The following is a 57,318-nucleotide window of genomic DNA, read 5'->3' on the forward strand; positions in this document are numbered from 1 at the left end:
GAGGAGCTGTGACCATGAAGCGAGGGTGGGTCAAATTTAGATGAAAACGGCGGGTCAGTATTCGATGGACATCAACACACTAACGACCTTGAAGGGGTGTTAGCGTGCTTTGTGATCGACCCTAACGACGACAGCTACTCCACCCGCATTTTCCACAGAGCGAACTTTGGTGGGCTGCTCTGCAAAGGCTTCGTTACGAGCGATGGCCCATATATCACTTGCGGAGACGGCTGGATGGACAGCACTCCGCTCGGCGTCTCGATGCTTCGGAAGTTTCAGCCCCATCCAAAGAATGGCCGCCCCCAGAAAGAGGGATGGTGGCTGGTGAAGTACTCCAGTGAGGCCAGGGTTGATCTGACGCGGTTCTCGGAAACACAGATCCAGCAGCTCAGTAAAGAGTTTGGCATCGTGGTTGCCGGTGAAGCCGAGTACGGGGACGACGAAGAGCGGTTCTTTTCCTCACCTGCCTGGTCAGCTCTGCAGGACTGGGCACGGTCACACCCTGAGTTGGCGAAAGACTTAGCCGAAGGGGCGTCCTACTTACCAGGCTGGTACCAGCGAGCAAAGCGCAAGGCGGCGTTGCACTGATCTCCGGTCAGCATTCTGGATGTACATGCGCGAGAGAGGGGTAAGGGAGGCAAGGCCACGGCCAGAGTTGATTGGTACAATCCGCCGTGAGCCTTAGCCACCTACTTTCGATATGAAACAGTTCACGTTTGAGGATGTTCTGAGTCTGACTTTCGACGAGCTTGGCGCCATAGAAGACCCCATGCAATTGGCCGCCACCGCGCAAGTCTCACCGATGCTTGTACGGTACGTCATCAGAACGGACCAACTCGAAGAGAGGTACCGCGGCGTCCGAATGCGCACCTTGCTCGGTGCAATCGACGTAGCTGCCGCGGCAGTAAAATGGCCAAACGTGGTCGGGCAGAAAGCTCTGTTGGCACAGAAGGATGCCGACGTTGATGCCTATTTGGATGAGCTACAACCGCATGTAGCCAAGGCAATCGAATTGGCGCCCAAGTACCACTGACCCATGAAAAAAGGCCCGCGACTTAGCGGGCCTTGGTTCATCAAACGGTAGGTTGCGTACGATTACTTCATCGAGGGCCAGCCCATCGGCTCGGCCTCGTTCAGCGCAACATCTGCCTCATTGACCATGGTCGTCACGACCGCAAACTGTTCCTCCGTCAACTTCTTTGCGGAAGCCAATCCGATGGCTTCCGAGTACTTGCGAGCAGCTTGCTCGCACTGCGTCTTTTGCTCGCCCAAGGTCTGAAGTTCCTCAGGGTCCGTATCGTCGTCAGAGTTGTCCAGGGCTTTATCGAAGGCGCTGGTGAGGTGACCGTCAAGGCGTGCCAGATGACGCTGGCACTTGCGGATGTGTCGTTTAACGTGGTTGACTTCGGCTCGATCTGCGAGAGCCACCGGCTCGCTAGATGAACCACCCGTGTCAGTTGTCATAATCAACTCCAGGAAAGAGACTATTGCTCTGAGCTGGCGCCAATTCAAGTTGAGAGGGTGATCAATCCTCCTGGTCGACAATCTACCCGAAGGTTACGCCGTTTGGAAGGCGGCAGATGCGTCCGGGAACCCAAGCTCTGAGCGCCGGCCCACACGGCAATCCCCGGGCTCTCCTGCCGTGCTAGATTGCAGAAATCTATAGGCCAGAGGTACAAACCATGGAAGTGGAAGGTCAAGTCCTATACGTCTACCGCTGTCCGACGTGCGGCCACCGTGGCGAAGTTCATTTCGCCGACGACTCGCATGATGCCGCTTCCCATACTTGCGCTTCGTGTGGTGGTCAGGTCTCGCTCGAGTGGGATGGCGGCGTGACGTTCGATGTTGTGCCAAAGTCCTGATCTACCTACCAAGGGCACGCCCCAAAATCCTTCACCTCCACGCCCCAAATCTGTTCCCCTTTGCGCCGGCGGTGGCGTCAAGTTGCACAGATGCGCCTTCGCCGCTAATATCTTGCGGTGGATGGCCTCCCAACCTGCCGACGGGTTAAACGGCCTGCGATACCTACGGACACTCGTCCTCGGCATGTGAATCTCCATTTCATTGTGCCCGCATGTAATCGTCGGTTGTGGGCAAGAAACGGAGTTTTCCCATGTTGCTGCTATTCCCATCCGCTCTCACTCAGAACTCAGCTGGCGAACACAAGAAGGCCGCGCGAGAGCAATTTTCTGGCATCAAATCGTCGCACTTGAGCGAAGCCATCGCGTCTGGTTTTGGCTATCAGTCCCATGCGGCTCTGCTCGCCGCGCTGGGTAGCAACGCCCGCCCGCGCAGTAATTTCTCTTTGATTGGTTTCGGGAAGCGGTTGACTGAACTCGGATACGAACGCCCAGCGGATTTCCTGGCCGACCAGGACGTGCCCTGGGCAGTTCAATGCCTGGTGTCCCTCATGATCGAGGCGGGATTTCGAGACTCTCTTGCTAGCAACAGTTCACGGATCGGCGTCACCAAGACAATTGATGCGCTCAATGTCGCCGGTTGCACCGAGTTCAATTTCAAGGCCCTAGGCCGGCAAGCGCAACAGCAACAGACCCGAGCCTTGCGCGAACTCTTCAGCACGGTTATCGAGTTGCAAGTCTCGGTGCGAGACGGCGATCGCGTATTGAGATCGCCGATTGTCCGAGAGGTAGGAATCGAGACGCCAACCAACTGCATATTGTTCTCGCTAGCGGACGTTATTGTCCGAGCGGCCCGGTTAGCAGCTTAGCGCCCTACGTGTGACGCTTGATGCACATAACGTCTATTATGTTAAATGTTATTTTCATTAAACCAATTAAACAGAGTGGGATCGAGGGTCTGCCGGTTGCCGCAAAAAATCCCCGACATCTCGCCTAACCCAATAATTCTTTAAATGGAATACGTTGTTTCTCCTGCGATGTCAGTCATCGAAATCATAGGCAAACCGGCACGAAGTGATTCCCTCATCGGTGGAAGATCTTGTCACCACCCACTGACAGCCGCCGCCGACTCAGCAGAAATGTCTCGCGAACGAAGATCAGGCGCCATCACGTTTCACGGCCAGACAACTGTGAGCCTGCCACGGACGGTCCTCACCTGCGCACCGCGCCAATGCGGCGCCATTTTCGACAAGATAAGGAGCTGCCCGCTAGACACCAATGTTCACCGCTGATTCGCCGACTTACTCCACGTCGGACACATTGCAGTCGAGGTGACAGTTACGACACTGATACACCTAAAACATGCCCAATACTGAACGTGAACGCCGCTGCCACAAGGCCTATGCAGACTTGGCGAATCGCGGAAAAGCAGGCACTTCGACCGTTGAAAAGCGAAGTAAAAACGCCAATTGCCGCCAGCGCCAAGATGCTCAACACAATACACTGAACGATTGCCATAGGCCCGGACGCCCACAGGAAAGGCATGGCGGGGAATATCGCTCCAGTCGCAAACAGGAAAAAAGATACACCAGCAGCGGACCATGGATTGCCACCGAGTTCTGTGGGATCGAGCCCAAGCTCCTCTCGGGTCAACGCGTCCAGTGCGTTGTCCTTGTTACGCATGATTTGCGATGCCACGCGCTTCGCCTCATCTCCTTCCAGTCCTTTAGCACGATAGATCAAGGCAAGCTCGCGCTCTTCCGCGTCAGGAGTATGTTCAAGCTCGTCGGCTTCCCTTGCGATTTGCGTCTGTGCAAGTTCACGCGCGTTCGTTACTGACAGCCATTCTCCTAGCGCCATCGAACAGGCTCCGGCGATCAGCCCCGCCATGGCGGTTAGCAAAATTGCCTTGTTGCCGGTACCTGCGCCGGCGACACCCATGATCAAACAGAAATTCGACACCAGTCCGTCATTGGCACCGAGCACGGCCGCGCGAAGATCGTTTACGGATGACGCACCTCTATGCCAACACTCGGCTTCAGAAATTTCGGCGCCCTTGGTTGCTTCTGGCTTCCCTGCATTCGCCAAGGCTTGTACCGTACTGGCATGACGGTGTTCGTCCTCGGACATCGCTGCGGTATCCGGGTTGCCGGCATACTTGTTTCTGTCTGCAAACTCAGCGGCTGCAAGCGCGGGCAGCACGAAACTGGCTCCGAAGACGCGCACCAGGCTTCTCATCAATATGGTTTTGATGGCCTGTCTATCTGATACGCGCTGTCCATTTGCTCCCAATTTGTCGGCCCAGACCTTTGCATGGGCCCGTTCAGATGCAGCCAGATCCCCGAATATGTGCTTGCGGCTGATGTCCCTCTCTACGTGGGCGAGCGTCTCATAGATTGCTGCGCTATGACGCTCGTCTGCCAGATGCGCACGAAACCTCTTAATTTCCTGTCTGGATGCCATGATGTCACCTGGTTCCAATAACGACTTTTTAATGCTCGTCTAACGACCCAATTATGTTGCAATTCATGCCCAAATACTTCGGCAAGGTGAACTTGTCGTTTATCAGCCAGTGAGCCTGCGTGCCACCATTAAGGACCGGCCGCGCGCCGCTAATCAATGCCGGGCGCACCTGTAATGGACCCATCAATCGTCGAAATCCCACATGCGGTGCAGATCGAGCTTGAGCCGGCTGTCCGCTTCTAGTACATCCACCGCCGCGAGACGCTCGGCCAACAACGCGTCGGCCAGACCGCGGCGCACGGGGATGAGTCCGGCCAGGCTGATTTCGCCCGCGCGGTACGCGCGCGTGGCGCGCTCCGCCGTGGTTCTCTGCAAGGCCGCAGCGTTCGCCTGCGCTTGCGCGGCGCCACGCTTTCCTTGCAGATTGCCGTACTGCACATCGAATTCCGCACCCAGGCGACGTTCTGCACCCAGCCTGCGGCGGGCGGCCGCCTCGGCATCGGCGGCCGCTGCAACCGCAGCGGAGCGGCGGAGTGCCGAGCCAAGCGGCATGGACACGCTGACGCCCAGGATGCGCTCTGCACCGCCGCGTTCCACCGTTACGAACATGCCGACGGTAGGGTCGGGTCGGCGCTCCAGATCGACTCGCTTTGCCTGTTGCTGGGATTGCATTTCCTCGGCCATCGCCAGCTTGTACTCGTGGCTGTCCTGGACGTACGCGGCGCGCAGCTGTTCTGGCGGCTCCTGAGTTAAAGGGGGCAACGGCGGCAGTGAGGCTTCGGCCGCAGGCACGGGCCGGCCGAGCCCTGGAAACCGGGCCTTCAATTCTGCCAGTGCGGCCTGCTCCGTAGCCGTGGCCATTGCCAGTGCGGCCTGCACACGTGCGTGATCGGACGCCGCCAACTCGCCGTCCAGGCGCGATGCATCGCCCACTTGAACCCGCCGCGCGGTCAGGGCGGCCAGTTCCGCCGCCGCACGAGCGTTGTCCTGCGCGGCCAGGCGGGCTTGACCTGCGCGCACGGCGGCAAACCAGAGCGCCAGAATCTGGCGCGATGCCTCGTGGCGCGCGTCCTTCACCGCTAACTGTGCCGCCTCGACGGCGGCATCGGCCAGGCGCCCGTCTGCATCAGCCTTGCCCCACAGCCGTAGCTGGCGCTCCACGGCGATCTGGCCTTCGGCATAGCGCTCCGATGGCTCTCGGACTTGGCGGCCTTGGCCGATCGCACGCGCCACGGTTTCCGCCGTGCCCGCGCGGATACCGTCGGCGCGCGCCAGCGTAGCGTCGCGCCGGGACTCGGCGGTCATCACATCGGGCGAGCTGTCAACCGCCTCGCGAACTTTGGCCTCGGCGGGCAGGTATCCCGGCGTGCCCTGGGCCTGTGCCATCGCAATCGAGACTCCCATTATGCAAGCCACCGCCAGCGCGTATCGAAATGAGTCAAATTTCATGGAGTTTCTCCTTGCCCTGCGGCTGCACGGGGCCGGGGCTTGCCGAAGCGTTCAAAGAGGAGTGGCAGTAGCAGCAGCGTGAGCGCCGTCGAGGAGACTAGGCCACCGGAGACGACGATCGCCAGCGGACGCTGGATCTCGGACCCCGGGCCGGAGGCCAGCAGCAGAGGAATCATCCCGAACGCCGTGATGCAGGCCGTCATTAGGACAGGCCGTAGCCGGCCGCGCACACCGGTGCGCACGGTCTCGGCCATGCTCAAACCGGACTCCAGCAGCGCGTTGAAGTGCGAGACCAGTACCACGCCGTTGAGGACTGCGATGCCGAGCAGCGCGATGAAACCGACCGAGGCCGGCACCGACAGGTAAGCCCCCGACAGTCGCAATGCGGCGATGCCACCCACCAACGCGAACGGGATGTTGGCAATGACCAGCGTCGCCTGGCGCACCGAGCGGAACGTCAGCATAAGCAGCAGGAATATCGCCCCTAGCGCCAGGGGAATCACCAGTGCCAAGCGTGCTGCCGCGCGCTGCTGGTTCTCGAACTGGCCGCCCCAGACGATGCGCAGCCCTTTAGGCAGCGCGCTGAGGCCAGCAACTGCTGCCTGTGCTTCCTTGACGAAGCCCGCCACGTCGCGGCCCTCGACATTGACCTGGATTACTGCGAAACGAGCGCCATCTTCGTGGTTGATCCGCACCGGCCCGTCCACGCGCTCGATGCGCGCCAGCGATGTGAGCGGCCACGCCTTGCCGTCCGGTGCCGTTATCAGGAGGCCGGCAAAGGACTCCGGCGCCTGCCGCAAGGCCGCGCCACCGCGCAGGACAAGCGGTGTTCGGACAATGCCTTCTGGTACCACGCCGATGCGGTCGCCTTCGACAAGCGCGCGCAACTGCGCCTGCAGCGCATCGCCAGAAAAGCCCGCCTGGCCGGCCGCCGCGCGGTCGAGAGAAACCTTCAGATATTGGACCCCGCTGTTGCTTGGCGCTATCACCTCGACCGCCCCGCGGATCTCCCGAATCCTTGCCGCGATTGCCTGCGCTGCCGTTTCGCTGGCGGCAAGGTCATCGCTGAAGATCTTGAGTGCCACGTCGCCACGCGTGCCGGTTAGCATCTCCGAGACGCGCATCTCGATCGGTTGCGTGAAGCTGTAGATTACCCCCGGGAAGCGCTCCATCACGCGCCGGATCGCGATGGCGATGTCTTCCTTGCCGCCGCGCCACTGTTCCTTTGGCTTGAGCACTAGAAACGTGTCCGTTTCATTCAGGCCCATCGGGTCCAAACCCAGATCGTCCGAGCCGGCCCGCGCCACGATCGAGCGGATCTCCGGCACCTCCTTAAGCAGCGCTTGCTGCACGCGCTGGTCCAGGTCGAGCGACGTCGCCAGCGAAACCGATGGCGCCTTCTGCAACTGCACGATCAGATCGCCCTCGTCCATGGTCGGCATGAAAGTCTTGCCCACCGACGCATACAGCACCACGGCCAGCGCCAGTGCCGCGCCCGCTACGCTAAATACAGTGCGGCGATGCGCTGCGCTCCAGGCCTGAAGCCGGACAAGGCTGTGCGTCACCTTGCGCATCAGCCAGGGCGGCTCCACCGCGTGCGCGAGCAGCAGCAGCGAGGCCAAGGCCGGCACTACGGTGAAGGCGATCACCACAGAAGACGCCAGCGCCAGCACGATAGTCAGTGCCACTGGCGAGAACAGCTTGCCCTCTAGGCCCTGAAGCGACAGCAACGGTAGGAACACGATGGCGATGATGGAGACACCAGCCAGCATCGGCCCCGCTACGATCGTCACTGCGTGTCGGATCACCGCGCCGTGCAACGCCGGATCGGCCTGGTGTGTCTTGGCTCGGCTAAGTGCGGTCTCGATGTTCTCGACCACCACCACGGCTGCATCCACGAGCATGCCCAGCGCTATCGCCAAGCCGCCAAGACTCATCAGGTTGGCAGTCAGGCCGACGTAGCGCATCAGCAGGAAAGTCGCCAGCATCGAAAGTGGCAGCGTGGCCGCGACCACCAGCGCGGCACGCACGCCGCCAAGGAATACATACAGCGTTACCACCACCAGCAGACTGGCCTCGACCAGCGCGCGCACCACCGTGGTAGTGGCGCGCGTCACCAGTTCGCCGCGGTTGTAGAACACATGGGTTGACATGCCCTCTGGCAACTGCGGCCCCAGCGTGTCGAGCCGCGCCTGCACCGCCTCCACCAGCTTGCGCGCGTCAGTGCCGCGCAGGCCGAGCACCAGCCCCTCGACCGCCTCGCCCTGCCCGTCCTTGCTGACAGCGCCGTTGCGGGTAGCCTCGCCCAGCCGCACGGTGGCGACGTCGCCGACCGTAATGGCGGAGGCATTCGTCGCGCCCTGCCCCGGCACGACGACAATCGCGCCAAGGTCGTCGAGCCCGCGTATGCCACCTTCCACGCGCACGACCCAGTGCTCGTCGCCGCGATCAAGCCGCCCGGCGCCGTCGTTGCGATTGTTGGTGTCCAGGGCCTGACGCAACTGATCCAGAGTCACGCCGCGAGCCCGCAGGCGTGACGGGTCTGGAATCACCTCATAGCTGCGCAACTCGCCGCCAAGGACGTTGACGTCGGCGACGCCGGGCACGGTGCGCAGCGTGGGCCGGATCACCCAGTCAAGCACGCGCCGCCGCTCGGCTAGCGAGTAACGGTCGCCCTCGACGGTGAACATAAACATTTCGCCCAGCGGCGTTGTGATCGGCGCCAGGCCTCCCACGGCGGTCGATGGGAGGTCGCGCGCGAGACCGGTCAAGCGCTCGGACACCTGCTGGCGCGCCCAGTAGACATCGACGCCTTCCTCGAAATCCACGGTCACGTCGCTGATGCCGTACTTGGACACCGAACGCACGATGGTCTTGCGAGGGATACCTAGCAGTTCCTGCTCGATGGGTGTCGAGACACGCTGTTCGACTTCCTCCGGAGTCATGCCCGGCACCTTGAGCACCACCTTGACCTGGGTAGGCGCAATATCTGGAAACGCGTCGATGGGTAGGTTCAGGTAAGCCCAAACGCCCGCGATCGCCACAACGCATGCGGCAATCAGCACCAGCGCTCGCTGGCGCAATGAAAACTCGATCAGACTGGAGAGCATTACTGTTCTCCCGCGAGCAGGCCCTTTAGCGCGCCGATGCCGGACACCGCCACCCGTGTGCCGGCCGGCAGGTTGCCGTGCACGACCGCGCTGGCCTCGTCCGTGCTGTCCACGGTAACGGCCTGGAAGCGAAAGCCTTTATCCGTCGCCACAAATACACCGGACGTGCCTTGCACGTACGCCAGCGCGGCAGCTGGAACGCGCACGCGGGATGCCCCCGCCCCGTTCGCTCCCCGCAGGGTCAGCGTCACGCCGACGCTCTCGCCGGCACGCAGGTCGCCGCGCTTGGACAGAGATGCGCGTACGCGAACGCCGGCCGTGCCATCGCCGGAGGGAGCGACGCCAATGATCGTTCCCGACGCACCTCGCTGCGGCACATTTACGCGCTCGCCGGGAGACGGCACCGGCACATCCCGGCCGACCAGCATGTCAAGTTCCAGTGCGGCGGGATCGACGATCCTGAACAGCGGCGATGCGCTGTCGACACGCATGCCCGGGACCGCGTTGACCTCCGACACGATTCCGCCACGGCTGGCGATCATCTGCGCTTCGCCACCGGGGCCTGCGAAGGTGATACCTGCCGAAGCGAGTTCCGCGCGGCGTGCTCGGGCCATGGCTGTAGCCTCTACCGCACGGGCCTGCGTGGCCTGCCAGCGGCTGGCGGCGATAATGCCGTCGTCGTAGAGCGCCCTGTCGCGTGCCAGCGATTGCTGCGCGAGGTGCGCTTGCGAGTTGGCTTCAGTGAGTGCGCGACTGGCTTCATAGAGCTGGGGGCTGGCGAAGATCGCCACGGCCTGGCCAGGGCGCACTGCCTGCCCGACCGAAACCAGCACGCGCTGGACGATGCCCGCATACGGCGCCGCGATGACATATTGCGCGTCAGTTTTGAATACAACGCGCGCGTGGGTGCCCACTTCCAGGTTCGGCGAGGCGGGGACTGGGCTGACGCGCACACCCAGCGCGCGTGCCTGTTCCGCTGACATCGACACGGCTTTTGCGGCCACCTCGGCAGCATGCAGGTCTAAAGCAAGGGCGACTGATGCAATCCAGGCACCGACTATCAGAAATCGATTGAGAGACATGGCTGTTCCACTCCACAAAAAAGACGCCGCGCGCGTCCATATCAGACGCGCGAGCGCAGATACCGGCGGTCTTGGCCGGTTGCGGGGTCATGAGAACAGCGGAGGGGCTTGGGAAGGAGGGGGGCCGTTGATGCGGTCTCGCCATCGGGGCGGCGGGGGCGGCAAACAGTACACGCGGCGCGCTGCCGCGGTGCAACACGCCATGGACGCGAGCAGCATGAAGGTCAGCGCAGATAGGCCAACAGCTGCTGCTGCCAAAATTAGCGAAGACAGATTAAGCGGTTCGATTGCAGGTTCGACGCCCACTGCAAATGGCTCGGCGCTCTTCAACCCTGTGCCGTGATCGTGCGCAATTTGCTGTCCCAGGGACGATGCTTCTTGATTGAAAAATTCTCCGTAACCAAAATGAGAATCAACCATGCCAGAGAAGGCGCTGTGCACGTGCAGGCCAGTTTGTTTCGGTGTACCGAAATGGCCGTGCAGTAGCGGGATAAGCAGCTGCGCCAACACGATGATGAGCAGCACTACCCGTAGCGAGGCGCTCGGGGTTGCACGTAACATGTGGAGATTGTAACGGATGGTGGAGTATTTTTGGGGCGACGCTGCGCGCTAAACGGGAAATTTGACATACCTTCCCCGGGTGTGACTTTTAACGCCATCCCTAATTATCGGAATCGGACAGACGCTCGATCGGCTGGCTGCATTCACGTACGCTGGTGTAGACATGTCGTCCCACTCGAATTGCGCGCTATCCGGGATAGGCGCCATCGCATAACGCTGCAAAGCGTCCGGCCATAGGATACCTGCGTGCAATCGGCTGGGAAGAAATACGCAGGCATCTGGTTGTGCCGTACGCTCTGGTAGCGCGACAAAGACGATAATCGACGAGGGGACGTTCTGAGCAATGGCCGCCGGTTCCACGACGGGCCAGCGCCGACCTGGGCAGTCATCTTTGTACTAATGCATCGAACCTCTAGACAATAGTGCGGAAAGCTGGCTGGAGAGGCGGACTAAACACTGGTGACAAAGGAAGCTGTAATGCACAAATCATCCCGAGCGGCTCTGGCCTCATGCCTGGCTACGCTCACATTCATTGCTCAGGCCGCCGAACGGACACCAGCAGGACCGAGTCCCGAGGCATTCTCTCCGCAAGGAGCGAAAACTGGCCCAAGCTTTGAAGGGAGGAAGCGCGAACTGCGAAGGAAACGGGAGGAAGAAAAGAAGCGGGAGATGCAAGAGGAGAAAGCGAAGACGCGCGGACAAAATTCGACTAAAGACCGTTCTGAGTCTATGGACATCTGCGAGCCGAATGCCTCAACACTGTCCACGGCTAAGAACGGCGGAATCGCGAGTCTTTAGTTGCTACTCCATGGCACGCAGATGGGCCTTGAACACGTCCCGGCGCGCATCGCCTAGCGTGGCCGACAACCTGAACGCGTTGCCGAGCATCGTCTGCATGACGGCGAAGAGGCGATCGTCCTGCGGGACGCGCTCAGTCACGGCGAACTCCCCGTTGGCTACTGTCGCGATGGCTGCAGGTGTTCCAGCCGAATACGCGATAGAGTGGGCAGAAGCCGAACAGCCCCGTCAACAACGGCACGAGGCCTAACCAAGCCCACGGCCCGAGCGCGCCACCCGCGGCGAGCAGGACCAGCACGATGCCGGCCACTATGCGCAGGGCGCGATCCGTATTGCCTTCGTTGCGTTCCATGATTGAAACCGCTCCATAGATTAGTGCGGGATGCTCGCCGTGATCTCGGCGGCGTTAGGCGCAACCTCGGCGCACTGCTTCGGCCACGATACAGGGCGTGGGTCAACGGTAGGAGGCGGCTCTACGGAAGGCTTGATACACATCAAGCCCACAAGCTGCTGGGCAACTAGCCTTCCGATTGACCAATGACCATCTCCAACATTGGCCCCAAGTCAACGGGAATTTGCCATGCACAACATCGCCATTGTTTTCTATTCGGCCACTGGCACCACGCGGCAAGCCGCGCAGCGCTTAGCCAATCGGCTGGACTGTCCCGTCTTCGAGATTGAGGACCCGGTGCCTCGTGTCGGCTTGCGGGGCGATCTGCGCTGCGTGATCGATAACCTGCTGCGCCGCCACGTACCCTATCGCTATACCGGCCCCGAGCTGACCGAGTGCGAAAACTTGGTCGTCATGGCGCCTGTGTGGCTTGGTCATCTAGCCGCGCCGATGCGCAGCTTCCTGACGGACCATCGGTCGTTTGGCGGCGGAATAGCCGCTGTGGCCGTGATGGCATCGCGCGGGGGCTTTCGTGCGGCCGAGGAAGTCGCCACGGCGCTCGGCCGCCCGCCGCATCCGGTGCTAGTGCTGTTGCAAAGGGAGATCGCAAGCGGCGAGGCCGAGCAGGACATCCGCGAATTTGCCGACAGCTTGTGCAGCGCGTTGTTGACGATCAGCCCGGACACCGCACCGCGGCCTGCGTGGCTGTCGCCGAACGAGGCCTGATGCCCCGTCCCGATGCCGCGGCATTGGGCCCGACTTGGCCCGATTTGCGATCGCTCTGCCCGTCCCTCTGCGTTCGGTGTGCGGGCGGAGTCACGAGAGCCGGGCGAAATCGATTCCATTGCCCGACGCCCCCGGCGTGAATGCCGTGGCCGGCGGACGACCGACTGTCACTGGCTCGCTTCTGTATGGTCTTTACGGGTGGTGTCGCCGCCGTCAGTGCTGGACATTGCCGCGCGATGATGGGTCGCCGGTTCGCGGACGAGCAGCACCGGCACAGGACTGCTCCGCGCCAATGTCTCGGCGACGCTGCCGAGCAGCACGCGCTTCAGGCCGTGACGGCCGTGCGTGCCGACCACCACGACGTCAGCGCCGCACGCATCGACATGCTTCAGTACCTGCCCGGCCACATCGCCAAGGCTCAGCACGTTGTCCATCAGGCTTTCCGAATGCCGCAGGGCCGCCTTTTCTGCAGCGGCCGCCGCGTCCGACAGCAAACTGTGGCCGAATTCGAGTAGTTCGGGCACGAGGTCGGTTCGGACGCCGTAACCGGTCTCATATTGAAGAAACGTGTAATCGATCACGTGCAGAATCTCCAGATGCGCATGGCATGCAGACGCCAGCCTGATCGCTTCATCCAGTGCCTGACGTGCGCATGCGCTGCCGTCCACCGCCACCAACACGTGCTGGTACATGATTTTCCCCTTCAAAGCCCGGGGCCGGTGCGCGCCGTGCGGCGTTGCCCGGCGCATCATCCGCCTCGCCTGCGGCGCCACAGCCCGATAGCCTGAAGGCTAGGACATGACACCGAGCCGCCCTTGACCCACCGCAAGCCGCTGCGGGTCAAGCCTGCGTGACGGGAACCGCGCAGGGCCGGATCCCACAATTGATCGTCATCAATACCTATGCCGATTGCGGGCGCGCCGACGCCGCGCCTCGGTATTGTTCTAGGCAAATAACTATTGCCATTCGTCGTGCCGCCTTTCGGAGAACACCACCCATGTTAAGCGCCCACGAAATCGCAGCGCTGATGGTTCTCGACTCCCAGGGATCAGACGCGGGCATTGAATTCACAGATCTTGTCGCGTTGGCGCGCCGCCGGCTGATCGATTTTCGCCAGACCCAGCCGACTGGACGGACCGTCTGGCTCACTCACGAAGGCCAGCAACTGCTTGGGGCAATGCTGGGCGCTACGCGCAGTGCGCCACAAGACACTCAGCTTTAGTAGATCATTCCGCCTGACAAGGGATTTCGTGTATTTTGAAGGGTACGTCCGCGTCATCGCATGACGCACGCGGCGCAGCGCCCCCGTAAATCAAGTCCAGCTTAAGACTGGCCGAACATGAATCCCGACTTGCACGACAGCGCCGAAGTGCAACTCCTGCCTGGGCAAATCGCACAGATCGCAGGAAACGAGGCATGCTTGGCCGCCATCGTGCGCTCGTCGACCGAAGCGATTGTTTCGGTCGACGAGCACCAGCATATTGTTCTGTTCAATCCCACTGCCGAGACGTTGTTCGGCCTGCCGGCGTCCGAGGCGCTGGGCAAACCGCTCGACATTCTGCTGCCGACGCGCTTTCGCGGCGTGCACGGCGATCATGTGCGCCGCTTCGGCGTCACCGGTGTGTCGGATCGTAGGATGGGCATGCAGCGCACCCTGTACGCGCTGCGCCACGACGGTACCGAGTTTCCCATCGAGGCATCGATTTCCCAGGCGGCGGACAGCCAGGGGCACAAGCTGTTTACAGTCCTGTTGCGCGATATCACGGAACGTGTCCGCGCCGAAGCGGCCCTGCGGCACTCTCGCGAGGAACTGCAGGCGCTATCCGACCGGATCCTTGAGAGCCGCGAGGAAGAAAAACGCCGCGTCGCGCGCGAATTGCACGACGACATCGGCCAGCGCCTGAGCGCGCTGAAGATGGACCTGGCGATGTTGCAGGAGGATTTGCGGCGCGAGCGCGCGTCCGCAGCATGCCTGGCGCAGGCGGACGCCATGTACGGGGGCATTGACGCTGCGATCGCGGCCGTGCGGCAGATCTCGGCCGATCTCCGTCCTGCGTTGCTGGACGAACTCGGCCTGGGCGCCGCGATGGACTGGTTGGGCAAGGATTTCAACAGGCGCTACGGCGTCACCGTCACGCTGCGCGTGCCGGACCACGTGGATGTGGCCGAACAGGAGGCCACGGCGGTGTTCCGCATCGTCCAGGAAGCGCTGAGCAATGTTGCCCATCACGCAGACGCCACACGCGTATGGGTGGAGCTTTGCGACGAGTTCGGCGAGCGCGTGCTGCGCGTGCGAGACAATGGAAAAGGCTGGGATGGCACTCCCCCCGACAGCACGCGGCGCTCGTTCGGCCTGCTGGGCATCCGCGAACGCACGCGCCTGCTGGGCGGCGAACTGACCCTGACCCATGCGCCGCAGAACGGATTCGAACTATGCGTGCGGTTTCCGGGCCGAAAGCCCGACATAAAGGGCTGACATGATTCGCGTGGTGATAGCCGATGATCATGCCGTCGTGCGCAACGGCCTGCGACATATCCTGGAACGCGAAGCGGATGTGGAGGTGGTCGGCGAAGCGTCGAAGGCGCCCGAAGTCCCGCAGATCGTGCGGGAAACCACCCCCGACGTAATCCTGCTTGACCTGTCGATGCCCGGCCGCAGCGGGCTGGAACTGGTCAAGCTGATCAAGACCGACCACGCTGGCACGCGCGTGCTGGTGCTGACCATGCACGCCGAAGAACAATACGTGGTGCGCGCGTTCCGCGCTGGCGCGGCCGGCTATCTGACCAAGGACAGCGCCGCCACGGATCTGATCGAGGCGCTTAGGAAAGTTGCGGCGGGCGGCGTCTATGTCAGCCCGGGAATGGCAGAGAAGCTGGCGCTGGGCGTGCAGGAAAAGACCAGTGCCCCGCACGCCAGCCTGTCCGATCGCGAGCTGGAGGTGTTCCGCCGCATCGTCAATGGCGAATCACTGACCGAGATTGCAGAAGCGCTGTGCGTCAGCGCCAAGACGGTAAGCACCTACAAGATGCGCCTGCTCGAAAAGCTGCAGTTGCGCAGCGATGCCGCGCTGGTAAGGTACGCCATCCAAGCCGGACTCTTCCCGGAAGACGACGCGCCGCTCTGACCACCCCCTGGCGTTCTGTTTTCATGACTGCGCCCAGGGCGAGCCGATCAATTGCAAATCCGTTGATTTTTCGCAACATCCGCGCGTCACGCTCTCCTACCTTGAAGTCACGTATGTTTTCGTGGCCGGATTCAAGGAGAGCAATGGACATCTCTACAATCATGGTTCACGTGGATGCGCGGGACGATGCGATTTCACGGTTGTCGCATGCTGTTGCGCTTGCCGCAGCATTCCGGGCGACGCTGATCGGCCTGTTGTCGCAGCATCCGAACCATTCCCCGCGCCTGACCATGCGCGCGACCGATTGCGACAGCAGCAGACAGACATTCGAAGCCGCAACCGAAGGCGCGGCGATTGCCGTGGACTGGCGCGTTGGCGAGGGCACCGCAATCGAAGCCATGCATTGCGAAGGACGGCTTGCCGACCTGATCGTAGTGAGCCAGCCGGCGCCGCCGGCCAGCCAAGCGGATGCCGATTCGCGCCGCTTTGTCGAGGCGACGATCATCGGGACGGGGCCGCCAGTGCTCGTGATTCCGGTCGGCCTGTGCGCGCCCGACGCGACATGGCCATACTCCCGCGTCATGGTGGCGTGGAGCGGCACGCGCGAATCGGCGCGCGCGCTCCGTGGTGCACTACCGATCTGCCAGCGGGCTAAGTACGTGGAAGTCGTCTCCTGCATCGCGCCCGGGCCGGGCTGGCAGCATCACGTGTCCCCGCCCAGCTACGGCGTGGCGTGGCTGGCACGGCGTGGCGTCAAGGCAGTGCTGAGCGACCTGGAGCGCGCGCCAGGTATCGGCTGCGGCCAGGCGTTGATCGACCTTGCTGCGCGGCGCAATGTCGATCTCCTGGTCTGCGGCGTGCGGGCGAGTCGCGCGCGGGACGAACGGCACTGCAGCGCGGCGGGACGGAACGGCAACCCCGATTGCGACGATATCGCCAACGATGGCGGCCTAGATGCGGACAGCAAAGACATCTGCGACAAGCCCGCGCTTACGGGAATCGGCGACACCGTACTGCGCAAATCGCCAATTCCTGCGCTTTTTTTTAGCTAATGCGATGGTTGGTCGAAGTTGAATGGATGGTGCACGGTGCGTGGGGGCATCCTATCCCCCGTACCGATCCGATGAATTACCCCGTGATTTCCCGGGCGACAACCGTGACCGGACGATGTGGCCCCAGTCAAAGGAGGCTCCGTACTCCCCGTCGTGCATTAGTGCGCGAGCAGCACTGGCACGGTCATCGACGAAAGGATGGTCTTGGTGACGCCGCCCAGCACTAGCTCCCTAAAGCGGCCGTGACCGTATGCACCCATCACGATCAGGTCGGCGCCCCAATCGGCCGCGCGGGACAGGATCAATTCACCGATTTCCAGATCGCTGACGGCCGACACGTAGTCTGTGGAGACGTCGGCGCCCACATCGCGCAGCAGGCGAATCGCAGCCGCGGCGGGTGTGGCGTCGGGGCGCAGGCTGTGCAGTGCGGCGTTGGCGTGCAGCAAGTGCACGCGGCTGCCGGCCAGCAAAGGTAAGGCATCGTGCAGCGCCCGCGCGCATTCTCTGCCCCCATCCCATGCCACCAGCACGCGTGTGCCCACGGTCTCGAAGGCGCCGGCATACGGCACCACGAGCACTGGCCGGCCGGATTCCAGGATGATCGACTCCAGAAACTGTGGCGCAACGAAGCTGTCCGCATCGCTCTCGTCGAGTTGGCCTGCCACCAGCAGACCGGCCTCCTTCGCCTCGCGTAGCATGCCCACCAGCGGCTCCCCTTCCAGGTTGCGCCACTCGGCGGATGTCGATCTTTCCCAGACCATAGATTCGAACCGCTCCCGCAGTAATTCCGATACACGCCTGCGACGGTCGCGGTCTTCTTGCAGGCACTGCGCGGCATGGTCGACGCGGTAGAACCATCGCGGGTCCGGCGCGAACGTGGCGCAGACACCCACCAGACGGCACTGCTGCCCGGCAGCGATCCGCGCGGCGAGCCTGACCCTTTCCATTGTGCGGCGGCTGCCGTCGAAATGGACAAAGACGCTTGGGTATTGCGGCATGGTGAAGCCCTCCTGCAACGGCTGATCGGCCGGTCGGTTCAGTGCGAGATAACCAGCGGGACACGCAAGTTGCGTATCAACGTGCGCGTGGTGCCGCCCATCACCAATTCGCCGATGCGCGAATGGCCGTAGCCGCCGGCCACAAGCAGGTCAGCCGATTCATCCTGCACCTTGCGGAGCAGGCATTCGGCTGCAGACGACGCCTCTTCCACGGCGAGCCTGGCCTTGACGTCATGTGCGGCGAGCCATTTGACGAGTTCGCCATCGCCGTGCTCCCGCGGCCCGTGCCGCGTGATCACCACATGGATGATGACTTGCATGGCGCGCTGCAGCAGCGGGATCGCGTCGGCCAGCGCCCGCGCCGCTTCGCGCCGGCCATTCCACGCCACCACGGCAGTTTCAATTGGGGCCAAGCGCGCACGCGGCGGCACGATTAGCAGCGGCTTGCCCGAATTGACCAGCGCATACTCGGCTGGCGACGCCATCACCGGCGGCAATTCGCGGTTTGCGCCGGGCAGCCCGGGAAGGATGATGTCGCTGGCCATGCCGCGCACGGCCAACGCCCATCCAGTCTCCTGCTCGATCACGACGTGCGAGGTGCCCGCGGTCGATGGATGCCGGACAAGCGCGTCGGCAATCGCTGCGTCGCCGGCCGCGTGAAGCCCTCGCAGCATGTCGCCGCGCATGGCCTCGTAGCGTAGAGCCTCGACCCCTTCACTGCGATACGGGTCGAGCAGCGGCCCCGTCGCGCTCAGCCCGACCACGTTGCCGTCTGACCAGTCCGCCAGCGTAAGCGCCGCATCCAGTCGCGCGTCCCGCGCCTCGTCATCCGTCAAGTCGACCAATATCGTTTTAAGTTCCATTTGCCGGACTCCTCGCGTGTCGGGATGACGACGCCTGCAATCCCAATCTAGGCGGCAAACCAGCGCGACGTTTGTGTCAGGTCAAAGGGCGGCGCACAATCGCTGCAACTATTTTTTCATGCCCAATGTTTTGGCATGGGTAGCGTCGTCGCTAGTGCGACGCGGATTCCCGGAGACCAGGATGACCGCCACGATGCAAGCCATGGTGTTCGATGGCAACGTCCCTGTTCTGGCGTTGCGGCGCGTGCCGATTCCCGTTCCCTCCGCCGGCCAAGTGCGGCTGCGCGTCAGCGCATGCGGCGTGTGCCGCACCGATCTGCATGTGATCGACGGCGAATTGCTGCATCCCAAGCCCCAACTGGTGCCTGGCCATGAAATCGTCGGGCGAATCGATGCATTGGGCCCCGGCGTCACGGGGCTTGCCGTCGGCGACCGCGTCGGCGCGCCTTGGCTCGCCCACACATGCGGCCAGTGCCGCTTCTGCACTAGCGGGCGTGAAAATCTTTGCGATGCTCCGTTGTTCCATGGCTATACCCGTGATGGCGGCTATGCCGAGTATGTGGTGGCCGACGCCGACTATTGCTTTGCGATTCCGGATGCCTATGACGATGAGCATGCCGCGCCGCTGCTGTGCGCCGGACTGATTGGATATCGGACGCTGCGCAAAGCCGGCGATGCGCGCCGCATTGGGCTCTATGGCTTTGGTGCCGCGGCGCACCTCGTCGCACAGATCGTCGTGGCGCAGGGGCGCACCGTCTATGCCTTCACCCGGCCAGGCGATCGTGCGGCCCAAGCGCTGGCCATCGAGGTCGGTGCCGACTGGGCCGGCGGCAGCGATGACCGTGCGCCGTCCATCCTGGACGCGGCGCTGATCTTCGCGCCCGATGGCGCGCTGGTTCCGACTGCGCTGGCTGCCGTCGACAAGGGCGGCGTGGTAGTGTGCGGCGGGATCCATATGAGCGATATTCCCGCGTTTCCCTATCGGCAGCTTTGGGAAGAACGCCGGCTGGTATCGGTTGCCAATCTCACGCGCGAAGACGGACGTGGCCTGATGCGGGTGGCCAACGCCACAGCGCTGCGCGTGCACACCACGCCCTATCCGCTGGAGGCCGCCAACGTCGCCCTGGACGACTTGCGCAGCGGACGTTTGACCGGCGCAGCCGTGCTGCGCATAGCGCCGGCTTGATACGGCTTTGATGTGGCCTGAGATGGGGAGCTGCTACGCCTTGATACGTGTCATATGTGCCAGCCCGATGGGCCAGCGCTCGCAAGCTTATGGCATCACGCGGATGTCATCGACCACCTTCAAGATGCCCGGCGCCATCAGCGCAGCATTGAATGCCGCCTGCCGCTCAGACAGCGAGCTGACCTGACCGGTCAGCGTCGCGATCCCGTCGGCAACCTGCACCCTGACGTGGCGTGCGTCGCGTGCGGCCTGCCGCCGGAGTGCGTCCTCGATCCGTTTTTGCACGTCAATGGCGCTTGTGCGCGGCGTGAGCACCAGCCGGTTGACGATGTTGCGCACGCCGTGGATACGCTGGATGGCGTCGACCGCGGCGCGGCGCTGGTAATCCCAGCCAACCTCGCCGGACAACACCACCACGCCGTGCTCGACCGCCACCTTCACGCCGTCCGGCACCACAGAGTTCCAGCAGAGCGCGTTTTCTACCGCCCAAGCGATGTCGGCGTCCGTGCGCTGCACGTCGCCCGACAACAACACATCCATCTCGACTGCTAGCGCACGCACGCCCGAGACGCGCCGCACGGCGCGCATGGCGCAGTGTTTGGCATGGAAAGAGCGTGGATGCCCCGTCAGTGTGACAATACCGTCCTTCACCTGGACTCCGATTTCGCGCTCATCGATTTGCGGATCCCACGCCAGTTCGTCGAGGACATCCTGTTTCAATTGGGAATCGCTTTTCATCTTGGCATCTCCAGGAAAAACGTGGCGGCCTTGGTCGTTTTTGAACTGTAGGCAGCCCGCGGCGGCCCCGCCTTGCGTTGACGCAAACCTCGGCAAGCTTGGCAGGTTGCCCCGGGCGCGCCGTTGTCAGGCAAACCTGACACAGCCAGGCGGATTGCTGACTCGCACTTCAGCCGTGGCTGATTTCAGCAACGACGAGTATGACCAATACTCCGGACATCGGAGCGGTTACTCCGACCTGAAAGCGGGCAAGCAATAAGCCGCTCACATGACTACCGGAGCGAAGGGGTAAGACATGTTGCAAGCGCTACAGATTCGGGCGGACGGCCCTCCGCTACACTTTCCCCACATCGGGACGACCGCTCTTCAGGACGTGCCACAGCCGGTCCACAGGATCGCCCCCAAGTGCTCGCGTTGCGGTCTGCGGCCGCTTTGCCTGGCTTCCGGACTCAAGGAGGAGGATCTTCCGCGCCTGGAATCCGTGGTCGGCCACTGGCGCATGGTGCGTCGCGGCGAATACATCTTCCGGGTCGGTGACCCCTTCCACAGCCTGTACACATTGCGTTCGGGATCGTTCAAGACCGTCGCGGGGCATGAACAGGGCATCGAGCACGTCTCCGGCTACATTCTTCCAGGCGAAATACTGGGACTTGGCGCCATCGGTGGAGACCAGTACGACTGCGACGCCATTGCGCTGGAAGACAGCGCAGTCTGTGTGATCTCGTTCGCGTCGCTGGAAACGCTGTGCCAGGACCTGCGCGCCGCCCAGCGCAACCTGATGCGCCTGCTTAGTCAGGAGATTGTGCGGGAGTCGCGCCAGATGGTGCTGCTGTCCGGCATGACGTCCGAGCGCCGCGTGGCCGCGTTTCTGCTCAATGTTTCCGATCGCCTTTGCGCGCGGGGCTACGCAGCACGCGCATTTACGCTGCGCATGACGCGCGAGGAAATCGGCAGCTTCCTGGGCATCAAGCTCGAAACCGTCAGCCGCACCTTCTCGCGTTTCCAGCGCGAAGGGCTGATCCGTGTGGATGGCAAGCAGATCGAACTGTTCGACATGCAGGCACTGGCGGAAATCTAGCCAGCAACACTTGAATATCGCTTTCGTGGCAGGCTCCGGCGGCGCGCGCTGCGACCTGCGCAATGTTCTATGCTTTCCCCGGGAGCGCTGTAAACCTCCGAAGGAGTCGCAATGGCCACCATGCAAGCCGCCGTATTTCTGGAACCAGGCAAGATCGCATTGCGGGAAAAGCCGATCCCCGACGTCGGGTCCGGCGATGCGCTGATTCGCATCACCACCACAACTATTTGCGGCACCGACATCCATATCCTCAAAGGCGAGTATCCGGTCCAGCCAGGGCTGACGATCGGCCACGAGCCGGTTGGTGTGATCGAAAAACTAGGCAGCAATGTTTCCGGTTATCAGGAAGGCCAGCGAGTGATTGCAGGCGCCATCTGTCCGAGCTTCCATTCCTATGCGTGCCAGGACGGGTGTGCGTCGCAGGACGGACAAGCGCACGCCCATGGCTACAAGCCAATGGGAGGTTGGCGCTTTGGCAACACCATCGATGGTACCCAGGCCGAATATGTGCTGGTGCCGGATGCCCAGGCCAACCTCGCGCCGATCCCGGCGGGGCTGTCCGACGACCAGGTGCTGATGTGCCCGGACATCATGTCCACCGGGTTCGCCGGCGCAGAACACGCGAATATCAAGATCGGCGACATCGTCGCTGTGTTCGCACAGGGGCCGATTGGACTGTGCGCGACGGCTGGCGCCCGATTGCGCGGTGCCTCGACGATTATCGTGATTGACGGGCTCGACGAACGCCTGGCGATTGCGCGGCATATGGGCGCGGATGCCACCCTCAATTTCCGGCAATGCGATGTGGTCGACGAAATCCTTCGTCTGACCGGCGGCCGCGGCGTCGATGCCTCCATTGAAGCGCTGGGCACGCAAGCGACGTTCGAGGCCGCGCTGCGGGTGCTGAAGCCCGGCGGCACGCTTTCGAGCCTCGGCGTGTACTCGAGCGACCTGCATATTCCGCTCGGCGCATTCGCCGCCGGTCTCGGCGACCATCACATCGTCACGTCGCTCTGCCCGGGCGGAAAGGAACGCATGCGCCGGCTGATGGGTGTGATCGAAACCGGCCGCGTCGACTTGTCGCATCTCGTCACCCATCGTTTCAAGTTGTCCGAGATCGAAGCGGCCTATGACATGTTCGGCCACCAGCGTGACGGCGTGCTGAAAGTGGCCATCAACCCCTGATCGCTCCATTTCTTCGCGGCGGTCGGGATACCTGCCATCCCTCAGCGGGGTTTCTCGGCGGTCGAAATGGCCATGCCGTGCAGCCATCCTTCCGCCCAAAGGCAGATCGCTGAAACAATGGCACGCTAAGGCCTACAGCAAGTTATAAGGCGCGTTCGGCGATCAGGGGCGCCCGGGCCGCGGTTATGGGAATCACCAAGTGCGCATGCGGGACGACAGAGCCGTCCTTCGCTGACCTCTTGAACCAACTGACGCGTGCCTCTCTGAGGCTGGACTTCCTGTACTTGCGAGTAGGTAGCGTCGCGCAGCGACGATAGGTTGTAGGATCAGCCATAATTCAGTATATAAATATATATGGACAAACTTTGGTTCTCTGATCCCCGACAAGCGTATGCTGATTGGCAAGTCCGCGAAGCCGCTGGTTCGGACCTGCGACCTTTCGCTGAGCGATCCATCGTCCAACATCGGGCGATGTTCGACAGATTCCACCGATACCTCGTGGCCCGCGGCGCTACTGTGGCGACCTTCGGTGCCGATGTTCTCGATGGCTTCTGGCGCGACGGCGATGCCGCAAACTACTCGCCTGCGACGCGCATGCGCTATCTCAAGCTCATTGATCGCCTCTGCAGGCATCTGGTGGCCGTTGGCGTCCGGGACGCCAACCCTGCCAGCGAACTCGTCCTCGGTCAGCACTGGCCTGTCGATGATCCCGAAGTTCTGTTCCTGCCCGAGGACGTCGACCGAGACCTGCAAGAGTTCGTACGGCCACAGCCCTCCGACGAACCGGCCGCCTTGCAGAAACGGGCGATCGTCGCGATGTTTCTCGGCACCGGGGTCACGGCAAGCGAAGGCCGCGCGGCGCGGATGCAGGACATGAATCCGCACGCATCACCGCCCTATCTCCACGTGCCGGCGCGCCCGCCCAAACGATCCCGCACCATCCATCTGGAGCCATTTGCAATAGCAACGCTGGGCTCTTGGCTCGTCGAGCGCCGCGCTTGGCCAGCCGAAGGCGATCTCCTGTTTTCGCTCAAGCGGGCGGGCACGCCGGTCACCGACATGAGCCTCGGCAAGATCGTGCGTGAGGCTTTTGCCGCTATTGGTTACGAGGCTGAAGACATGGGCCCTCGGATCCTGCGAAACACCTACTGCCGCCGGCTGTTGATTGGCGGCGTTGCTCCCGAGGAAGTTACAGAGCGGCTAGGCCTGGCCAGCAACAGGACTGTTGATCGAATCGCCGCCACAATTGACACGCCCGAAAGCCCGGATTGATCCCTTCTTTAGCCTGGAGGCCGTCCGTCACCTCTGAGGCCACGCAGGACAGCCAACACTTTGGCCCGGTTCTCCTAATCTAAGCGTGGAAGGCATCTCCGGGCCCGTGGATCCCGGCCGCTTTAGTGCGGGCGATGCTTTCGCGTGGAGGTCAACAGAGGAAAGATGCGCAGAGGTGCGGCGGTGTACATGAAGCGTTTCTTTGTGCTAACTACCGTGTGCGGGCTAATCGTTGCCTGCGTATCGACGGGCGTCGACATCCGGTCGGCGCAACTGGAGAGCTTTGTCCTGGGTTTCTCCACTCTGGATGATGTAGTGGCGCAACTTGGCAGCCCCACGTCGCAGGTAAAGCTAAGTAGCGGTGCAACCATACTGCTGTATTCGTTCGCGTCATCCCACACGCACCCGGAAAGCTTCCTCCCGATCATTGGTCCCCTGTTTGCGGGAGGTAATATCCAATCGTCGACAGCGCTGCTTGAATTTGACGAGAACGACGTGCTCAGAAGCGCTCGCCGAACAACGTCAACGGGTGCCTCGGGACTAACCGTACTCCCTCCCTAGCGATTGCCGCGTCGGTCGCCCCTGAGGCGAAGCCCTTTTGAGGTGGGTTGGCCGCCATGAGCGTGCCACCGGTCAGCGTGTCTGCACCGACCACGGCCCAAGCGCAGCGGATCTGAAACGCGAAGTCAGCGCAAAGGCAAACGAGACCCTAAACTCACTTGGGCGTTTTTCGCCCAGGCGGAGCTCGACCGCCGATTCCCTTCGCCACTAAAAATACCTATTTGTAAATTTAGTTACTATCCAGTATTCTTTTTTCCTGAGCAGTATCGCGCGGCCATGGGGACCGACGTGGGATACCGGTCTGCGCGAAGAGCGATCAGTGCAGGCGCCCCCTCTTCTCATTAATTGGAGGACCTTGCGTGCTCCCAAACTCACACAAGCGTCCAAGTGTTCGGGTCGCCCCTGATCCGCCTCCTGGTTCGGAGGATGCAGCTGCGCTCCCGTCGTGGGTCGGACGCACGCGAACGGCGTCGATCTTTCTGCGCACAGATGAGCGCTCGCAGAATCGTCAAGACCCAACGCAATTCTGCTAGGAGCACATACAGGCATGCGCGAGGTAACCGCCTAGAAACCTTCTCGCACTGGTGAAATTCGCGGCTGCCCTTAGAAAGGCGTCGCGCGATCTTGGCCCCACCCACATTGTGGAGTGACGCCGTACGACGTTCCCTTCCGCGCCTTATTAACAGCTATGGGAGGCAGCCTATGGCCGCATGAGAGAGAAAACCTATTGCAGTTGTTTTAGCTTGGTTTCGTTTGGAGAATGATCATGCTTCGGTGGATTACAGGATTATGTTGTGCCATGTTGCTTGCCATTGCCTCAGGATGCGGCGGCGGCGACGACTCCCCCGGTAATGTCGTGCAGGTCGCACAAAACGACAGTCGTTTCACCGTTCTCGTCGAAGCAGTACAGGCGGCTGGCCTGACAGATACTTTAACCGCCTCCAGCGCAGTTACCGTGTTCGCCCCAACCAACCAGGCGTTTTCAGCGTTGCTGAGCGAACTGGGCTTGACCAAAGACCAGCTTCTGGCGAACAAGTCGCTGTTAGCAACTGTCCTGAAGTATCACGTCGTATCTGGACAAGTGCAGAGCAGTGCGATCCCCCTAGGCAAACCCATCAATCCGGTTGGAGGTGGTTTTTTCAAGATCGACAAAGCCGGTAACGGTTTCGTTATTACGGATGGTCGCAACCGAACCAGCAACATCATTCAAACGGACATAGCGGCATCCAATGGCGTCATCCATGCTATTGACAAGGTTCTCCTGCCTGGCGACAAGAACATCGTGCAAACGGCTATTGCTAATCCGGATTTCAGCATTTTGGTGGAAGCGGTGACAGCTGCTGGCTTGGTTGACACGCTCAGTGCCCCCGGCCCTTACACCGTTTTCGCGCCCACCAATGCGGCATTTGCGTCCTTGTTGAATGAGTTGGGTGTCACTAAAGACCAATTGCTAGCGAACACGCAATTGCTGAATAAAGTGCTGACGTACCACGTGTTGCCTGAGTTGGTCCTCAAAGCCAGTGTCCCATTTAACATGCCAATAAAGACTGTCGAGGGCGAGACATTTAGCGTCGGCACAACGCTAGCCATTACGGACCAGCGTGGCCGCCAGTCCAACATCGTTGCAACCGACACTCTGTGCTCGAATGGAGTCATCCACGTCCTGGACAAGGTCATCTTGCCTGCACCATGAGTGCCCTACCGGTGCGCGGTCTGGGACCGCGCACCCACGGTGCATCCTGAAACCTTGAATGCTCAGGCAGGTGAATGTGGACCCTTGATCCTCAGAGTCGGCGCCGGGCAACATCTTGGGGTATTGCGTGAGCAGCTCAACCGAAACCATGCGTCTTGTGCTGGGGGACCAGCTTCACTGCGGCCACAGCTGGTTTTCTGTGGTCGACCCGAAAGTGGTCTACGTGCTGATGGAGGTTCGCCAAGAAACGGACTATGTTCTGCACCACGCCCAAAAAATCCTGGCCATCTTCGCAGCGATGCGCGACTTTGCGGACTACCTGCGTGAGCGAGGTCACCGCGTCCGCTATGTTGCGCTGGACGACCCAAGCAACCGCCACTCCATTTCCGGCAACTTAACTGCGCTGGCTGCGCACTACTGCGTTCGTCGGGTCGAGTGGCAACAGCCCGACGAATGGCGGCTGGACGCTCTGCTAAACAAATGGGGTGGTGACCAGTCTTACGCTACAGAAGTGGTGGATAGCGAGCATTTCTTGACCCAACGCAGCGACCTTGCAGAACAAATGCAGTGCCGCAAGCAATGGGTGATGGAGTACTTCTACCGTAGTATGCGCAAACGTTGGAAGGTGCTTCTTGACGATGCCGGCGAGCCCGAAGGCGGACAATGGAACTTCGATCACGATAATCGCAAGCGCTGGCCGGGAACTCCGCCAGAGCCGCAAGACTGGCGGCCGCTACACGATCACCGAAGCTTGTGGGAAATGGCGAAAGGCGCAGGCGTGCAGAGCTTTGGGGATCCGCAAGCCGACGCCATACGTTGGCCACTCAACCGCAAAGAAGGACTTTCCTGCCTAGAGGCTTTCATCGCTACAGCTTTACCCTACTTTGGTGACTACGAAGATGCGCTGGCCGCCAAAGCCCCGCGCTTGTTCCACTCACTGATGTCGTTCGCCCTCAACGTGAAGATGCTCCATCCTCTGGAGGTGGTGCAACGAGCCGAGGCCGCTTGGCGCGCCGGCCGCGCACCATTGGCCGCCGTAGAGGGTTTTGTACGCCAAATCCTCGGCTGGAGAGAATACGTGCGTGGTATTTACTGGGCGCACATGCCCGGCTACGAGAAGAACAACGCCCTCTCACACCGGACACCGTTGCCGCGGTGGTTCTGGAGCGGCGACACACATATGCGGTGCATTCATCTGGCCATCTCACAATCGCTGCGCACCGCCCACGCACACCACATCCAGCGGCTAATGGTGATCGGCAACTTCGCACTACTCGCCGGTCTAGATCCACATGCGCTGCACAGGTGGTATCTGGGCATCTATATCGACGCATTCGAATGGGTGGAGTTGCCGAACACGCTGGGAATGAGCCAGCGCGCGGATGGCGGGCTGATTGCCACCAAACCGTATGTGAGCAGTGCCGCCTACCTTCAACGCATGGGCGACTATTGCCAGCATTGTTTCTACGACCCCAAGCAAAAAACCGGGATTCGCGCTTGCCCCTTCAACGCCTTGTATTGGGACTTCTTCCAACGCCACGCCCCTACACTGCACAGCAATCCCCGACTCGCACTCGTCTATCGCCAGTTGAAGAGAATGCCTGAGACGGAACGTCAGGCCCTGCAGGGATATGCCAACCATCTTCGCGAGCAGCTCGAAACACTGTAGCGGTCACTCGACAAATAGCTCACACCATGAAATCGCTTCCTGCCGGCTATCGCGCCCTTGTTCTCGGAAGTACCGGAGCTATCGGCGCCGCGCTGGTGGCACAACTGCGCACCGACCCCCGATGCGCTGCCGTGCATACCCTGGCCCGCAACACCACTCCTCCGCTGGATTTCTATGACCCGAGCAGCGTTATCCGCGCCGCGGACAGCCTACGAACACGAGGTCCATGGCACCTGATTCTCGTAGCCACCGGCATGTTGCAGGGGCCAACCGGTACGCCGGAGAAGCGTATGGCTGATTTGAGCGCCGAGCATCTTGCCGCCAGCTTTGCCGTCAACACTATCGGGCCCGCAATGGCACTAGCACACTTCGCGCCCCAGCTGGCGCGCGGTGGACGTTGCCACTTTGCCGTACTATCGGCCAAGGTCGGGAGCATTGGCGATAATCGCCTCGGCGGCTGGCTCAGCTATCGCGCCTCAAAGGCAGCATTAAATATGGTAATCAAGACGGCTGCGATCGAAATGGCACGCACGCACCCACAAGCTGTGCTAGTGGCATTGCACCCAGGCACCGTCAATTCAGCCTTATCAGCCCCGTTCCGCGGTGCGCAGATCGGTCGGCCAGCCAACGACGCGGCTGGCGAAATACTAGCGGTACTCGACCGCCTCCAGCCCGAGGACAGTGGAGGATTGTGGGCTTACAACGGTCAGCGCCTGCCCTGGTAGCTGCCTAACGACAAGAAGAAGCACTCTATGCGCATATTGATTACAGGGGGCACAGGCCTCATCGGGCGGGCGCTGTGCGACAACTGGCAACGCGCAGGCCACGAGTTGTGGGTCTTGAGTCGAAACCCTTCGCAGGTACCCGCCCTATGTAGCGGCGCCCGGGGTATCGCGCGGCTTCAAGAGCTCGATGGGAGCTTCCCCTTAGATGCCGTGATCAACCTGGCCGGCGCACCGATCGCGGACCGCCGGTGGACCGCAGCGCGTCGCGATCTGCTGTGGCGTAGCCGCGTGCACTTGACCCGCACCCTCATTGACTCGATGGCTAATCAGTCCACTCCTCCTGCTGTGCTGCTTTCTGCTTCTGCAGTCGGCTGGTACGGCAACGGGGGCGATGTGCTCCTGGACGAATCCAGCCCGCAAGGCATCGCGGACTTTGGAAGCCACCTATGCCAAGCCTGGGAGCAAGAGGCGAACCGCGCGACGACCTTGGGTATACGCGTTGCAACGCTGCGCATTGCTCCCGTACTCTCCCCAAAAGGTGGAATGTTGGCTCGGATGGCACCCCCATTTCGCTTGGGTCTGGGCGCGCAGATGGGCAGCGGAGAGCAGTGGATGCCCTGGATACATCTCGACGATCTGGTCCGCCTCTTTGATTATTTGCTACACCATAGCGAATGCAAGGGCGTCTACAATGCCTGCGCGCCCGAACAGGTGCGCAACAGCGACTTTACTCAAATGCTGGCCCGAGCGCTGCGCCGTCCAGCCGTACTACGAACACCTTCATGGGCGCTGCGTCTGGCGCTGGGAAAGATGTCGATTCTGCTGCTCGGCGGCCAGCGATTGATTCCCCGTCGGGCGCAAGAAGCCGGCTTCGTATGGCGCCACCCGAATCTCGCTGGGGCGCTGGAGCGGTGCTTCAGTTAGCGGCCTCCGTAGCGCTGGAGAAACTCTTGGGGCGTTATCCCGTTTCCAGCTCACCTAGCGAGGTCAGGAGCCGAACCTGCACTGCAGAAATCTGCAGCGGCCCAATCCACGACAACAACATATCCCGTGCCTTCGTATTGGTAAGCGGCGGTGCACTACTGGGGTCTCCTTTTCAAATCCAGCCGTACCCTGTGCCGGAGTAGTAGGCGTTTGGCACTAATCAAAGACGCTAGCTAAAAGCGCCACTTAAATCCCACCGTCCCCGTATGGTCCTGGTTCCCGCCGCCCAGCCGGCCGGTATAACGCAAGCCGAGCGTGGCCGCGGACGAGATGGCGAAGTCGGCGCGCAGTTCCGCCAGGGCCGCGTTTTGTGCGATCGGGGCGCCCGTCACCGTAAATGGCTGGCTGGCGTCAAACGCCAGCGTGGTAGCCGGGCGCACGTCGCCGAACGCATGCTGCCAGCCTGCCCCAACGTAGAACGCTGCCTCGGTGGCACCGATCTGGACGCGTGCGCTGGTGCGCACGCCGAGCGTAGTGGTGGTCAACGTATTGCTGTTGCCAGGACTGTGCAGGGCCGCCGAGCCGCCGGTCTCCGCGAAGCTGCGCGTCCTTGTGTCGCTCCAGGCCACCCCGGCATACGGTTCGAGCTGGGTGGTCACGGATAGGGGCATGGCAAAGCCGGCTTCCGTGAAGACTTGCGCGGTGCTGGCATGATAGCTGGCCGTCAGCGACTGGACCGTGCTGCCGCCGAGGTTGGCCTGCCGATCCGTGTCGGCAACGTGCCAGCTATAGGCGGTGCCGAACAGCCACTTGAGCTTGCCGCCGCCGAGCGCAAACGCGCGGCCGCCGTAGAGGGTGGCGCTGAAGGAATCGGTGATCGCGCGCGAGGACCGGTCGCTCACGCGCAGCGTGCTATTGGCGTAGCCGAATGCCCCGCCGATGCGCCAGCCTTGACCCACCGCCCCGTCGCCACCGAGGTAGAAACCGCCGGTCTGCTGGCGCACGCGCGCTGCATCGGCACTCCCATGGAAGTTCTGCCAGTTGCCAAGTACCTCCACCCACAATGGCTGGGCGGCGGAAATGGGCAGCGCGGCGGCCGGCAGTGGGCCGCCAAGCTGGGCGATGGGTGCACCGGGCAGCATGCCGGCAGACAGGCTGTCGTTCAAATGCGTCAGCGGCAGCGCCCGCGCGCCACCCGCCAGGGTCATCAGACCCGTGGCCACGCTGGCATGAGCCTCACCGGACAGGCTGTCGAACACAGCCGGCGGTGCGCCTTCAGGCAACGTCACCACGGCTTCGTGCACCGTGTTGCTGTCCGGGAGCGTATCCAGCGCATTTGCCACCGCGCGCTGGTTGCCGGTGACCGCGGCATCCGCAAAGCGCATCGGGCGCGGAGCACCTCCGCCAAGGCTGCCACCCGCGCCGGGATCGACCGGCAAAACGGGCGGCACCGGATCTATTACCACCTTGCGTGTGAGTGCAAGGGTGACCTCGTTGGTGCCATACGTCAGCGTCGGGTCGAGGAACGCGTAGGTCGAGTTGACCGATGCAAAGCGACCCTGCACCGATCCGGCCGTGAGGATGCTGTAGCGCCGCGTCGACGCGAAGTTGCCATCGGGGCCGACATGGACTACCGCACCGCCGAGTGTGGCCGTACCGCTCACCGCGACGCGGTCACTGGCCGTCGAAGCCGGGTCGGCTTCGACACGATAGGTCGAACCCGCCGCCAGTGTCAGGTTGCCATTGACGGTCAGCGTTCCGACGGAATTGCCCGGCGCCAGCGTACCGCCTGAAGCAATGACGGTACTGCCCACGCTGCCGGCGCCGCTGAGCATAGCGCCGTTGTTCACGGTGACCGCGCCGGCTACGCTGCCGTTCACGGCCAGCGTGCCAGCGTTCACGATCGTCGCACCCGTATAGGTATTTGCGCCACTCAGCGTGAGCGTGCCAGTGCCGATCTTGACCAGCCCGCCGCCGCTCCCGCCACCGGCCCCGCCATCCTCGATCGTGCCGCTCACGATGGTTGACGCGTTGTTACCGCCTACGGTCAGGATGTTCTGACCGAGCTGGTAGCGCCCCGCACCCGCGATGGCGCCCGCCGTGATCCGGTGATCAAAGGCCGGACCGGCCGTGCCCGAGAAATCGACCCACCCCCCTGCATCCGTGACCAGCGAGGCGTTGCCGGCGGTACTCCAGCCCCAGAACTCCGTATAGCTGCCGCTGCGGGTGGTCACCTGGCTGTTACCGCCGGTGCTGCCGTCCTGGAACGACAGCACGCCGCCGTTGTTGACGATCGTCGCATTGGCCGCCGTGCTGTTGCGGAGCAGGTAAGTGATACCGCCAAGGTTCGTCACCTGCGCATTGCCAAGCGTGCCGGCGTCAAAGAGCTGGATGTAGCCCGAACGATTGACGACTTGGCGTCCCCCCAGGTCGAAGTCGCCGTAAAGGCGCAGCGTGGCGCCGCCGTCGACACTGACCGGGCCGCTCCCCAGCGCGCCATTGACGTTGGCGCTCAGCATGCCTGCGTTGACCCGCGTCCCGCCGGTATAGGTATTCACGGCGTTCAAATCGAGTGTTGCGTCCCCCGTCTTGGTCAGGCTGCCGGGGCCGTCGATGACACCGTTGTGTGTCAGCGTGCCATTTGTAATTTCGAAGGTGCCACCTCCCGGGCCTAGGGTGGTTGCGCGCGCGGTGGTCATGGGCGCGGTTGTCCGCAAGGTACCGCCGTTCAACCCCAGGGTGCCGGCTGCCGCGCCGAGGTTGGCATCCGACGCAATTGCCAGTGTGCCGCCCAGAATTTGCCAGTTCGTGATATCCGTGTTGGTACCAGCGAGGGTCCAGACCGATGCTCCTATCTTCTGGAAGTGCTCGAAGCCCCGATAAAGGCCGGCAAATCCGATGCCGCCGCTCAACGTGGCAGCGCCAGTGTCGCCAGCCAGCACCAACGTGTCGTCCGTGCCGAAGGCGTCGATTCTCCCTACGACGCTGTTGGTCCAGAACTCGAAGCGGTTCGTGCCGCCGGTAAACTGCACAGCGGCCACGCCCGGGCTGCCTCCTACGATGGTCCCCTTGTTGACGACCGTCAGGTTGCTGCCGAGCACGCCCACCCCGCCGATGCCTGCAGCGCCCGCAGCGGCCTGCGAATTATCTATGCTCATGCCGCCCGCGCCACCGGCACCTCCCGCGCCGCCGGAGATCGTGCCTTCGTTGAGCAGCGTGGACCCACTGGCCAATTCCATGCCGCTGCCCCCCATGCCACCCTTTCCTCCAGAGCTGCCGTAGGGCCCATAGACGCCGTCGCCGCCTTGCCCCCCCGTCCCACCGTTGCCCCCCGCCACCAGGGCACCTGATTCGACATGCACGTTGGCCGCGCTGGTTACCAACATGCCGACACCGCCGTCGCCACCATTACCAGCGCCTTGGAACTCTGGAATCGGCTTCGATCCGCCGCCATTGCCGCCGTTCCCACCCCAGCCACCGTACGCAGCGGCACCCGACTTCACCACGATCCCTGCGCCACCGCTGTAAATCACGCCATTGCCACCGCCGCCACCGCCGCCGCCTCCTCCGAAGTACGCACCCGGCAGGTCCGAAGGATAGCCGCCCCCGTTGCCGCCCCTACCACCACCGCCGCCATACACCGGGCTAGATATGACAGCGGGCACTTGGCCCAGATACATGCCATCCGCACCGCCGCCTCCACCACCTCCGCCACCGGCCGTAAACCAGTCCATGTCGAAGTTTCCGTCCCCACCGTTGCCGCCACTTTGGCCAGGCGCGCTCCCGGATACCCCCCCCAGCGCCTGCGGAACCGTCTGCCCTGCACTGATACCGCCGGAGCCGCCCGCAGCATTGGCCCCGCCGCCGCCGCCGCCGGTGCCGTCGCCGGCGCCGTCGGCCACAAACGGTCCGTTCTGGCCTGTGCCGAGGGAACCCGACCCGCCCGATACGGGAAAGTTGTATCCCCCGGCCCCTCCATTGCCCCCGACGGCTAGCGCCGGCGGGGCGGCCAAGGACATAGTGAGGAGGGAAACGGCGCCTGCGACGGCGCGCAGGCGCGGCTTTTCAACTGGAGAGACGCTGGAACGTTTTGTCATGCGGATTTGCAGCCGGCAAGGCCGGCGACCCTTTTCCCTGCGCGGCAGCCAGCGGCTAGCCGGCAATGCTCGCGCTATCATTTTTGAACGTGGGGGCAGCGTTCGCTCTCTGGCGTAAATGGCAAAAGCAGCACGAACGCACGAATTCCACTTGCAATGCCAGATTTTCTCTATCCTTCCCGCGGAAAGCTACACTCCGGCCGCTTGAACAGCCTAAAGCGACCGTTCAGTGTTGCATTGGAGCGACTCCATTTTTTCCGAGCATTCGGCGTCTATCTTCTTCTCGACACGCTCGCAAGTGTCAGGGATGAGTGGCTGGCTCGCCGCGACCAGGAGATGGCCTGTACCTTTCCGCGTAATGCTGGCTGATTCGCTTATGGTTGAGCCAGCGGCCCTCCCTCGACGCGCCAAGGCTGTGCCGGCCATTCATCCGACGGACCTGTAGGCGCGAATCCGATACCGATTGGACGTATCTCCGCAGGAGGCTGTCTCCATAAATCAAATAGGAGACAGCCATGGGCAACAGAGAAATTCATCTGGTGTCAGCAGGAAACGAATGGGCGGTAGAGGTGGCGGGCGGCGAACGGACAATGTTCTTCACCCAAGAAGAAGCGATCGCAGGGGGCACTGAGCGCGCGAAGCGCGACCCAGTCGAACTGTTGATCCATGGCCGCGACGGCCAGATTCGAGAGCGCAACTCTTTCGGTGATGACCCGCGCAACGTTAAAGGCTGAACTCCATATCGCGCGGCGCGCCGGCGCCGACGCTGGGCCAACTGCGGTCCCTGCTGCTCGCAGCGCGCACGGATTCTCTACGCGAGGACAACCTGGCTTTACGCAATCAAGTGCGACGGGTGCCGCGTCTTGGCCAGTACCGGGTCACCCGGCCGACCGAAAAGCCGCGGCGCCATTGATGATTCTCGGCGGGAAGCCTTCAGCAGATAGGAGCAAATCGACCCGTCTAGCGCTGTTCAGCTGCAGAGGCCCGAGCGGTAAGCTCCCCCTAGCCATTCCGCACTTCAGTGACCCATTCAGGCGATTCACACGGCGGGATTTCCGTGCCAGCTTCTGCTCAGCCGGGAAACCGGCAAGTTCGCGCTTCGCCACGGCCAATTCCCCCGGCCGCGGCATTTTCTTTGCACCGCTTTTATTGGAGGGCGCGATGGTGCAGGCGCCCAAAGGAGCTTACCTGTTCCAGTTGGGAAAATTCGCCAACGAATTCGCGGTCCACCTCGATAACGTACGATCCGTCAGCCAACTGCTGCCACGTCCTCAACATCCCAAGCCGTTCCAGGCTCGACAGCGCCGCCCTGAATTCGCCTTCTTCTACCGGATTTGACGCATCAAACGTCAGTTTCATAATTGCTCCCCGATTCGTGGAAGACCTCGCATAAGATCCGGTCCTTTATCCACACTTTATATTACCTCACAGCTTGATCGATTAAGCGGGCCACGCCTCCACGATGTTTTGCGTCGCATTTCTCCAGCGCCATAACGCCGCACGCTTTCGCGCCGACGAGTGTCCGGCAGAACAAATGACGAACATCCTCTCGTGATAGAGAGGATCGATCGACAACTCATGCAGGCTAATCCGTATGGCGAGATGAAATGCGGCGACCGGTTTGCGCAGTACCACCACGCAAAGCATGGGTTCAGTCGGCAAATCCCCAACACCACTACTCGACCTAGCGCACGAGCTCCGCGCCACCGACACAGGCCTCGCAGAGTATGGTATAAGAAAACGTCCCTTGCAGGCTGCGCTCGCAGTGTACGAACTAGGCCGCGCCCCACATGATGGTGCCCGCGCCGCTGCCTGTGCCACCTCTCAATTCTACCGACCGAATGCACTCTGCGCAGTTCCGCACCAGCAACCGCCAACATGCCCTGCATGTTGCGGGCGCGGACGCCTACGTGCGCCCGCAGGACATCTTCGTCCTGCAATCCGTCGACCAAGAGGTTGCCCTTCCCGCTGTGCTTCTCTTAGCCGTGCGGGAAGTCAGGGACTGATTCACAGATCGAATCCTGATCTTCCTTGCACGGCACCTTGCTCCGAGGGCTGCGAGCCTTCTTCAGCAGCCCACAGTTCAACTGAGCAAGACAGGTGACGACATGCCGACCATTGGGCGCAAGACCTTATTCATCTATCGCAGGGCACTCTTTGTGATAGGGGCAATCGCCGCCCTCTACATCGCCCTAAATCTCGATTAGTCCCCCGAATAAACTAGCCTGGAATTCAGTTCGAGGATGCGCCTGTCCGTGGTCCGGCGGGCGCTCGCCGCACTTGCGGCCCCGAGCTCGATTGCCAGCTACATATTAATCGCAATGGCACTCTTGCTAAACCTTATCACGGCAGATCGTCCCTTCGCAGATGGATACCAGCGGCTGCTCGATGCCCTAGTCCAAGCGGGCCGCTTTCTTTTAAAGGCCTGCTTGGCCGCTCAAGCATTGCAGGCCTCGCAATACAGCCATGCGACTCGGTCATTTAATGGAAAGGTCTTGCCCGGTTCTCCTGCGCCGTTCAGCTCGCCCCTTTGAGGAAAAGGACGGTGGCGTGCCTCACGCCCGCATTTCCGGGAGCAACGTGCTGTGAGTGACTCCTGTCGCTACGCGAGCAGTCACGCGAAAGTCCGCGTGCGTTAGCCCGTAGAACGCAGTGACCACGGCGGTATCGCTTCCACGCGATAGCCATTCATTTGCCGCTGCGCGCGCCCGCTGTATCTGAGGGAAGCCGTCGAGAAACGCTTCTACCACCACTGGGTCAAAGTGCGTGCCGCTGCCACCTGCAATGATGGACCGAGCGTCATCATCGGTCATGCGCGGGCGGTAGCAGCGCGTTTCAGTTATCGCATCGAACGCATCCGCGACCGCCACCACACGCGCGGCTAAGGGAATTTTCTGCCCCACAAAATGGCCCGGATAGCCACTGCCATCGAAACGTTCGTGGTGATGGCGGGACACTTGGGATGCAAACTGCAGCAGTTCATCGGAACTGCCAGCCAGAAGGTCGGCGCCAATGCTCGCATGTTGTTCCATGACGCGTCGCTCCGATGGGTCTAATTTACCCGGTTTAAGCAGCACATCGTCTGGAATCGCCAGCTTCCCGACGTCGTGCACAGGCGTCGCCAATCGTATGCGTAACCGCTCATCGGCACCGAGCTCCATCAATTCTGCTAAGGAAGCTGCTATACAGGACGTACGGATGAGATGGCCGGATGCCTGCGGATAGCGCGAACAGCTCGCAAGTGTGAGGCCTGCCAAAGTGACCAGGGCGCGGTAGTTCATCTTGTCTTCTAGTCCTCAATACAACGCCGGACATGCGCAGCCTCTGTCACGATGGCCTGCATACTCTTCTGTTGGGGTTGCTTGAGACTCGATATTTCTCGCATCAATTTCCATGGTGTTCAGATTTGCCGCTACGCCACGGCGCTTCAGCATCTCAGGGGCTACAGGCTAGAGTTCGGCGAGAGCAGTTAGCTAGATCAAAGCGCTTTTGGCGCCGAAAGGCTATATGGGCAGGCAGATGTATTGGACGAAGCCGGTCGGCTGTTCAGCCGGCGGCTATTGTTCGGTGTAACTGCTTTCGCAGCGCCGTCAATTCTATCAACTAATAGATATGTTCATACATTTAATTATAAGTATATTATCGGTAATTTATGACGCACGAGCTGCCTTCTTGACTTACATCAAGGAAAGCTTGTCTTTGCCCTCCGAATTGACTAATTGTGCTAACGGGCTTCGAGGAGCCGCCGCCTCGCCGGCAGTCTACCCGTTGGTTTCGGCGGCGCGCTCTGTTCCTACTACGCAAGGCAGAGTATGGGGGCGTGCCCTTGTCCTCTTAAGCACTTTCAGCACGACCGCCAGATACTCCTCCGTCGTCGGCGGCGTTGTGGTGGGCGAATGCCTCCCGCGTCCGACAAGATCCTCTGGACTGAAGAGTGCCTGCGATCAAATAACCTGGCGATCTCATGACTCGTATCGCCCTTGCACCAGCGATCCCACATGAGTGCCTTCTGCTAGGTTGAGTGACCGACCTGGTAACGATATCCCAGATATCCCAAAGTGTCAGGACGGGCCGCCTGACTCCCGAGCCCCACAGACCGTGCCCCCCAATGTGGGGCAAAGCACCTGCCCCCCCCCGGGGCCGAGTATCTAGCGAGCGATTTCGAAGCAACGTCGACTGGAGCGCTTTATCTGGCGCACTGCCACAGAGCTGCAACAAGTCTCTCGTACTGAGCGCATACGGCGGAAGTACTGACTCGGCAATGAAGGATCTTTGGGGCCGTCGCTTCGTAGCCGCAGACGTCGGCAGGGGTTGCGCTCTTCTTTACGCTGATGAACATCCTTGCGATATCGACGTCTCGGCGTTTCTTTCCGCGCGTGCCATAGCTCTATTGCAATGAAGGTTGCGTCTTCCTGATAACTCAAGCCGACCGTCTTCTCCGCCCTCGCCCTTACGATTGCCCGTCCATCCACATCAACCCGATTTCCGCGGCGATGCGTTCACCCTGCAACACGCCTGCATAAGCGCTTAGCGCGCTGCGGGAGGGGTCGAGGACGTTGTCGGTCATTGCCTCGCGTGACGCGTCGTCAGGCACGATGACCGCCACGCGGACACCTCGCTCGCGAAGGTAGGCCACTTCGGCGCGCAGGTGCCCGCTGACCGGATTTCCGTCGCCATAGCCCAGCGGCGCAATCACGAGGACCGTGTCGGCGGGCCACGCCAGGTCGGCGTTGGTCAGCGAGCGGATGCCGCCGTCCATGTAGGCGCGGCCGTTCAGGGGCACTGCGGGCCAACTGCCGGGCACCGCGCAACTGGCCGCTACGGCATCCACGAGTTCCACGCCGCTGTGGCGGTGGAAGACGACATGCTCGCCCGTTTCGGTATCGACGGCGACCACGCGCAAGTCACAGCGCGGCCAGTGCGCCGTCGGCAGGCGCGCAGCGATGATGTCGCGCCGCGTCTTGAGCGGGACCGTTTCGGTGCGCAGCGCATACGCCCCGATTCTCCGGCGGGCCGCTCTCGCATCGCCAAAGACCTTTTGCATCAGTTCCCGGTTGCGCGCGTCCGCGTCCGCCTGCGAATATCTGCGGACCAGCTCGCGCGTTTGCGAAGCCGGCATCAACTGGGCAGCCAGCAGAATCTCCAGTCCTATCCCGGTGGCAATCTGCGCGCCCACCACCGAACCCGCCGAGGTACCGACGATTGCGTCGGCAGCGGTGATATCCACGCCGTGGCGTGCCATGCCGGCCGCGACGCCAGTAGCCCACGCGATGCCCGCGACCCCGCCCCCGCCTAAAACGATCGCGCGCTTCATATCACGCCTGACTCGACCAGCGCAGCGATGTCGTCGGGCGACATGCCCAGAATACCGCCATAGATCTCCGCATTGTGCTGGCCCAGATCGGGAGCGGGCTCGATCGGCTTCTCCTCGCTATCCGGAAACTTGGGGATAACGCCCGCCATCTTGACAGGGCCGATATGGCGGTCGGTCACCGACGCGATGGTGCCGCGCGCGCGGTAATGGGCGTCGTTCATGATGTCCTCGATGCTGAAGATGAACGAGTAGGCCAGCTTGGCCGCATCGAGCTTCGCGCAGAGTTCGTCCACCGGCTGCGCCTCGATCCACTCTGCCAGAACCGCGTTGAGTTCCGCCACATGCTGCCAGCGAAGTTCGTGCGTGGCGAAGCGCGGTTCGGTCAGCCAGTCCTCGCGCCCCATCGCCTGCGCCAGTCGCTGGAATCCCGCATCGGCCGACACGGTCAGGATCATGTAGCGGCCATCCGACGTGCGGAAGTGCTCGCCCGGGGCCGCTGCGAAATGCGTGTTGCCGCGGCGCTCGCGAATCGTGCCGAGCCGGTCGTAGGCCGGTACCAGCACCTCCGTAAACCGGATGATCGATTCGTACATGGCAAGGTCGATCTGCTGGCCCTCGCCGCCGTGCATGTCGCGGTGATAGATTGCCATCATCAGCGAGAACGCCCCAAGGATGGCCGATTGGTAATCGGCGATCGAAGTGCCGACACGTACAGGCGGGCGGTCGGGGAAACCTGTGATGCCCATCAGGCCGCCAAAGGCCATCGCGATCCGGTCATAGCCGGCGCGCTCGCGATAGGGACCGGTTTGCCCGAAGCCGGAAATGCGCAGCATGATGAGCCGCGGGTTGCGAGCCTTGAGCGCTTCCCAACCCACGCCCCATTTCTCAAGGGTGCCCGGACGGAAGTTCTCGACCACGGCATCCACGTGTTCCACTAGCCGCAAGAGCAGGTCGCGACCCTCCGGCTTGCGCAGGTCCAGCGTGATCGACTTCTTGTTGCGGTTCTCCACGCTCCAGTACAGGCATTGGCCATCGACGAAGGGACCGAGGTCACGCACGGTGTCGCCCCGGCGTGGGACTTCGACCTTGATGACTTCAGCGCCGAAGTCGCCGAACAGCGTGGCGGCAACCGGCCCGGCCACCATCGTTCCCAGGTCGAGAATGCGCAGGCCGCTCAGCATGTGCGGGCCCGATGCGGCGGCGTGGGGCCTTATCATGCCACCCTCCCGAGCGGCTGGAGGGCGGGCGCTTCGGCGCGCGCGAGGCGCAGCCGATAGTCGGCGAGTCCCGAGTTGCGGGTCATGTGCCAGTAGTCGTCGTTGCGGAACGGCGTCGGTGCCACCACGCGGCCCTGCGCATTGCGGTACCAATTCGACATGCCTTGATGGGTCCAGATCATGCGGCCATGGGCATCCTGTACGCGGGTGTTGTAGGCGTCGTGTACGTCCTGCCGTACTTCGATCTCGAAGCGACCGTCCGCGGTGTCGAGCGCGGCTTTCAGCAGCGACATCACGTACTGCACCTGGGTCTCGAGCAGCGCCACCACGCTTCCGCCGTGGCCGAGCGCCGTGTTGGGGCCGGCCAGCATGAAGAAGTTCGGGAAGCCCGGCGTTGCCACGCCCAAGTAGGCCTGCGCGCCGTGGGCGTCCCAATGCTCACGCACGTTGCGGCCCTCGCGGCCGATCAGGCGGAATGACGAAAGCAGGTTCACGGCGTCAAACCCAGTGCAGACCACGAGGATATCCGCCTGGTAGCGCGCTCCGTCGGCCGTGACCACCGCATTGCCTTCGATCCGTTCGATCCCGCTGTTCACGATGCTGACGTTCTCGCGCGTCGCCGTGCGGAACCAGCCGTTGTCCATCAGCATGCGTTTGCCGAACGGCGGGTAATCGGGCAACACGTCCTGCAGCAGCTCCTGGCGCTCGCCAAGCTCCTTCTTCACGTAGTCGACAAAGAACTCACGGTGCTTGTCGTTGCGACGGTTGATCGAGCGTTGCGGATGCGGCCAATCCGGATCGACCTGAAGCGACGCATGGATCCGGTCGTTGAAGATCCACGCCAGACGCTGCCGATACCAGGGCTGGTAGAAAGGCACTTCCCTGAGGAGAAAGCGCACCGCGTGCGGCACCGGCTTCTGGAAACGTTCGAACGGAGCGGCCCACTGCCGCGAGCGTTGGAACACGCTGACATGGGAAACCAGCGGCGCAATGGCCGGCACAATCTGCATCGCACTGGCGCCATTGCCGATCACGGCCACCCGCTTGCCACGCACATCGAGCCCTTCTGGCCAGCGGGCACTGTGAAAGCATGCCCCCTCGAACGCGTCCAGGCCGGGAATGTTCGGCATCTTCGGCACGTTAAGCAGGCCGACTGCGCTGATCACCACATTGGCCGCGATGCTTTCGCTGTTGCCCTCGGCATCCGTCACGCGCAGGGACCACAGCATCGCGCGCTCGTCATACACCGCCGATTCCACCTTGGTACGGAAGCGGATGTTGTGACGGACGCGGAAGCGATGCGAAACATCGACGAAGTACGCCTGGATTTCCTCGCGCAGCGCGAAATAGCGGCTCCAGTCGGCCTTGGCGAACGAGTAGGAGTAGATGTGATTGGGCGTATCGACGCCTGCGCCAGGGTAGCGGTTCTCATGCCACGTGCCGCCGACTTCCCCGTTTTTCTCGATCACCGTATGCGCAATGCCGGCACCCTGCAGCCGGATCGACGCGCACAGGCCCGCAACGCCGGCGCCGATTACCACCACATGAAAATCGTCGGGCACGCGATAGTCGCCTACCTGATCGATACGAAAAGCGGGATCCAGTCCCAGCCCCGCGGCGACCATGGGGCCATAAGATTCCGGCACCTCCTCGCCCACGCTGCGTCGCATCATCTCCACCAGGTCGTCGATGCCGGGGTCGGGCAGCGCGGCGGGCTGGCCAGCCTTCCAGGCATGCAACGCGTCGCGCGCGGCAGCGCGGACTTCCTGCTGGATATCGGCCGACAAGCCACCGGAATCGTGGTCGTCGATGCCCTTGATTTGGGTGCACTGGTATCGCTGGGCAAGCCAGCGCCGGTCGCCAGTCAGGTGCAGCAGTACCATCAGCAACGTCGGCACATTGGCTTCAGGGAGGGCACGGTCGAGTTCGGCAAGCCATTGGGCGTCGGAGTTTTCGAGCGTCTTTGTCATCGTCGTATAGGGGAATTCGAGCAACAGGGGGTCACGCCGCCGCCCGGCGCGGGCGGTGGATGTGGAGGGAAAACAAGGATGAACGGGGCGTTATGCGGAGACTATTTCGCGTTCATGCCCGAAGTGCGTACCACCTCGCCCCATTTGGCGTATTCGGCCGATACGGTCTTCTGCATTGCCTGCGGCGTGCTGGGCCACGGCTCGAAGGCCAGTGCATCGAGCTTCTGCTTGACCTGCGGCATCTTGAGCACCTCTTGCAACTGGCCGTTGAGCTTGTTGACCACAGCCGATGGCGTGCCCCGGGGCGCCACGAGCGCGGTCCAGCCGAGCGCTTCATAACCCGTCACGCCTGCTTCGGCCATGGTCGGCACGGTCGGTGCGATCGGCGAGCGCGTGCTGTCGAGCACCGCCAGGGCCTTGAGCTTGCCAGCCTTGATGTTCTCCTGCTGCGCGCCAAGCGTATCGACCATCAGTTGCGCACGGCCCGACATCACATCGATCGAAGCCGGCGCGCCGCCCTGATAGGAAACCGTGGTGATATCGATATTGGTCTTCGACTTGAACAACTGCAGCGCAAGCTCGAACGCCTGAGCCCCAGACGCGAACATCACCTGGCCGGGGCGGGCCCTTGCATCCCGTACCACCGCCTCGACATTGTCGTAGCCGGCAGCCGGACCAGCCAGCAATACCATCGGCGCCTTGGCCACCATGCCCAGCGGCTGGAAGTCGGTCAGCGGGTCGTACAGCTTCGTGGACTGCAGATGCGGCCCAGTGGTTAGCGTGCCACTGACCGCGAGACCCAACGTGTAGCCATCCGCCGGGGCCTTGGCCACCAGTTGCATGGCGAGCATGCCGCCCACGCCCGGACGATTCTCGGTTACGAACGATTGGCCGTTGAGCTTGGACAGTTCCTGCCCGATGATCCGGCTGATCGTGTCAGACGCGCCGCCCGGTGGGTAACCCACCAGAATCTTGACTGGCCGGGCGGGGTAGTTATCAGGTTGCGCGGTCGCGCCGAAAGGGGCCAGCAAGGCGAGGCAGGCTAGAGCGAAGCGCTGGGCGCGGGGCATGGTGTCTCCTGGTAGTTCGGTGTCGTTGTACGATCTGGACACAGTATCTTCACGCCGGTCAGCGGAGGCAAAACAGCGCATGCCGTTTCGTTCATAATGTGGACACCATCGCGCCGCGATAGCCGATATGGCAATCTGTTGCAGCATTCAGGCCTTTCCGGAGTTCATATTGTGAATGTTGAAACGCAGCGCGAAAAGCCGGCACGTATCGCCAAGGGTGCCCAGGCGGTATTTCGCGCCATCGACCTGCTCAAGCTCGTGGGGCTGAACCACGAGAAGGGCATTTCACTCGCGTCGCTAGTGGCAGCAACCGGGCTGGACCGCGCCACCACGTACCGGCTGCTGAGTTCGCTTGTGCAGAGCGGCATGGTGGCGCGGGACGAAGCCAAACTGTACCGGCTCGGGTTGGAGTCCATGCAGCTAGGCTTGGCTACCATGAGCCGCGTGCCGATCATGGAGCGCTGCCGGCCCACCATGATCCGTATCGCGCGCCGCACGGAAGACACCGTGTATCTGGTGATCCGGAATGGCGATTACGCGCACTGTGTCCACTACGAACAGGGCGCGTTCCCGATCAAGGCGCTGGTGCTTCAGGTGGGCGGCTTGCGGCTGCTTGGCGTCGGGTCGGCCGGCACGGCCCTGCTCTCAACGCTGACCGATGCGGAGCTTGAAGCCTTCCATGCACGCCATGTCGACGAACTGCCAGCCGAGCGACGATCGCTGTCTCTGCTGCGCAAGCACGTGGGCCACATCCGCCAGCGCGGCTATGCGAGCACGGACAACCTCGTGGCTGCAGGCGTCAGTGGCGTAGGCATGGCCTTTCAGGTAACGCCTGGCACCTATGCGGCGATCAGCGTCGGTGCCATCCGCTCCCGCATGGACGATGCCAGACGCCGCGAGATTGCCGCGCTGATGAAGGACGAGTTGCAGAGCGGGGGCTGGAGGATGATTGAGCGGCTGTCGCCGTTGCCCTGAGCGTGGCCCGCCGGCGTGCCGGCAGCGCGAGCGTGCGCTCCACCCACCTTTCAAACACGGTGCTCCGCAGCACACCAAAGAAGCCGCATGCAGTTCCGCCGTAGCGCCCCCAATCGACGAGTCAGGTCGGGGAGACACGCGTTGCTGGAGATCCACTTATTGTCTTGCGCATTCTTGGCGAGATCTCGGAAAAACTTGCGCAGATCGGGAACTCCTGCTGACGACTGAGTTATCGACTTCCGTTGGATAAAGGCCTTGTCTGTTCGCTCCGGGTTAGACAGAAGGGCTCTTCAGGGTCGGCTGCGGTCCTCCCCTGTACGAAGACCTAGTCTCGCCGCCAAGTTTGAAGAAGCTCACATCGGCCATCATCCTCGTGGTCTGCTCCTGCAGCGACTGGGCGGCCGCGGCCGCCTGCTCTACCAGTGCAGCGTTCTGCTGGGTGACCTCGTCCAGTTCCGTGATGGCCTCATTGATCTGTGAAATCCCCCGGCTCTGCTCCTGCGAAGCCGCGGCGATCTCGCCCATAATGTCGGTCACGCGCGCAACTGCATGTGTCACCTCGGAGATGGTTTTGCCCGCATCCGCTGCCAGCACCGAGCCCTGCTGAATCTTCTCTACCGATGCGGTTATCAGATCCTTGATCTCTTTGGCTGCACTTGATGAGCGCTGCGCAAGGCTTCGCACTTCTCCCGCAACCACCGCAAAACCGCGACCCTGCTCGCCAGCGCGCGCCGCTTCCACGGCGGCGTTCAGTGCAAGAATGTTCGTCTGGAATGCGATGCCTTCAATCATTCCGATGATGTCAGCGATCTTCGTCGAGCTCTGGCTGATCTCGCCCATGGTATTCACGACCTGACCGACCACGGTGCCGCCGCGTTGGGAAACCTCGGAAGCGTTCGTCGCCAGCCCGCTCGCCTGCTGCGCGTTGTCGGCATTCTGTTGCACGGTCGAGGTCAGTGCCTCCATGCTCAACGCGGTCTCTTGGAGCGAACTCGCCTGCCGTTCCGTACGTGACGAGAGGTCGACGTTGCCGGCCGCGATCTGGTTCGAACCAGCCGCGATATTGTTTGCAGATGAGTGCACCTCGCCGATAAGTTGTACGAGGCGCGCCTGCATCTCGCCCATAGCCGCCATCACGCTGCCTCGCGGCGCCTGCCGGACGCCTGGAATCGGACTCAGGTCGCCGCCGGCGATTCGCTGTGTGACCTCGTTCAGCGCCGCGGGTTCGGCCCCTAGGGTGCGGATCAAGTCTCGCGTGATCACGATTCCCGCAGCTACGGCGGCGAGCAGCGATGAGATACAGATCGCAATCAGCAGGTTGCGCTGCGAGGAAGAGCGCTCCTCGGCGTTCTGGACGATTTGGGCGGCGAGGCCTTCTGTGTACTGTGCGTAGTCGTTCGTTGCCTTGACCAGATCCCGCAAGATGGGCCGGCACCTGTCGTTGAGCATCGAAATCGCCTCGTCGCGCCGGTTGTTTAGGGCAGCCTCGACGATTCCCAGCGCCACTGGTCCGTACACCTGCTCGGTGCGATTAATCTGCGCCACCATGTCACGGGCCAGCAGCGCAGCGTCCGCTGCGGCTGCCATCATGTCGTTAAGCTGTTTTAGGCGGGCCTGGACATCCACGTGCGCCCTCATTACCTCAGCCTTCTCAAGTTCGATGTCGGATGCCTTCGTAACCAGCAGCAGATTGCGCGCCGCGATCGCGCGTCGGTCGACGGCAGTGCGCACCTTTGCGGCCATGTTGGCACGTGCATTGACGCCCGCCACATAGTTCGCGAAGCGGCCATTCGCATCATTCAGTGATTTCAGGGACAAGCCAGAAACCACCAACACCATTATTGCCAATAAGCCAAAGCTTGCGGCGAGCTTTGTTTTTACGGTCAATTGCTGAAAATTCATTTCCGTTGGACCCGATCGCATTTTTGGTAGTCGTTTGTTCCGGTAGGCAATGAGTAGCCCGATAGAGCGACCGCCATCCAAGCCGCAAGGACGCGGCCAGAAGGGAAGGCCGATTCGGCGCTCGCGACGGCTCTCTTCCTGACTCTATCTAGCTTGGACAACGGGCGGATCCTACAGAAACCTCATTCATTTGAAAAATGAATAGAAACTATCTTTGAGATTTCTAGAAACTATTGACCCTAACTGCACTGCTAACAAAGATTCAACTCGCCCGCACCACTGTCGAGGCGTTGAGACAAGGAAACAGTGATACGGGCGTTGTCGCGCCGTGGACTCGGCGACTGCCGCGGTCACCGTTGCAGTCTTCCCAATCTACGCATGCGTGACTACCCCCTGTCTGAGTCCGCTGGCAGCCTCCGGCGCACCGGACTCGACCTAGTCGAGAAGCACTCCTACGGGGCTCGGCATGCCAAACGATTGCGCGGGTCCCCCGGGTCAACGTCGCGCTGACGCTTGAAGAACTGAAGGAGGGGTCAACTGGATCAATATTGTCGAGAAGAGGTGCGGCAGTTTTCTGCGTGGCGACCACGCTAGGATTGTCTACCGCGCGGCCATGCGCTCGACGATGGCTTGAAAATCGACCGGGGGTGACACAGGAATCGTTTCCAGCCTAGTCTTTCGCGGAATTGTTCACCACCTATCAGGGCTTCATGGCGAAGATACGTATAGCCCGACACAGCGACGCCATGACAGTCGCGCTGAGCAGTGTGGGCGTAACAGTGCGACGAAGCATGAGCTATCAACTCTATCTGGGCGATCTTGGTATCATCCGGCTTTCGCCCAATGCCGCGATCGCCGGATTGAAGTTCTTCTTTGAAGCGACGCATCGGAGATGCCCAACAACTGGGTGATCATCTTCTCGCCGAAACCGGTGATCACGTTTTCCCTGAATGGTCATCTCACGGGTATCTCGAGGAGCACCGAAGGCTTCCCGAAATCATCGTGTTGATGTCGGGATCAAGAAGCACGACAATTCGTCGTTAATTGCCGCGATATGTCGAGTAGCCAAACGGACTGAGCAGCAATGGCACGTGATAGTGCTGATGAGTGTCTTGGACTTGGATCACGACGGGAATCTCTGGAAAGAACGTTGGCTGCTTCGTGCGGGCATAGAACTCACCTGTGCGGAATATGACCCGGTACTCGCCGGCCACCCACTGGCTCATGGCAGAAGCGGGAACGAGTGCACGTACCCGGCCCTGCTCGTCCGTTAGCGCGCTACCAATGGCCTCCCAATTGCCTGCTGCGAGCTTCCGCTCGAGATCTACGCGAATACCGGGACTGGGCTTACCTGTCTGCAAATCCAGCACATGAACGCTCAGGGGATTAGGTTCAGACGCCGAAGCGATCAAGGCAAAGACAGCCACGTACAACCCAACCAAGGTGCGAAAGAAACTTAGTAGCGACATTTTTTCTCCTGAAGTCATAAAGAGATCAACGAACATCGAACAGGGATGACGCTGCTTCTTGCGCGCAAGCGTCATCGTTCTCGGGCCCTCCTCCGCCCGCCACACCGACGGCACCGATCACGCGATCATCGTGTCGGACAGGCACGCCTCCGCCAAGCAGAAGCAACTCCGGGAGGTATTCGAGCGCGGCCGTATCAGGCCGGCTACGTGCCAGACGCCCTAGTGCCAGCGTCGATTGCTTGGTCGACAACGCCGTATAGGCTTTGCGTCGCGCAGCCTCCAAGTTGTGCGGTCCCACATCAGGGCTTCGGGATGCAAGTAAGGTTTGGCCGCTTGCGTCGACGACCGCGACTGCAACCGATCGTCCAAGACGCCCGCAGGCGGACCTGGCGAGTTGAGCGGCACGCTCCGACGCCTCCAGGTCCAATGCCGTGTCCGCAATGGCGACCTTAGCAAGCAGAACCATGAGCATCAAAGAAGAGACATGATAGAGTTTCATTCGGACACTCTACCAATTGGGCGCTATCCACGCGCTGACCAATCGATGACATCTTTGTCATCGAGCTCGCCTGGCTCCTCGGGCATGATATTGCGATTCAGACAAGGGGAACAGAGTGCGCATTCTGGTAATAGAAGACGAACCTCGCGCAGGTAACTACCTGAAGCAGGGCCTCAGCGAGGCAGGCTTCATTGTGGACCTTGCGCGCGATGGACACACAGGCCTGCATATGGCTTGCGAGCAGTTATACGAGCTGATCGTGTTGGATGTGATGCTGCCTGGCATCGATGGCTGGACAGTGCTGCGTCGATTACGTGACACCTCCGTAGGCAAACAGATCCCAGTGCTGTTTCTCAGCGCCAAAGACGCTCTCTGCGATCGGGTCCATGGGCTTGAACTTGGGGCAGACGACTATCTGGTGAAGCCATTCGCGTTTTCCGAGCTATTGGCGCGGATCCGCACACTGCTACGGCGTGGCCCACTGCGCGAAGACGATGTACTGACGCTCGATGATCTACGTCTGGATGTCCGAGCGCGCACTGTAACGCGGGCTGGTCACCGGCTTTCTCTTAGTGTCCGAGAGTTTTCCTTGCTACATCTGCTCATGCGGCGCCAGGGCGAAGTGCTCTCGCGAGGAGAAATTGCATCTCACGTTTGGGACATGAATTTTGATAGCGATACCAACGTGGTCGACGTAGCGATCAGGCGCCTGCGGATGCGCATCAATGACCCCGTTCCCGGGCGGTTGATCCATGCCGTACGTGGCATGGGCTACATATGCGAGCTACGGCAATGAGCAGACGTTGGCCACTGAGTGCACGTCTTGGCATCTCAGGAGCGCTTGTTGCCGCCGTCTCCTGTGCCTTGTTAGGTGCACACCTTTACCTTTCATTTGAGCAGCAACTACTGCGTCGTGACGACGTGCAACTGCTGGGCAAGCTACGCCAGCTTCGGCAAGTTCTCAGCCACAGCGGTACCCCTGCCCTGCTTTATACTCAGGCAGACTACTTACGTGACACGATGAGCGGGGAAAGCAACGCACTGATAGAGATCTTTGCGTCGCCAGACAAACGCGCCCAACTCTTACTGTCGATCAATCCTTCTGGTCTCCCTTTAGCAACGCATGCCCCGCTGGAGATTCAAAAAGAACCGGAACTGCGCGACACTGGACGGTGGCACCAGGCATTCCGGCGGCGGGAATCAATGGGCTGGCACGGCTAGGCACTGAAGAGGTTGAGGTTCGCGTCGCGAGGCTCTACCCGGACCGCCAGAAACTCCTCGCAGATTATCGGTTTAGGATCGCTGCCGCCAGCTTGGGCGCCGGTGGCTTTGCCGCAGTTCTTGTGATTCTGATGATTTGGCAAGGACTCTCCCCTTTACGGCGCTTGTGCGCTCAGGCCGCGAGCATCGGACCCAGCAATCTCGGACAGCGGATGCACGAGTCAGACGTGCCACCTGAGCTTCGTTCCTTGGTGCAGGGCATCAATGGCATGCTCAGTCGTATCGAGCAGGGCTATGTCAAACTGAATCAGTTCGCCGCTGACCTGTCTCACGAGTTGCGCACGCCGTTGGCAACTATGACTGGTCAAAGCCAAGTCATACTCAGCCAGCCCCGAACAGAAGCCGAGTACGTACGGCTGCAGGAGGCACAACTCGACGAGCTAGAGCGCCTGAATCGAACGGTTGACAGTTTGCTATTCCTCGCACGCACTGAGCATGGAGTCGCTCCAAGTGAGTGGCCTCGTCAATCGCTGTCGGCAGCCGATGAAATGTCCCGACAGATTGACTATTTCACTGACCTGGCCGAGGAACAAGGTGTATTGCTAAAACAAGAAGGCGATACGCAAGTGTGGGCAGAGCCTCAGCTACTGCGGCGTGCGCTAGCCAATCTTGTGCAAAACGCAGTGCGCCATGCCAGACCAGGCAGTGAGATTATACTTCGCTCGTATGAGGACATAGCTGATGGCGTCTGCTTTACCGTGCTGGAGGTGGCAAATGATGGCGATCCTGTTCCGAGCGACGAATTACCGCGCCTATTTGATCGTTTTTACCGGGCTGATAATTCGCGGTCAGGTGTGACCGGCGGAAGTGGCCTCGGGCTGGCTATTGTGAACGCGATTGCAAAGCTGCACGGGGGAGATGCCAAGGTTCGAAATGCTGAGAACGGACAAATTATATTTTCGATCCACCTACCAGCAATCGCTTAGCACCGGTGGAGCGATCCATTTAGAGCCCCATTTTCGGCGGCCGTCGTCGCATTGACGATATTGGAGCACATGTCCGTCTATTCCCATGAGGCTGGGGGATTGTCGTGTGAAAGTCCTGGAGCGGCCCCACGTAACTGAGGATACGAGGACTCTCTTTAAAATAAAGGATAGTCTTGTGCCTATCAGTAAGCCTAGTCATTAGGTGGAACCCATCGACATTCTGACCGAGCCGGAGCGCCGTCGTCGGCGCACGGCGCAGGAAAAGGTCGCTATCGTGCAGGAGATGCTGGCCCTTGGCGCCTCGGTGTCTGCCGTGGCCCGGCGGCATGGCGTGAATCCGAACCAGGTGTTCGGCTGGCGCAAGCAATACCAGGAAGGCAGTCTGGCAGCGGTGCAAGCTGGCGAAACTGTAGTCCCGGCATCGGAGCTGGCCGCCGCGATCAAGGAAATCAAGGAGCTGCAGCGCCTGCTTGGGAAGAAGACGATGGAAGTCGAGATCCTGAAGGAGGCGGTTGAGTGGGGCCGCTCAAAAAACCTGATTGCGCGCTCGCCCTTGCTGCCGGGGGACGACCATTGAAAACGGTCTGCGAAGTTCTCGGCGTGGCGCGCTCCGGTGTGGCGGTGAAACGGGTTCGTCCGTCCGATTGGCAAGATGGCCGCAGCGCTAGAGTGACTGATGACACGGAACTGGTCGAAGAAATCCAGGCCCACGTCGCGCACCTGCCCACCTACGGCTACCGGCGCATCTGGGCGCTGCTGCGGCGCAGCCGGGAACAGGCCTGCGCGCCGTGCATCAACCGCAAACGCGTGTATCGCCTCATGCGCGAACATGAGTTGCTGCTGCGCCGGCCTGGCGTGCGCAAGGACAGGCCGCGGCACGACGGCCGCGTGGCCGTGGACAGGAGCAATAGCCGCTGGTGCTCCGACGGATTCGAGTTCCGGTGCGACGACGGCACGCCGCTGCGCATGACCTTCGCACTGGATTGCTGCGACCGAGAAGCGATTAGCTGGGCGGCAACGACTGGCGGCCATAGCGGGGACGTGGTGCGCGACGTCATGCTGGCTGCCATCGTACAGCGCTTCGGCACCACGCATGCCCTGCAGCCCATCGAATGGCTTACGGACAACGGCTCGGCCTACATCTACCACCGCACGCGCAGCTTCGCTCGCGAACTGGGCCTGGAGCCGCTGACTACGCCGGTACGTTCACCGCAGAGCAATGGCATGGCCGAATCGTTCGTGAAGACCATGAAGCACAACTACGTCGCCTATATGGACAAGCCTGACGCACCAACGGCGCTCTCGCGTCTGGCTGTTGCATTTGAGCATTACAACGAGCGTCACCCGCACAAAGCCCTGAAATACCGCCCGCCCCGCGAGTTCAGAAGGGCTGCTGCGTCATCAACCTAACGGTGTTCGAGTGTCCTAAGTTACAGGGGCAACTCCATGTTCAATGCTTATGTGCTGGTACCCACGGAGAATTACGCATCAGCAAGCTGAAATCTCGACGGATAAAGTGAGGATCTTTATAAGCTAATACATCCGCGAGGCCAGTGCCCTGAGTCGAGCGCCACCTGACCCTTGCCGGGTTCGTGGCCTTTGTCGATTCTTCCGAAGGACAGCGCCGCGCCCGCGTTGCGCGCACTTAAAGCAAGTGGGATCACGGTCAAGGTGCTGACGGGCGACAGCCCCGACATCGCCCGGCATGTCTGCCAACTCGTCGGACTGGAAAATGCGAAGCGGTTGTCCTGGGGCGCGACATCGATGACCTCGGCAGCCGATCCCTTGTAGACCTCGCGGAGCACGGGACGGTCTTTGCCAAACTGACACCAGAACACAAGGCAGCACTGGTGCGTGCCTTACGCTCGCGCGGCCATGTCGTTGGCGTACTGGGCGATGGCATCAACGACGGCCCGGCGCTCAAGTCCGCCGATGTGGGGATCTCGGTAGATACCGGAACGGATATCGCCAAGGAATCCGCCCACATCATTCTGCTCGAGAAGAGCCTGCTCGTCCTGCACGACGGCGTAATGGAAGGCCGCCGCGTGTTCGCCAACCTCGTCAAGTATCTTCGTATGGCGGCAAGCTCCAATTTTGGCAACGTATTCAGCGTGCTGGGCGCCAGTCTTTGGCTGCCATTCCTGCCCATGGCGCCCATCCAGATTCTTGCGTGCAATCTGCTGTACGACATTTCCCAAGCGAGTATTCCCACGGACAACGTCGACGACGAGGCCATCCAGGCGCCGGGATCCTGGGATATCCGGTCACTTTGGCGCTACATCGCCGTGATGGGCCCGCTTAGCTCCGTGTTCGACTATGCGACGTTTGGCGTGCTTTTCGCTGTGCGGGGTCTGTCGACAGCCGCTCAGGCAAGCATGTTTCAGTCGGCGTGGTTCGTCGAGTCCATCCTATCCCAGCTCTTGGTGATCTACGTTATCCGCACGCGTCAAGTCCCCCTTGTGGAAAGCCGTCCGAGTCTGGCCGTGATCTTGACCACTGGCATCGTGACAATTATTGCGCTGTGGCTGCCATTCTCGCCGGTAGCAACAGCTTTACGGCTTGTGACACCACCCCTGGCGTTCTGGCGATATCTTCCAGCAATTCTTTGCGCATATCTATTAAGCGCGTTCCTTGTGCGGGCGTGGCTGCACCCTGGGATGCAGACGAGGGTGCGCTTCCGCGCCCCCTTGGGGCAACCTTGTGCAACGTCAAAGTTCCGGAGCGGAGCCCGCCCACATTGAAAGCGGCGCCGTCTGAGGAATGCACGGCGCAGGATTGAATATGAAGGAGCAGACAATGAAGACGGACAGTGAACTGAAGAAGCAAATTAGCGACGAGCTCGACTGGGATCCGCGGATCGTAGCCCCCGGCATCGGTGTGGAAGTTAGTCAGGGCGTCGTGACCTTGTCAGGACATGTCAGGACCTATGTGGAGAAGATAGCCGCCGAGAAGGCAGCCGGGCGTGTGAGCGGCGTCAAGGGGGTCGTCGTCCACCTCGAGGTCCGTCCCGACGCGCAGCATGGCGATGAGGACATCGTATTAGCCGCACGCAGCGCGCTGCAGTGGTACGTACATGTGCCGGGTGACCAGCTGCAAGTGGAAATTGAGAAGGGCTGGATTACCCTGCGTGGGGATGTTCAGTGGGGATTCCAGCGTAAGGCCGCAGAGAAAGCGGTGACCCATATCCGTGGTGTGGTGGGTGTCATCAACCTTATCCGCGTGGTGCCCAAGATTGTCCCGGAAGAAATCGAAGGCAAGATCGAATTGGCACTGCGTCGACATGTTGAACGCGAGGCGCATCACATCGACATCAAGGCCACCGCTGGTGTTGTTACGCTCGAAGGCACGGTCGACTCACTGGCCGAGCGCCGGGCAGCAGCAGGCGCCGCATGGTCAGCGCCTGGTGTCAGTGAGGTGATCAATAACCTCCGCGTTCGCTAGTGGTACGCCATGCGCATAAGCCCTTTAACGTTTGATGACCGCATGCGTGCCTGTGCTTATGGATTCTGGTTCGAATCCTATCTGGGCGCGCCCGAATTTCCCGCCTCCGACGGCCTCTTCCCGATGGACCCCGAACTACGGCGACGCTATATCGCGCACCAAGCACGCTGTAAGGCGCGTTGGAGCGCCAAGGCGCAAAACCTCGGCGGCACGCCCGCGAACTTCAAGCGCGCCTGCATCGCCGTCCGCGCCCCGTGGTTCGGACATGGCGATGTGCTGATGCGCGTGCGCGGCCTGGCCAGCGCCCTGTCGGACCCAGATGTGATAGCAGCGCTGAGCTTGCCGAGCCAATCCGTGGCTGGCTGCTGCATCCCTCGCGCTCGAACTGAGGAGCAATCTGCCCCATAAGATCTTGGTAGCCATTGACAATAGTGCATGTTCCTCGCGCGCGCTCGAGGAAAGCATTCGGGAGGCCGCGCTGCGCCGGTGCTGCCTCGAGATTCTGCACGTGGTCGATTACGGCTTTTTGAAGCATGATCAGCATCTGCTAGATGTCTCATCAATCCGGCGCGACCGCGCTGCCGCGGGGCATGCACTCCTGCAGACGGCGGCCACGCGCGCCAATGCCAACCAGCTCGAGCACTCGGTCCAACTGATTGACGATATGGCGACCCTTGGCGACGTGGCCGGCCGAATCTTGAAGTATGTCCGCGATACGTGCCCGGCTCTGGTCGTCGTTGGTACTCATGGCAAGACGGGACTAACACGTGCTGTGCTCGGAAGCGTTGCCGACCAGTTGGTACGCCATTCTCCGGTTCCCGTTCTCGTGGTGAGACAGGACATGCAGCCAGAGACGCTTAGACACTCCACTGTCCCAGGCGCTGAGCCAATAAGGTATTGATGATGAATAATCCGGCAGATGCGGGGTTCGAAATTTTCCGGTCGGGCTGTCGCGCCGCTCTCAGGACGGAGATCTTCGCCACGGAGCTTCTGTGCACAATCTGTGCGTCACAGAACGATGCCGCTGCCGAGGAGGCCCGCGCCAGACGTGATGCCCAACGGCGCACGGAACGCGCGGTTGACTGGCAGCGATTCCATTAGCCTTCCGTGGCAATTCATCGCCGAGCAGGTGAGGCGGAACACTGCAGCCTCAAGACATTTCAATACGCTGATGGGCAATCTGGGGAACGTCTGGCTCCAGCAATGCCACGACTGGATGACGCTATGCCTGGAGCATCAGCGCTCGGTCATGGCCAAAGGAAGTAGTCTGTCGTTGACAATCTGAGCGCACGGACATCGCGATTTCTGCTGCCACATTGTCCGGGTCCGCGACCATCCTGCATTCTCCGATGATCTCTGTCGTACCATTGCTGGCATCATGACGCTCCACGACGAAGCACATCTCTCGCGCATAGTCGATCTGGGTCATGCACGCCAGCTGACGGCGGTCCGGTGCGGCTACTCCGCACTGGAATCTCGCGTGTCGGTCGGTCTGCGTCAACTTCCTTCCGTTTCGCAGCCCTCGATATAGAGCAAAATCGCTCGAGTATCTGTCGCGACAAAAAATCGATTGCGTCTGCAACGTCCACGTCCGCACTGTCGCCTAAGGATACGAAGTGGGAAAATCCGATGTTCCGGGCGCTCGCCCAGTCGAGTACGGAGGTCGCAAAGTACGGAGGTCGCCAATGCGCCGGATTGTGTTACAAATGCCAGCTTGCCGGACATGGCGCGGCCCGGTGCAAAACTCGCGTTCAGGCTGATCCCGGGCGCGAGCAACCCAATGCAGTTCGGACCCAGGATCCGCAAACGATGCGGGTGTGCCGCGTCAAGCAAGGACTGCCGCAGGGCTTCGTGATCCGAGCCTGAGAATCCAGCGGAAAGCACAATCACCGCCCTGCAACCTGCGGCACCGAGTTCCGAGATGAGCCCCGGCACAGTATCGGCCGGCGTGCAAACCACCGCGACGTCGGGACACAGGGGCAAGTCGGCAATCCGCGCGAAGCATTTGAGGCCGCGTAGATTGTCGTATTGGGGATTTACCGCGAGGATAGCGGCGCGCAGCAAGGACTCACCGTGAGCGCGATGGCCTTGCTCGAACCTGGAGATGTCGCCGCCGCGGACGCGTTGACCTATCCGGGCTTCAAGCTGGCTGCCGAAGCCTGCCACCTCGAGCTCGTCTCGATTCCTGCTGCGGGCCGAGGCCCCGACCCCGATGTTCTGGCGCAACTCTGCAAGCGGCGCAAGGTGCGTGCGATCTACGCGATGCCGACGCTGCACAACCCGCTCGGATGGGTGATGGCCGCGCAGCGCCGGCGCGAACTGGTAGCCATTGCCAGAAAGCACGACCTGAACGTTATCGAGGACGGCGCGTACGCTTTCCTCGAGGAAGCGCCCCCGCCACCGATCGCGGCGCTGGCGCCGGAGCGCACCGTGTACGTATCGGGACTATCGAAGAGCGTAGCCACTGGATTGCGCGTGGGCATGATTCACGGTCCGCAGCAGTGGATAGAAAAGCTGGAACGCGCGATTCGCGCGACCACATGGCACACACCCGCCGTGATGACCGCCATCGCCTGTAGCTGGCTTGAAGACGGGACCGTCACTCGACTCCAAGCCCAGAAACGCATCGACGCACGGCAGCGGCAGGACATTGTTACCGAGACCCTCAGACACCTGAAACCGGTGCGCCATCCGACGTCGTATTTCGTATGGTTGTCGATGCCGGAGGAAGTACGCGCCGATGCGGTCAGCAAAGAACTGATGCGCGCGGACGTGCTGGTGTCGCCCGCTGATCCGTATGCCACGTCGAAGCATATCCCGCACGCGATACGTCTTGAGCTGGGGTCCGGCGACGTGCATACGCTCAGACAATCGCTGCAAACAGTGGCCAGAGCCGTTGCCGCTTTGGCCTACTGAATACGTATTCCAGAGCTACGCGACGAGTGAACAGGGGGGGGGCGGACAGGGTGGACATTTCAGAACGCCCTGGACAGTTGGTGTGTAGAGACCAAACCAGAATGTCCCCTTCCAGCCAGATCAGCACAGCCTAGGGTAAATACCAGTCACGCCTCGCTTGGCTAACGTCAACGTTCTCCCTATGATTTATCACATGATCACTTATCGTTCGATAATCATCAGGAGGAGGCAAGCATGGGACTCACGAAACTGGCCCACTACTCGATTCGCACCAACGACCTGGAGCGGTCTTGCGCGTTCTACGAACGGGTGCTCGGATTCCGGCGCGGCTACCGGCCGCCTTTCGATTTTCCCGGCGCGTGGCTCTACATGGGGGACGACGAACGCGATTTCGGGACGGTGCACATCATCGGCATCGACCCGAACAATCCGGCGGGGCTCGCGGCCTATCTCGGTGACAAAGCGTTGCCCGCCACCGGCACGGGAACGATAGACCACATCGCCTTCCTTGCCACCGGCGTTGCCCAGATGTGGACCACCCTTCGCATCGAAGGCATCCCCTGGCGCGACCGCACGGTGCCCAGCCTTGGGCTGCATCAGGTGTTCATCGAAGACCCCTCGGGCGTCACAGTCGAACTCAACTACCCGGCCGAGGAAGTGGCGGGCCTCACCCCACCATCGCAAGCCCAGCAGCAAGCAGGAGTGACAGCATGACCGCAGTAGCAACCTCGCA

53 protein-coding genes and 3 pseudogenes (1 of these 56 only partly in view) are annotated in these 57,318 nt (G+C 61.6%); 30 read left to right on the top strand and 26 right to left on the bottom strand.

From position 1 onward, the window contains the following. Positions 1–234: 234 nt before the first annotated feature. Both AC1RKI_RS28260 and AC1RKI_RS28265 read left to right on the top strand, forming a co-directional pair. Positions 235–588: a hypothetical protein gene (locus AC1RKI_RS28260; RefSeq protein WP_227461556.1), complete on the top strand. Its 354-nt coding sequence runs from the start codon at positions 235–237 to the stop codon at positions 586–588. A gap of 112 nt (positions 589–700) precedes the next feature. Continuing rightward, positions 701–1,033, top strand: coding sequence for a hypothetical protein (locus AC1RKI_RS28265; protein ID WP_011514862.1), 333 nt, complete (start codon positions 701–703; stop codon positions 1,031–1,033). 62 nt (positions 1,034–1,095) lie between these two features. Here AC1RKI_RS28265 and AC1RKI_RS28270 read toward each other — a convergent pair whose 3' ends face one another. Continuing rightward, positions 1,096–1,464 (bottom strand): hypothetical protein, encoded by a 369-nt coding sequence (locus AC1RKI_RS28270; RefSeq protein ID WP_017510565.1) that lies wholly within the window; start codon positions 1,462–1,464, stop codon positions 1,096–1,098. A gap of 649 nt (positions 1,465–2,113) precedes the next feature. On the opposite strand from AC1RKI_RS28270, the gene AC1RKI_RS28275 reads away from it, so the two are divergent. Then, positions 2,114–2,728, top strand: coding sequence for a hypothetical protein (locus tag AC1RKI_RS28275; protein ID WP_017510566.1), 615 nt, complete (start codon positions 2,114–2,116; stop codon positions 2,726–2,728). Between the two features lie 469 nt (positions 2,729–3,197). Here AC1RKI_RS28275 and AC1RKI_RS28280 read toward each other — a convergent pair whose 3' ends face one another. From AC1RKI_RS28280 to AC1RKI_RS28310, 7 genes are all read right to left on the bottom strand, one after another. After that, the gene (locus tag AC1RKI_RS28280; RefSeq protein WP_227461557.1) at positions 3,198–4,322 is read right to left on the bottom strand and encodes a VIT1/CCC1 transporter family protein; all 1,125 of its coding nucleotides are present in this window, start codon (positions 4,320–4,322) and stop codon (positions 3,198–3,200) included. A gap of 183 nt (positions 4,323–4,505) precedes the next feature. After that, positions 4,506–5,771 carry a TolC family protein gene (locus tag AC1RKI_RS28285; protein WP_227461558.1) on the bottom strand — a complete coding sequence of 422 codons (1,266 nt, stop codon included), beginning with the start codon at positions 5,769–5,771 and terminating at the stop codon, positions 4,506–4,508. Continuing rightward, positions 5,768–8,881 carry an efflux RND transporter permease subunit gene (locus AC1RKI_RS28290; RefSeq protein WP_492798220.1) on the bottom strand — a complete coding sequence of 1,038 codons (3,114 nt, stop codon included), beginning with the start codon at positions 8,879–8,881 and terminating at the stop codon, positions 5,768–5,770. Before AC1RKI_RS28290 ends, AC1RKI_RS28285 begins: the two co-directional genes overlap by 4 nt. After that, positions 8,881–9,963 (bottom strand): efflux RND transporter periplasmic adaptor subunit, encoded by a 1,083-nt coding sequence (locus AC1RKI_RS28295; protein ID WP_227461560.1) that lies wholly within the window; start codon positions 9,961–9,963, stop codon positions 8,881–8,883. The genes AC1RKI_RS28290 and AC1RKI_RS28295 overlap by 1 nt, the downstream gene beginning before the upstream one ends. 87 nt (positions 9,964–10,050) lie before the next feature. Continuing rightward, complete coding sequence (locus AC1RKI_RS28300; RefSeq protein WP_227461561.1) at positions 10,051–10,488, bottom strand: hypothetical protein; 438 nt, start codon at positions 10,486–10,488, stop codon at positions 10,051–10,053. Between the two features lie 837 nt (positions 10,489–11,325). Beyond that, positions 11,326–11,463, bottom strand: coding sequence for a hypothetical protein (locus tag AC1RKI_RS28305; RefSeq protein ID WP_227461562.1), 138 nt, complete (start codon positions 11,461–11,463; stop codon positions 11,326–11,328). Then, positions 11,456–11,674 carry a YgaP family membrane protein gene (locus AC1RKI_RS28310; RefSeq protein ID WP_227461563.1) on the bottom strand — a complete coding sequence of 73 codons (219 nt, stop codon included), beginning with the start codon at positions 11,672–11,674 and terminating at the stop codon, positions 11,456–11,458. The genes AC1RKI_RS28305 and AC1RKI_RS28310 overlap by 8 nt, the downstream gene beginning before the upstream one ends. 228 nt (positions 11,675–11,902) lie before the next feature. Between AC1RKI_RS28310 and AC1RKI_RS28315 the strand changes: the two genes are divergently transcribed. Continuing rightward, the gene (locus AC1RKI_RS28315) at positions 11,903–12,439 is read left to right on the top strand and encodes a flavodoxin family protein (protein ID WP_227461564.1); all 537 of its coding nucleotides are present in this window, start codon (positions 11,903–11,905) and stop codon (positions 12,437–12,439) included. Between the two features lie 167 nt (positions 12,440–12,606). On the opposite strand, the gene AC1RKI_RS28320 is transcribed toward AC1RKI_RS28315, so the two are convergent. Then, a complete protein-coding gene (locus AC1RKI_RS28320; protein ID WP_227461565.1) occupies positions 12,607–13,131 on the bottom strand; it encodes a universal stress protein in 525 nt (174 codons plus the stop codon). A gap of 191 nt (positions 13,132–13,322) precedes the next feature. On the opposite strand from AC1RKI_RS28320, the gene AC1RKI_RS28325 reads away from it, so the two are divergent. The 4 genes from AC1RKI_RS28325 (at position 13,323) to AC1RKI_RS28340 (ending at position 16,616) form a co-directional block, all read left to right on the top strand. Then, positions 13,323–13,661 (top strand): hypothetical protein, encoded by a 339-nt coding sequence (locus tag AC1RKI_RS28325; RefSeq protein WP_251165256.1) that lies wholly within the window; start codon positions 13,323–13,325, stop codon positions 13,659–13,661. 117 nt (positions 13,662–13,778) lie between these two features. Then, complete coding sequence (locus AC1RKI_RS28330; protein ID WP_227461567.1) at positions 13,779–14,915, top strand: PAS domain-containing sensor histidine kinase; 1,137 nt, start codon at positions 13,779–13,781, stop codon at positions 14,913–14,915. Position 14,916: 1 nt separating this feature from the next. Next, on the top strand, positions 14,917–15,564 hold the full coding sequence (locus AC1RKI_RS28335; RefSeq protein ID WP_227461568.1) for a response regulator: 648 nt from the start codon (positions 14,917–14,919) through the stop codon (positions 15,562–15,564). 143 nt (positions 15,565–15,707) lie between these two features. Continuing rightward, entirely contained in the window at positions 15,708–16,616 is a 909-nt protein-coding gene (locus AC1RKI_RS28340) for an adenine nucleotide alpha hydrolase family protein (RefSeq protein WP_227461569.1), read from the top strand. 158 nt (positions 16,617–16,774) lie between these two features. Here the strand turns inward: AC1RKI_RS28340 and AC1RKI_RS28345 are convergent, their stop codons facing one another. Beyond that, positions 16,775–17,614 carry a universal stress protein gene (locus AC1RKI_RS28345; RefSeq protein ID WP_227461570.1) on the bottom strand — a complete coding sequence of 280 codons (840 nt, stop codon included), beginning with the start codon at positions 17,612–17,614 and terminating at the stop codon, positions 16,775–16,777. Positions 17,615–17,652: 38 nt separating this feature from the next. After that, positions 17,653–18,477: a universal stress protein gene (locus AC1RKI_RS28350; protein ID WP_227461571.1), complete on the bottom strand. Its 825-nt coding sequence runs from the start codon at positions 18,475–18,477 to the stop codon at positions 17,653–17,655. A gap of 181 nt (positions 18,478–18,658) precedes the next feature. On the opposite strand from AC1RKI_RS28350, the gene AC1RKI_RS28355 reads away from it, so the two are divergent. Continuing rightward, positions 18,659–19,663: a zinc-dependent alcohol dehydrogenase family protein gene (locus AC1RKI_RS28355; RefSeq protein ID WP_227461572.1), complete on the top strand. Its 1,005-nt coding sequence runs from the start codon at positions 18,659–18,661 to the stop codon at positions 19,661–19,663. A gap of 87 nt (positions 19,664–19,750) precedes the next feature. Here the strand turns inward: AC1RKI_RS28355 and AC1RKI_RS28360 are convergent, their stop codons facing one another. Continuing rightward, the gene (locus AC1RKI_RS28360) at positions 19,751–20,401 is read right to left on the bottom strand and encodes a BON domain-containing protein (protein ID WP_342482054.1); all 651 of its coding nucleotides are present in this window, start codon (positions 20,399–20,401) and stop codon (positions 19,751–19,753) included. 481 nt (positions 20,402–20,882) lie between these two features. On the opposite strand from AC1RKI_RS28360, the gene AC1RKI_RS28365 reads away from it, so the two are divergent. The 8 genes from AC1RKI_RS28365 to AC1RKI_RS28400 all read left to right on the top strand — a co-directional run bounded on the left by AC1RKI_RS28365 (position 20,883) and on the right by AC1RKI_RS28400 (position 29,508). Next, entirely contained in the window at positions 20,883–21,479 is a 597-nt protein-coding gene (locus AC1RKI_RS28365) for a helix-turn-helix domain-containing protein (RefSeq protein WP_227461574.1), read from the top strand. A gap of 111 nt (positions 21,480–21,590) precedes the next feature. After that, positions 21,591–22,664, top strand: coding sequence for an NAD(P)-dependent alcohol dehydrogenase (locus AC1RKI_RS28370; RefSeq protein ID WP_227461575.1), 1,074 nt, complete (start codon positions 21,591–21,593; stop codon positions 22,662–22,664). A 471-nt stretch (positions 22,665–23,135) separates the two neighbouring features. Then, positions 23,136–23,936 carry a tyrosine-type recombinase/integrase gene (locus AC1RKI_RS28375; protein ID WP_227461576.1) on the top strand — a complete coding sequence of 267 codons (801 nt, stop codon included), beginning with the start codon at positions 23,136–23,138 and terminating at the stop codon, positions 23,934–23,936. A 189-nt stretch (positions 23,937–24,125) separates the two neighbouring features. Next, entirely contained in the window at positions 24,126–24,497 is a 372-nt protein-coding gene (locus AC1RKI_RS28380) for a hypothetical protein (protein WP_227461577.1), read from the top strand. 799 nt (positions 24,498–25,296) lie between these two features. Further along, a complete protein-coding gene (locus AC1RKI_RS28385; protein WP_227461578.1) occupies positions 25,297–26,190 on the top strand; it encodes a fasciclin domain-containing protein in 894 nt (297 codons plus the stop codon). Between the two features lie 148 nt (positions 26,191–26,338). Then, positions 26,339–27,859 (top strand): cryptochrome/photolyase family protein, encoded by a 1,521-nt coding sequence (locus AC1RKI_RS28390; RefSeq protein WP_492798225.1) that lies wholly within the window; start codon positions 26,339–26,341, stop codon positions 27,857–27,859. A 26-nt stretch (positions 27,860–27,885) separates the two neighbouring features. Further along, positions 27,886–28,584 (top strand): SDR family NAD(P)-dependent oxidoreductase, encoded by a 699-nt coding sequence (locus tag AC1RKI_RS28395; protein ID WP_227461579.1) that lies wholly within the window; start codon positions 27,886–27,888, stop codon positions 28,582–28,584. A 27-nt stretch (positions 28,585–28,611) separates the two neighbouring features. Further along, positions 28,612–29,508 (top strand): TIGR01777 family oxidoreductase, encoded by an 897-nt coding sequence (locus AC1RKI_RS28400; RefSeq protein WP_227461580.1) that lies wholly within the window; start codon positions 28,612–28,614, stop codon positions 29,506–29,508. Between the two features lie 233 nt (positions 29,509–29,741). On the opposite strand, the gene AC1RKI_RS28405 is transcribed toward AC1RKI_RS28400, so the two are convergent. Next, positions 29,742–33,242 carry an autotransporter outer membrane beta-barrel domain-containing protein gene (locus tag AC1RKI_RS28405; RefSeq protein ID WP_275061066.1) on the bottom strand — a complete coding sequence of 1,167 codons (3,501 nt, stop codon included), beginning with the start codon at positions 33,240–33,242 and terminating at the stop codon, positions 29,742–29,744. An 878-nt stretch (positions 33,243–34,120) separates the two neighbouring features. Between AC1RKI_RS28405 and AC1RKI_RS28410 the strand changes: the two genes are divergently transcribed. Then, positions 34,121–34,339, top strand: coding sequence for a DUF2188 domain-containing protein (locus AC1RKI_RS28410; RefSeq protein WP_227461581.1), 219 nt, complete (start codon positions 34,121–34,123; stop codon positions 34,337–34,339). A gap of 412 nt (positions 34,340–34,751) precedes the next feature. Here the strand turns inward: AC1RKI_RS28410 and AC1RKI_RS28415 are convergent, their stop codons facing one another. The 7 genes and pseudogenes from AC1RKI_RS28415 to AC1RKI_RS28445 form a co-directional block, all read right to left on the bottom strand. Continuing rightward, positions 34,752–34,964, bottom strand: a complete 213-nt coding sequence (locus AC1RKI_RS28415) for a hypothetical protein (protein WP_227461582.1) — start codon at positions 34,962–34,964, stop codon at positions 34,752–34,754. 1,196 nt (positions 34,965–36,160) lie between these two features. Further along, a complete protein-coding gene (locus tag AC1RKI_RS28420; protein WP_227461583.1) occupies positions 36,161–36,886 on the bottom strand; it encodes an HD-GYP domain-containing protein in 726 nt (241 codons plus the stop codon). Positions 36,887–37,479: 593 nt separating this feature from the next. Beyond that, positions 37,480–37,605, bottom strand: a pseudogene (locus tag AC1RKI_RS28425) (IS30 family transposase); the annotation flags it as partial. Positions 37,606–38,055: 450 nt separating this feature from the next. Continuing rightward, on the bottom strand, positions 38,056–38,919 hold the full coding sequence (locus tag AC1RKI_RS28430; protein WP_227461584.1) for a patatin-like phospholipase family protein: 864 nt from the start codon (positions 38,917–38,919) through the stop codon (positions 38,056–38,058). Then, on the bottom strand, positions 38,916–40,136 hold the full coding sequence (locus tag AC1RKI_RS28435; RefSeq protein WP_227461585.1) for a CaiB/BaiF CoA transferase family protein: 1,221 nt from the start codon (positions 40,134–40,136) through the stop codon (positions 38,916–38,918). The genes AC1RKI_RS28430 and AC1RKI_RS28435 overlap by 4 nt, the downstream gene beginning before the upstream one ends. Beyond that, complete coding sequence (locus AC1RKI_RS28440; protein ID WP_227461586.1) at positions 40,133–42,106, bottom strand: flavin-containing monooxygenase; 1,974 nt, start codon at positions 42,104–42,106, stop codon at positions 40,133–40,135. The genes AC1RKI_RS28435 and AC1RKI_RS28440 overlap by 4 nt, the downstream gene beginning before the upstream one ends. Before the next feature lie 101 nt (positions 42,107–42,207). After that, entirely contained in the window at positions 42,208–43,176 is a 969-nt protein-coding gene (locus AC1RKI_RS28445) for a Bug family tripartite tricarboxylate transporter substrate binding protein (protein ID WP_227461587.1), read from the bottom strand. A 171-nt stretch (positions 43,177–43,347) separates the two neighbouring features. On the opposite strand from AC1RKI_RS28445, the gene AC1RKI_RS28450 reads away from it, so the two are divergent. Beyond that, positions 43,348–44,151 (top strand): IclR family transcriptional regulator, encoded by an 804-nt coding sequence (locus AC1RKI_RS28450; RefSeq protein WP_227461588.1) that lies wholly within the window; start codon positions 43,348–43,350, stop codon positions 44,149–44,151. A gap of 273 nt (positions 44,152–44,424) precedes the next feature. Here the strand turns inward: AC1RKI_RS28450 and AC1RKI_RS28455 are convergent, their stop codons facing one another. The 3 genes from AC1RKI_RS28455 to AC1RKI_RS28465 all read right to left on the bottom strand — a co-directional run bounded on the left by AC1RKI_RS28455 (position 44,425) and on the right by AC1RKI_RS28465 (position 48,021). Further along, positions 44,425–46,053 carry a methyl-accepting chemotaxis protein gene (locus AC1RKI_RS28455; protein WP_227461589.1) on the bottom strand — a complete coding sequence of 543 codons (1,629 nt, stop codon included), beginning with the start codon at positions 46,051–46,053 and terminating at the stop codon, positions 44,425–44,427. A 1,040-nt stretch (positions 46,054–47,093) separates the two neighbouring features. Then, complete coding sequence (gene uraH / locus AC1RKI_RS28460; protein ID WP_227461590.1) at positions 47,094–47,597, bottom strand: hydroxyisourate hydrolase; 504 nt, start codon at positions 47,595–47,597, stop codon at positions 47,094–47,096. Further along, positions 47,548–48,021, bottom strand: a complete 474-nt coding sequence (locus tag AC1RKI_RS28465) for a heme-binding protein (RefSeq protein WP_227461591.1) — start codon at positions 48,019–48,021, stop codon at positions 47,548–47,550. Before AC1RKI_RS28465 ends, uraH begins: the two co-directional genes overlap by 50 nt. A gap of 115 nt (positions 48,022–48,136) precedes the next feature. Here AC1RKI_RS28465 and AC1RKI_RS28470 point away from each other — a divergent pair, with 115 nt between their 5' ends. From AC1RKI_RS28470 to AC1RKI_RS28505, 8 genes are all read left to right on the top strand, one after another. Further along, positions 48,137–48,817 (top strand): heavy metal response regulator transcription factor, encoded by a 681-nt coding sequence (locus AC1RKI_RS28470; protein ID WP_227461592.1) that lies wholly within the window; start codon positions 48,137–48,139, stop codon positions 48,815–48,817. Continuing rightward, positions 48,814–49,242: a hypothetical protein gene (locus AC1RKI_RS28475; protein WP_492798208.1), complete on the top strand. Its 429-nt coding sequence runs from the start codon at positions 48,814–48,816 to the stop codon at positions 49,240–49,242. The genes AC1RKI_RS28470 and AC1RKI_RS28475 overlap by 4 nt, the downstream gene beginning before the upstream one ends. Continuing rightward, the gene (locus AC1RKI_RS28480; RefSeq protein WP_492798206.1) at positions 49,194–50,228 is read left to right on the top strand and encodes a heavy metal sensor histidine kinase; all 1,035 of its coding nucleotides are present in this window, start codon (positions 49,194–49,196) and stop codon (positions 50,226–50,228) included. Before AC1RKI_RS28475 ends, AC1RKI_RS28480 begins: the two co-directional genes overlap by 49 nt. 211 nt (positions 50,229–50,439) lie before the next feature. Next, a protein-coding gene (locus AC1RKI_RS28485) for an IS3 family transposase (protein WP_227461610.1) occupies positions 50,440–51,638 on the top strand; the annotation gives its coding sequence in 2 pieces (ribosomal slippage) (positions 50,440–50,755 and positions 50,755–51,638; 1,200 coding nt in all). Positions 51,639–51,827: 189 nt separating this feature from the next. Further along, positions 51,828–52,019 (top strand): HAD family hydrolase, encoded by a 192-nt coding sequence (locus AC1RKI_RS28490; RefSeq protein WP_492798205.1) that lies wholly within the window; start codon positions 51,828–51,830, stop codon positions 52,017–52,019. After that, positions 51,989–52,969, top strand: a complete 981-nt coding sequence (locus AC1RKI_RS28495; protein WP_338127476.1) for an HAD-IC family P-type ATPase — start codon at positions 51,989–51,991, stop codon at positions 52,967–52,969. The genes AC1RKI_RS28490 and AC1RKI_RS28495 overlap by 31 nt, the downstream gene beginning before the upstream one ends. 55 nt (positions 52,970–53,024) lie before the next feature. Beyond that, positions 53,025–53,669, top strand: coding sequence for a BON domain-containing protein (locus AC1RKI_RS28500; protein ID WP_227461611.1), 645 nt, complete (start codon positions 53,025–53,027; stop codon positions 53,667–53,669). Between the two features lie 412 nt (positions 53,670–54,081). Next, positions 54,082–54,570 carry a universal stress protein gene (locus tag AC1RKI_RS28505; RefSeq protein WP_227461595.1) on the top strand — a complete coding sequence of 163 codons (489 nt, stop codon included), beginning with the start codon at positions 54,082–54,084 and terminating at the stop codon, positions 54,568–54,570. Between the two features lie 321 nt (positions 54,571–54,891). On the opposite strand, the gene AC1RKI_RS28510 is transcribed toward AC1RKI_RS28505, so the two are convergent. From AC1RKI_RS28510 to AC1RKI_RS28520, 3 genes and pseudogenes are all read right to left on the bottom strand, one after another. Continuing rightward, the gene (locus tag AC1RKI_RS28510; protein WP_227461612.1) at positions 54,892–55,098 is read right to left on the bottom strand and encodes a GNAT family N-acetyltransferase; all 207 of its coding nucleotides are present in this window, start codon (positions 55,096–55,098) and stop codon (positions 54,892–54,894) included. Further along, on the bottom strand, positions 55,046–55,300 hold the full coding sequence (locus tag AC1RKI_RS28515) for a hypothetical protein (protein ID WP_341248816.1): 255 nt from the start codon (positions 55,298–55,300) through the stop codon (positions 55,046–55,048). The genes AC1RKI_RS28510 and AC1RKI_RS28515 overlap by 53 nt, the downstream gene beginning before the upstream one ends. A 199-nt stretch (positions 55,301–55,499) precedes the next feature. Next, a pseudogene (locus AC1RKI_RS28520) lies at positions 55,500–55,835 on the bottom strand (CoA-binding protein); the annotation flags it as partial. Here AC1RKI_RS28520 and AC1RKI_RS28525 point away from each other — a divergent pair. The 3 genes and pseudogenes from AC1RKI_RS28525 to AC1RKI_RS28535 form a co-directional block, all read left to right on the top strand. Then, a pseudogene (locus tag AC1RKI_RS28525) lies at positions 55,719–56,585 on the top strand (aminotransferase-like domain-containing protein); the annotation flags it as partial. The pseudogenes AC1RKI_RS28520 and AC1RKI_RS28525 sit on opposite strands and share 117 nt — an antisense overlap. A gap of 234 nt (positions 56,586–56,819) precedes the next feature. Beyond that, positions 56,820–57,299 (top strand): VOC family protein, encoded by a 480-nt coding sequence (locus AC1RKI_RS28530; protein ID WP_227461596.1) that lies wholly within the window; start codon positions 56,820–56,822, stop codon positions 57,297–57,299. Next, positions 57,296–57,318, top strand: the beginning of a protein-coding gene (locus tag AC1RKI_RS28535) for an FAD binding domain-containing protein (RefSeq protein WP_227461597.1). It continues 1,198 nt past the right edge of the window; the window shows 23 of its 1,221 coding nt (coding positions 1–23); it begins with the start codon at positions 57,296–57,298; the stop codon falls past the right edge of the window. Before AC1RKI_RS28530 ends, AC1RKI_RS28535 begins: the two co-directional genes overlap by 4 nt.

Source organism: Cupriavidus sp. GW822-FHT06G04, from assembly GCF_058799075.1.

Coding starts and splice junctions, on each gene's coding strand:
- AC1RKI_RS28405 (WP_275061066.1), bottom strand. CDS start 33,242: ATGGACTGGTTTACGGCCGGTGGCGGAGGTGGTGGAGGCGGCGGTGCG.
- AC1RKI_RS28310 (WP_227461563.1), bottom strand. CDS start 11,674: ATGGAACGCAACGAAGGCAATACGGATCGCGCCCTGCGCATAGTGGCC.
- AC1RKI_RS28415 (WP_227461582.1), bottom strand. CDS start 34,964: ATGAAACTGACGTTTGATGCGTCAAATCCGGTAGAAGAAGGCGAATTC.
- AC1RKI_RS28335 (WP_227461568.1), top strand. CDS start 14,917: ATGATTCGCGTGGTGATAGCCGATGATCATGCCGTCGTGCGCAACGGC.
- AC1RKI_RS28430 (WP_227461584.1), bottom strand. CDS start 38,919: ATGAAGCGCGCGATCGTTTTAGGCGGGGGCGGGGTCGCGGGCATCGCG.
- AC1RKI_RS28380 (WP_227461577.1), top strand. CDS start 24,126: ATGAAGCGTTTCTTTGTGCTAACTACCGTGTGCGGGCTAATCGTTGCC.
- AC1RKI_RS28370 (WP_227461575.1), top strand. CDS start 21,591: ATGGCCACCATGCAAGCCGCCGTATTTCTGGAACCAGGCAAGATCGCA.
- AC1RKI_RS28280 (WP_227461557.1), bottom strand. CDS start 4,322: ATGGCATCCAGACAGGAAATTAAGAGGTTTCGTGCGCATCTGGCAGAC.
- AC1RKI_RS28260 (WP_227461556.1), top strand. CDS start 235: ATGGACAGCACTCCGCTCGGCGTCTCGATGCTTCGGAAGTTTCAGCCC.
- AC1RKI_RS28445 (WP_227461587.1), bottom strand. CDS start 43,176: ATGCCCCGCGCCCAGCGCTTCGCTCTAGCCTGCCTCGCCTTGCTGGCC.
- AC1RKI_RS28530 (WP_227461596.1), top strand. CDS start 56,820: ATGGGACTCACGAAACTGGCCCACTACTCGATTCGCACCAACGACCTG.
- AC1RKI_RS28395 (WP_227461579.1), top strand. CDS start 27,886: ATGAAATCGCTTCCTGCCGGCTATCGCGCCCTTGTTCTCGGAAGTACC.
- AC1RKI_RS28340 (WP_227461569.1), top strand. CDS start 15,708: ATGGACATCTCTACAATCATGGTTCACGTGGATGCGCGGGACGATGCG.
- AC1RKI_RS28320 (WP_227461565.1), bottom strand. CDS start 13,131: ATGTACCAGCACGTGTTGGTGGCGGTGGACGGCAGCGCATGCGCACGT.
- AC1RKI_RS28465 (WP_227461591.1), bottom strand. CDS start 48,021: ATGAAACTCTATCATGTCTCTTCTTTGATGCTCATGGTTCTGCTTGCT.
- AC1RKI_RS28420 (WP_227461583.1), bottom strand. CDS start 36,886: ATGAACTACCGCGCCCTGGTCACTTTGGCAGGCCTCACACTTGCGAGC.
- AC1RKI_RS28290 (WP_492798220.1), bottom strand. CDS start 8,881: ATGCTCTCCAGTCTGATCGAGTTTTCATTGCGCCAGCGAGCGCTGGTG.
- AC1RKI_RS28475 (WP_492798208.1), top strand. CDS start 48,814: ATGAGCAGACGTTGGCCACTGAGTGCACGTCTTGGCATCTCAGGAGCG.
- AC1RKI_RS28435 (WP_227461585.1), bottom strand. CDS start 40,136: ATGATAAGGCCCCACGCCGCCGCATCGGGCCCGCACATGCTGAGCGGC.
- AC1RKI_RS28285 (WP_227461558.1), bottom strand. CDS start 5,771: ATGAAATTTGACTCATTTCGATACGCGCTGGCGGTGGCTTGCATAATG.
- AC1RKI_RS28360 (WP_342482054.1), bottom strand. CDS start 20,401: ATGAAAAGCGATTCCCAATTGAAACAGGATGTCCTCGACGAACTGGCG.
- AC1RKI_RS28315 (WP_227461564.1), top strand. CDS start 11,903: ATGCACAACATCGCCATTGTTTTCTATTCGGCCACTGGCACCACGCGG.
- AC1RKI_RS28275 (WP_017510566.1), top strand. CDS start 2,114: ATGTTGCTGCTATTCCCATCCGCTCTCACTCAGAACTCAGCTGGCGAA.
- AC1RKI_RS28500 (WP_227461611.1), top strand. CDS start 53,025: ATGAAGACGGACAGTGAACTGAAGAAGCAAATTAGCGACGAGCTCGAC.
- AC1RKI_RS28295 (WP_227461560.1), bottom strand. CDS start 9,963: ATGTCTCTCAATCGATTTCTGATAGTCGGTGCCTGGATTGCATCAGTC.
- AC1RKI_RS28375 (WP_227461576.1), top strand. CDS start 23,136: ATGTTCGACAGATTCCACCGATACCTCGTGGCCCGCGGCGCTACTGTG.
- AC1RKI_RS28350 (WP_227461571.1), bottom strand. CDS start 18,477: ATGGAACTTAAAACGATATTGGTCGACTTGACGGATGACGAGGCGCGG.
- AC1RKI_RS28400 (WP_227461580.1), top strand. CDS start 28,612: ATGCGCATATTGATTACAGGGGGCACAGGCCTCATCGGGCGGGCGCTG.
- AC1RKI_RS28345 (WP_227461570.1), bottom strand. CDS start 17,614: ATGCCGCAATACCCAAGCGTCTTTGTCCATTTCGACGGCAGCCGCCGC.
- AC1RKI_RS28265 (WP_011514862.1), top strand. CDS start 701: ATGAAACAGTTCACGTTTGAGGATGTTCTGAGTCTGACTTTCGACGAG.
- AC1RKI_RS28510 (WP_227461612.1), bottom strand. CDS start 55,098: ATGACCCAGATCGACTATGCGCGAGAGATGTGCTTCGTCGTGGAGCGT.
- AC1RKI_RS28440 (WP_227461586.1), bottom strand. CDS start 42,106: ATGACAAAGACGCTCGAAAACTCCGACGCCCAATGGCTTGCCGAACTC.
- AC1RKI_RS28270 (WP_017510565.1), bottom strand. CDS start 1,464: ATGACAACTGACACGGGTGGTTCATCTAGCGAGCCGGTGGCTCTCGCA.
- AC1RKI_RS28355 (WP_227461572.1), top strand. CDS start 18,659: ATGACCGCCACGATGCAAGCCATGGTGTTCGATGGCAACGTCCCTGTT.
- AC1RKI_RS28410 (WP_227461581.1), top strand. CDS start 34,121: ATGGGCAACAGAGAAATTCATCTGGTGTCAGCAGGAAACGAATGGGCG.
- AC1RKI_RS28385 (WP_227461578.1), top strand. CDS start 25,297: ATGTTGCTTGCCATTGCCTCAGGATGCGGCGGCGGCGACGACTCCCCC.
- AC1RKI_RS28330 (WP_227461567.1), top strand. CDS start 13,779: ATGAATCCCGACTTGCACGACAGCGCCGAAGTGCAACTCCTGCCTGGG.
- AC1RKI_RS28390 (WP_492798225.1), top strand. CDS start 26,339: ATGCGTCTTGTGCTGGGGGACCAGCTTCACTGCGGCCACAGCTGGTTT.
- uraH (WP_227461590.1), bottom strand. CDS start 47,597: ATGACGCTTGCGCGCAAGAAGCAGCGTCATCCCTGTTCGATGTTCGTT.
- AC1RKI_RS28455 (WP_227461589.1), bottom strand. CDS start 46,053: ATGAATTTTCAGCAATTGACCGTAAAAACAAAGCTCGCCGCAAGCTTT.